Annotated in this window: 49 protein-coding genes, 2 tRNA genes and 1 pseudogene; 24 read left to right on the top strand and 28 right to left on the bottom strand. The window is 59.4% G+C overall.

Translation table 11 applies throughout. From position 1 onward, the window contains the following. Nucleotides 1-124: 124 nt before the first annotated feature. The 3 genes from ACODSK_RS21620 (at nt 125) to ACODSK_RS21610 (ending at nt 3,612) form a co-directional block, all read left to right on the top strand. Nucleotides 125-1,432 (top strand): murein hydrolase activator EnvC family protein, encoded by a 1,308-nt coding sequence (locus ACODSK_RS21620; protein ID WP_489019017.1) that lies wholly within the window; start codon nt 125-127, stop codon nt 1,430-1,432. An 81-nt stretch (nt 1,433-1,513) separates the two neighbouring features. Beyond that, complete coding sequence (locus ACODSK_RS21615; RefSeq protein WP_489019015.1) at nt 1,514-2,845, top strand: S41 family peptidase; 1,332 nt, start codon at nt 1,514-1,516, stop codon at nt 2,843-2,845. Beyond that, nucleotides 2,845-3,612: a divergent polysaccharide deacetylase family protein gene (locus ACODSK_RS21610; RefSeq protein ID WP_489019014.1), complete on the top strand. Its 768-nt coding sequence runs from the start codon at nt 2,845-2,847 to the stop codon at nt 3,610-3,612. Before ACODSK_RS21615 ends, ACODSK_RS21610 begins: the two co-directional genes overlap by 1 nt. Here the strand turns inward: ACODSK_RS21610 and ACODSK_RS21605 are convergent. From ACODSK_RS21605 to ACODSK_RS21575, 7 genes are all read right to left on the bottom strand, one after another. Then, on the bottom strand, nt 3,603-4,331 hold the full coding sequence (locus ACODSK_RS21605; protein WP_489019012.1) for a substrate-binding periplasmic protein: 729 nt from the start codon (nt 4,329-4,331) through the stop codon (nt 3,603-3,605). The genes ACODSK_RS21610 and ACODSK_RS21605 overlap by 10 nt on opposite strands. A gap of 125 nt (nt 4,332-4,456) precedes the next feature. Then, the gene (gene hisF, locus ACODSK_RS21600) at nt 4,457-5,227 is read right to left on the bottom strand and encodes an imidazole glycerol phosphate synthase subunit HisF (protein ID WP_489019011.1); all 771 of its coding nucleotides are present in this window, start codon (nt 5,225-5,227) and stop codon (nt 4,457-4,459) included. A gap of 10 nt (nt 5,228-5,237) precedes the next feature. Beyond that, a complete protein-coding gene (gene hisA, locus ACODSK_RS21595) occupies nt 5,238-5,975 on the bottom strand; it encodes a 1-(5-phosphoribosyl)-5-[(5-phosphoribosylamino)methylideneamino]imidazole-4-carboxamide isomerase (protein ID WP_489019010.1) in 738 nt (245 codons plus the stop codon). Nucleotides 5,976-6,016: 41 nt separating this feature from the next. Beyond that, on the bottom strand, nt 6,017-6,277 hold the full coding sequence (locus ACODSK_RS21590) for a DUF2164 domain-containing protein (RefSeq protein WP_489019009.1): 261 nt from the start codon (nt 6,275-6,277) through the stop codon (nt 6,017-6,019). After that, nucleotides 6,277-6,915, bottom strand: a complete 639-nt coding sequence (gene hisH / locus ACODSK_RS21585; protein ID WP_489019007.1) for an imidazole glycerol phosphate synthase subunit HisH — start codon at nt 6,913-6,915, stop codon at nt 6,277-6,279. Before hisH ends, ACODSK_RS21590 begins: the two co-directional genes overlap by 1 nt. Next, nucleotides 6,915-7,508 carry an imidazoleglycerol-phosphate dehydratase HisB gene (gene hisB, locus ACODSK_RS21580; protein WP_330077569.1) on the bottom strand — a complete coding sequence of 198 codons (594 nt, stop codon included), beginning with the start codon at nt 7,506-7,508 and terminating at the stop codon, nt 6,915-6,917. The genes hisH and hisB overlap by 1 nt, the downstream gene beginning before the upstream one ends. A 235-nt stretch (nt 7,509-7,743) precedes the next feature. Further along, nucleotides 7,744-9,405, bottom strand: coding sequence for an OFA family MFS transporter (locus ACODSK_RS21575; RefSeq protein ID WP_489019022.1), 1,662 nt, complete (start codon nt 9,403-9,405; stop codon nt 7,744-7,746). Nucleotides 9,406-9,735: 330 nt separating this feature from the next. On the opposite strand from ACODSK_RS21575, the gene ACODSK_RS21570 reads away from it, so the two are divergent. The 5 genes from ACODSK_RS21570 (at nt 9,736) to ppk2 (ending at nt 14,763) form a co-directional block, all read left to right on the top strand. After that, entirely contained in the window at nt 9,736-11,982 is a 2,247-nt protein-coding gene (locus tag ACODSK_RS21570; protein ID WP_489019005.1) for an AsmA family protein, read from the top strand. Continuing rightward, nucleotides 11,979-13,046, top strand: coding sequence for an A/G-specific adenine glycosylase (gene mutY / locus ACODSK_RS21565; protein ID WP_489019003.1), 1,068 nt, complete (start codon nt 11,979-11,981; stop codon nt 13,044-13,046). The genes ACODSK_RS21570 and mutY overlap by 4 nt, the downstream gene beginning before the upstream one ends. Continuing rightward, a complete protein-coding gene (locus ACODSK_RS21560) occupies nt 13,043-13,315 on the top strand; it encodes an oxidative damage protection protein (protein ID WP_330077572.1) in 273 nt (90 codons plus the stop codon). Before mutY ends, ACODSK_RS21560 begins: the two co-directional genes overlap by 4 nt. A gap of 90 nt (nt 13,316-13,405) precedes the next feature. Continuing rightward, nucleotides 13,406-13,481: transfer RNA gene (locus ACODSK_RS21555), tRNA-Phe, on the top strand. Between the two features lie 238 nt (nt 13,482-13,719). Further along, nucleotides 13,720-14,763 carry a polyphosphate kinase 2 gene (gene ppk2 / locus ACODSK_RS21550; RefSeq protein ID WP_489019001.1) on the top strand — a complete coding sequence of 348 codons (1,044 nt, stop codon included), beginning with the start codon at nt 13,720-13,722 and terminating at the stop codon, nt 14,761-14,763. 3 nt (nt 14,764-14,766) lie between these two features. Here ppk2 and ACODSK_RS21545 read toward each other — a convergent pair whose 3' ends face one another. Further along, a complete protein-coding gene (locus tag ACODSK_RS21545; protein ID WP_489018999.1) occupies nt 14,767-15,309 on the bottom strand; it encodes a hypothetical protein in 543 nt (180 codons plus the stop codon). Nucleotides 15,310-15,430: 121 nt separating this feature from the next. Here ACODSK_RS21545 and ACODSK_RS21540 point away from each other — a divergent pair, with 121 nt between their 5' ends. Both ACODSK_RS21540 and ACODSK_RS21535 read left to right on the top strand, forming a co-directional pair. Continuing rightward, complete coding sequence (locus tag ACODSK_RS21540; RefSeq protein WP_489018998.1) at nt 15,431-15,865, top strand: hypothetical protein; 435 nt, start codon at nt 15,431-15,433, stop codon at nt 15,863-15,865. 61 nt (nt 15,866-15,926) lie between these two features. Then, entirely contained in the window at nt 15,927-16,361 is a 435-nt protein-coding gene (locus ACODSK_RS21535; RefSeq protein ID WP_489018996.1) for a hypothetical protein, read from the top strand. 57 nt (nt 16,362-16,418) lie between these two features. Here the strand turns inward: ACODSK_RS21535 and gabP are convergent, their stop codons facing one another. Further along, nucleotides 16,419-17,813, bottom strand: a complete 1,395-nt coding sequence (gabP, locus tag ACODSK_RS21530) for a GABA permease (protein ID WP_489018995.1) — start codon at nt 17,811-17,813, stop codon at nt 16,419-16,421. A gap of 606 nt (nt 17,814-18,419) precedes the next feature. Between gabP and ACODSK_RS21525 the strand changes: the two genes are divergently transcribed. From ACODSK_RS21525 to ACODSK_RS21485, 9 genes are all read left to right on the top strand, one after another. Continuing rightward, entirely contained in the window at nt 18,420-19,193 is a 774-nt protein-coding gene (locus tag ACODSK_RS21525) for an ABC transporter ATP-binding protein (RefSeq protein ID WP_489018993.1), read from the top strand. A gap of 13 nt (nt 19,194-19,206) precedes the next feature. Beyond that, nucleotides 19,207-19,959, top strand: a complete 753-nt coding sequence (locus tag ACODSK_RS21520) for an ABC transporter substrate-binding protein (protein WP_489018992.1) — start codon at nt 19,207-19,209, stop codon at nt 19,957-19,959. Between the two features lie 55 nt (nt 19,960-20,014). After that, complete coding sequence (locus tag ACODSK_RS21515) at nt 20,015-20,710, top strand: ABC transporter permease (RefSeq protein ID WP_489018990.1); 696 nt, start codon at nt 20,015-20,017, stop codon at nt 20,708-20,710. Continuing rightward, nucleotides 20,707-21,396, top strand: a complete 690-nt coding sequence (locus tag ACODSK_RS21510; protein WP_489018989.1) for an ABC transporter permease — start codon at nt 20,707-20,709, stop codon at nt 21,394-21,396. Before ACODSK_RS21515 ends, ACODSK_RS21510 begins: the two co-directional genes overlap by 4 nt. A 114-nt stretch (nt 21,397-21,510) precedes the next feature. Then, nucleotides 21,511-22,755, top strand: coding sequence for a methyltransferase (locus ACODSK_RS21505; RefSeq protein ID WP_489018987.1), 1,245 nt, complete (start codon nt 21,511-21,513; stop codon nt 22,753-22,755). A 517-nt stretch (nt 22,756-23,272) separates the two neighbouring features. Further along, nucleotides 23,273-23,348 (top strand) — tRNA-Thr (locus ACODSK_RS21500). A gap of 162 nt (nt 23,349-23,510) precedes the next feature. Continuing rightward, nucleotides 23,511-24,830, top strand: coding sequence for a tyrosine-type recombinase/integrase (locus ACODSK_RS21495; RefSeq protein WP_489018986.1), 1,320 nt, complete (start codon nt 23,511-23,513; stop codon nt 24,828-24,830). Nucleotides 24,831-25,760: 930 nt separating this feature from the next. Next, complete coding sequence (locus tag ACODSK_RS21490) at nt 25,761-26,741, top strand: integrase domain-containing protein (RefSeq protein WP_489018984.1); 981 nt, start codon at nt 25,761-25,763, stop codon at nt 26,739-26,741. Then, on the top strand, nt 26,738-27,013 hold the full coding sequence (locus ACODSK_RS21485; RefSeq protein WP_489018983.1) for a hypothetical protein: 276 nt from the start codon (nt 26,738-26,740) through the stop codon (nt 27,011-27,013). Before ACODSK_RS21490 ends, ACODSK_RS21485 begins: the two co-directional genes overlap by 4 nt. A gap of 237 nt (nt 27,014-27,250) precedes the next feature. Here the strand turns inward: ACODSK_RS21485 and ACODSK_RS21480 are convergent, their stop codons facing one another. The 8 genes and pseudogenes from ACODSK_RS21480 to ACODSK_RS21445 all read right to left on the bottom strand — a co-directional run bounded on the left by ACODSK_RS21480 (nt 27,251) and on the right by ACODSK_RS21445 (nt 35,509). Next, nucleotides 27,251-28,021 (bottom strand): hypothetical protein, encoded by a 771-nt coding sequence (locus ACODSK_RS21480; protein ID WP_489018981.1) that lies wholly within the window; start codon nt 28,019-28,021, stop codon nt 27,251-27,253. 175 nt (nt 28,022-28,196) lie between these two features. Next, the gene (locus ACODSK_RS21475; protein WP_489018979.1) at nt 28,197-29,804 is read right to left on the bottom strand and encodes a hypothetical protein; all 1,608 of its coding nucleotides are present in this window, start codon (nt 29,802-29,804) and stop codon (nt 28,197-28,199) included. Between the two features lie 455 nt (nt 29,805-30,259). Further along, nucleotides 30,260-30,733 (bottom strand): hypothetical protein, encoded by a 474-nt coding sequence (locus ACODSK_RS21470; protein ID WP_489018977.1) that lies wholly within the window; start codon nt 30,731-30,733, stop codon nt 30,260-30,262. Nucleotide 30,734: 1 nt separating this feature from the next. After that, entirely contained in the window at nt 30,735-31,550 is an 816-nt protein-coding gene (locus ACODSK_RS21465; RefSeq protein ID WP_489018975.1) for a DUF4747 family protein, read from the bottom strand. A gap of 230 nt (nt 31,551-31,780) precedes the next feature. Then, nucleotides 31,781-33,586 carry a hypothetical protein gene (locus ACODSK_RS21460; RefSeq protein WP_489018974.1) on the bottom strand — a complete coding sequence of 602 codons (1,806 nt, stop codon included), beginning with the start codon at nt 33,584-33,586 and terminating at the stop codon, nt 31,781-31,783. A gap of 323 nt (nt 33,587-33,909) precedes the next feature. Further along, nucleotides 33,910-34,411 (bottom strand): annotated as a pseudogene (locus tag ACODSK_RS21455) (DUF2442 domain-containing protein). A 248-nt stretch (nt 34,412-34,659) separates the two neighbouring features. Continuing rightward, entirely contained in the window at nt 34,660-35,133 is a 474-nt protein-coding gene (locus tag ACODSK_RS21450; protein ID WP_489019021.1) for a helix-turn-helix domain-containing protein, read from the bottom strand. Nucleotides 35,134-35,191: 58 nt separating this feature from the next. Then, nucleotides 35,192-35,509, bottom strand: coding sequence for a type II toxin-antitoxin system HigB family toxin (locus ACODSK_RS21445; RefSeq protein ID WP_489019019.1), 318 nt, complete (start codon nt 35,507-35,509; stop codon nt 35,192-35,194). A gap of 296 nt (nt 35,510-35,805) precedes the next feature. Here ACODSK_RS21445 and ACODSK_RS21440 point away from each other — a divergent pair, with 296 nt between their 5' ends. After that, nucleotides 35,806-36,570: a hypothetical protein gene (locus tag ACODSK_RS21440; RefSeq protein WP_489018972.1), complete on the top strand. Its 765-nt coding sequence runs from the start codon at nt 35,806-35,808 to the stop codon at nt 36,568-36,570. A 35-nt stretch (nt 36,571-36,605) separates the two neighbouring features. Here ACODSK_RS21440 and ACODSK_RS21435 read toward each other — a convergent pair whose 3' ends face one another. Together ACODSK_RS21435 and ACODSK_RS21430 are read right to left on the bottom strand one after the other, a co-directional pair. Beyond that, complete coding sequence (locus tag ACODSK_RS21435; protein WP_489018971.1) at nt 36,606-36,890, bottom strand: type II toxin-antitoxin system RelE/ParE family toxin; 285 nt, start codon at nt 36,888-36,890, stop codon at nt 36,606-36,608. Next, a complete protein-coding gene (locus tag ACODSK_RS21430; RefSeq protein ID WP_489018970.1) occupies nt 36,880-37,122 on the bottom strand; it encodes a CopG family ribbon-helix-helix protein in 243 nt (80 codons plus the stop codon). The genes ACODSK_RS21435 and ACODSK_RS21430 overlap by 11 nt, the downstream gene beginning before the upstream one ends. 162 nt (nt 37,123-37,284) lie before the next feature. Here ACODSK_RS21430 and ACODSK_RS21425 point away from each other — a divergent pair, with 162 nt between their 5' ends. Next, a complete protein-coding gene (locus tag ACODSK_RS21425; protein ID WP_489018969.1) occupies nt 37,285-38,298 on the top strand; it encodes a DNA topoisomerase IB in 1,014 nt (337 codons plus the stop codon). Nucleotides 38,299-38,337: 39 nt separating this feature from the next. Here the strand turns inward: ACODSK_RS21425 and ACODSK_RS21420 are convergent, their stop codons facing one another. Then, on the bottom strand, nt 38,338-38,652 hold the full coding sequence (locus ACODSK_RS21420) for a DUF3077 domain-containing protein (protein ID WP_489018968.1): 315 nt from the start codon (nt 38,650-38,652) through the stop codon (nt 38,338-38,340). Nucleotides 38,653-39,020: 368 nt separating this feature from the next. Between ACODSK_RS21420 and ACODSK_RS21415 the strand changes: the two genes are divergently transcribed. Then, a complete protein-coding gene (locus tag ACODSK_RS21415; RefSeq protein WP_489018967.1) occupies nt 39,021-40,142 on the top strand; it encodes a Fic family protein in 1,122 nt (373 codons plus the stop codon). 410 nt (nt 40,143-40,552) lie between these two features. Here the strand turns inward: ACODSK_RS21415 and ACODSK_RS21410 are convergent, their stop codons facing one another. The 4 genes from ACODSK_RS21410 to ACODSK_RS21395 all read right to left on the bottom strand — a co-directional run bounded on the left by ACODSK_RS21410 (nt 40,553) and on the right by ACODSK_RS21395 (nt 45,070). Next, on the bottom strand, nt 40,553-41,842 hold the full coding sequence (locus ACODSK_RS21410; protein ID WP_489018966.1) for an alginate export family protein: 1,290 nt from the start codon (nt 41,840-41,842) through the stop codon (nt 40,553-40,555). Nucleotides 41,843-41,862: 20 nt separating this feature from the next. Then, complete coding sequence (locus ACODSK_RS21405) at nt 41,863-42,252, bottom strand: nuclear transport factor 2 family protein (RefSeq protein WP_489018965.1); 390 nt, start codon at nt 42,250-42,252, stop codon at nt 41,863-41,865. A 67-nt stretch (nt 42,253-42,319) separates the two neighbouring features. After that, nucleotides 42,320-43,621 carry an NAD(P)/FAD-dependent oxidoreductase gene (locus ACODSK_RS21400; protein WP_489018964.1) on the bottom strand — a complete coding sequence of 434 codons (1,302 nt, stop codon included), beginning with the start codon at nt 43,619-43,621 and terminating at the stop codon, nt 42,320-42,322. A 33-nt stretch (nt 43,622-43,654) separates the two neighbouring features. Then, the gene (locus ACODSK_RS21395; RefSeq protein WP_489018963.1) at nt 43,655-45,070 is read right to left on the bottom strand and encodes an APC family permease; all 1,416 of its coding nucleotides are present in this window, start codon (nt 45,068-45,070) and stop codon (nt 43,655-43,657) included. Nucleotides 45,071-45,294: 224 nt separating this feature from the next. Here ACODSK_RS21395 and feaR point away from each other — a divergent pair, with 224 nt between their 5' ends. Continuing rightward, nucleotides 45,295-46,227 (top strand): transcriptional regulator FeaR, encoded by a 933-nt coding sequence (feaR, locus tag ACODSK_RS21390; protein WP_489018962.1) that lies wholly within the window; start codon nt 45,295-45,297, stop codon nt 46,225-46,227. 14 nt (nt 46,228-46,241) lie between these two features. Here the strand turns inward: feaR and ACODSK_RS21385 are convergent, their stop codons facing one another. The 3 genes from ACODSK_RS21385 to ACODSK_RS21375 form a co-directional block, all read right to left on the bottom strand. Beyond that, complete coding sequence (locus ACODSK_RS21385; RefSeq protein WP_489018961.1) at nt 46,242-47,441, bottom strand: type II toxin-antitoxin system HipA family toxin; 1,200 nt, start codon at nt 47,439-47,441, stop codon at nt 46,242-46,244. Further along, the gene (locus ACODSK_RS21380; RefSeq protein ID WP_489018960.1) at nt 47,441-47,692 is read right to left on the bottom strand and encodes a helix-turn-helix transcriptional regulator; all 252 of its coding nucleotides are present in this window, start codon (nt 47,690-47,692) and stop codon (nt 47,441-47,443) included. The genes ACODSK_RS21385 and ACODSK_RS21380 overlap by 1 nt, the downstream gene beginning before the upstream one ends. Before the next feature lie 213 nt (nt 47,693-47,905). After that, entirely contained in the window at nt 47,906-49,186 is a 1,281-nt protein-coding gene (locus ACODSK_RS21375; protein ID WP_489018958.1) for an OprD family porin, read from the bottom strand. 468 nt (nt 49,187-49,654) lie between these two features. Here ACODSK_RS21375 and ACODSK_RS21370 point away from each other — a divergent pair, with 468 nt between their 5' ends. After that, complete coding sequence (locus ACODSK_RS21370) at nt 49,655-51,751, top strand: TonB-dependent receptor (protein WP_489018956.1); 2,097 nt, start codon at nt 49,655-49,657, stop codon at nt 51,749-51,751. 91 nt (nt 51,752-51,842) lie between these two features. Here ACODSK_RS21370 and ACODSK_RS21365 read toward each other — a convergent pair. After that, the coding region (locus ACODSK_RS21365; protein WP_489018955.1) for an IS3 family transposase at nt 51,843-52,328 on the bottom strand (486 nt) is incomplete at its 5' end.

Here is a 52,328-nt window from a genome sequence, read left to right as displayed (position 1 = left end):
CCCCTGGGCCGCAAAGCGGCCCCAAGAGCCCGGATTTCCAGACAAACGCCCCCATGGGGCGTTTTTTTTGGCGCCAGCGGCGGGCATACTAGGCCGGTCTCCATCCCCTGGTTATCGCCATTCCATGCTTCGCGCCCTGATCCTCCTAGCCCTGACCTGCCTGCTCGGCCCGGCCTTTGCCGACGAGCGCGCGCAAACCCAGCAGCAACTGGACGCCACGCGCCAGGACATCGCCGAGCTGAAAAAGAAGCTCGGAGCGCTGCAGGAAGAGAAATCCGGCGTGCAGAAAGACCTGCGCGGCACCGAAACCGACATCGGCAAGCTGGAGAAGCAGGTAGAGGAGCTACAGAAAGAACTAAAAAAGAGCGAGGGCGAACTGGAGCGCCTCGACACTGAAAAGAAAAAACTCCAGTCCGCCCGCACCGAACAGCAACGCCTGATCGCCATCCAGGCCCGCTCCGCCTACCAGAACAACGGCCGCGAGGAATACCTCAAGCTGCTGCTCAACCAGCAGAACCCGGAAAAATTCGCCCGCACCCTGACCTACTACGACTACCTGAGCAAGGCGCGCCTGGCCCAGTTGCGCAGCTTCAACGAGACCCTGCGCCAGTTGGCCAACGTCGAGAAGGACATCGCCCAGCAGCAGGCCCAACTGCTGGTCCAGCAAGGTACCCTCGACGACCAGCGCCAAGAGCTGGAAAAAACCCGCGCCGAGCGCCAGGAAATCCTCGCCAAGCTCAACAGCAACCTGAAGACCAACGACCAGAAGCTCGCCGCCCGCGAACAGGAGCAGGCCGAACTGGGCAAGGTGCTCAAGACCATCGAGGAAACCCTCGCCCGCCAGGCCCGCGAAGCCGAGGAAGCGCGCCAGCGCGCCCTGGCCGAGCAGGAAGCCGAAAAGAAACGCCAGCGTGAAGCCGCCATCGCCGCCCGCGAATCGCGCAACACCTCGGCTGACGACGAGCCGAAAAAACCGGTTCGCACCCCGGGCCCGCTGGTTTCCAGCGACGGCGCGGTGTACGGCGGCGTATTTTCTGCGGCCCGGGGCAAACTTCCATGGCCGGTCAATGGTCGATTGTTGGCACGTTTCGGTGAAAGCCGCGGCGACGATGCCCGGGCCAAGTGGGACGGGGTGATGATCAGCGCTTCGGCCGGCAGCCAGGTTCATGCGGTTCACGGCGGGCGCGTGGTGTTCGCCGACTGGTTGCGCGGGGCTGGACTTCTGGTCATTCTCGACCATGGTAACGGTTACCTCAGCCTCTACGGTCACAACCAGACCCTGCTCAAGGGCGCTGGCGATATCGTCAAGGCCGGCGAGGCCATCTCCACCGTTGGCAACAGCGGCGGCCAGAGCACACCGGCGTTGTACTTCGCCATCCGCCAGCAGGGTCAGCCAAGCGACCCGACGCAGTGGTGCCGCGGTCAAGGATAGGTTTTACCCCTTTTTTAACGCGCCAGCCGCCTGGCGCGAGGTCCCTTTCGGGGCTCACACAGGATCAGGAGTTCGTTCGACATGCTGCATTCGCCTCGCCTTACCTCGCTGGCCCTGGCCGTCGCCCTGGTCAGCGGCGCGTCCCTGGCCTTTGCCGCCGAGCCCGTCAAGCCCGCGCCGGCACTGGCGCCGACGACGGTCACCGCCAAGGCACCGCTGCCGCTGGACGAGCTGCGCACCTTCGCCGAAGTCCTGGACAGGGTGAAAGCCGCCTATGTCGAGCCCGTGGATGACAAGACCCTGCTGGAAAACGCCATCAAGGGCATGCTCAGCAACCTCGACCCGCACTCCGCCTACCTCGGCCCGGAAGACTTCCAGGAGCTGCAGGAAAGTACCAGCGGCGAATTCGGCGGGCTCGGCATCGAAGTCGGCCAGGAAGACGGCTTCGTCAAGGTGGTCTCGCCGATCGACGATACCCCGGCCTCCCGCGCCGGCATCGAGGCCGGCGACCTGATCGTCAAGATCAACGGCCAGCCGACCCGCGGCCAGACCATGACCGAAGCCGTGGACAAGATGCGCGGCAAGATCGGCGAAAAAATCACCCTGACCCTGGTCCGCGACGGCGGCACGCCGTTCGACGTGACCCTGGCCCGCGCAGTGATCCAGGTGAAGAGCGTGAAGAGCCAGTTGCTCGAATCCGGCTACGGCTACATCCGCATCACCCAGTTCCAGGTCAAGACCGGCGAGGAAGTCGGCAAGGCCCTGGCGAAACTGCGCAAGGACAACAACGGCAAGCTGCGCGGCATCGTCCTCGACCTGCGCAACAACCCCGGCGGCGTGCTGCAGTCGGCGGTGGAAGTGGCCGACCACTTCCTGACCAAAGGCCTGATCGTCTACACCAAGGGCCGCATCGCCAACTCCGAGCTGCGCTTCTCTGCCGACCCGGCCGACGCCAGCGAAGGCGTACCGCTGGTGGTGCTGATCAACGGCGGCAGCGCCTCGGCTTCGGAGATCGTCGCCGGCGCCCTGCAGGACCAGAAACGCGGTGTGCTGATGGGCACCGACAGCTTCGGCAAGGGCTCGGTGCAGACCGTGCTGCCGCTGAACAACGATCGCGCACTGAAAATCACCACCGCGCTGTACTACACCCCCAACGGCCGTTCGATCCAGGCCCAGGGCATCGTCCCGGACATCGAGGTGCGCCAGGCCAAGGTCACCAGCGAACAGGACACCGAGAACTTCAAGGAAGCCGACCTGCAAGGCCACCTTGGCAACGGCAACGGCGGCGCCGACCGGCCATCCAGCGGCAAGGCCTCGACGTCAAGCAAGAAGGAGCGTCCGCAGGACGGTGACTTCCAGCTCAGCCAGGCCCTCAGCCTGCTCAAGGGACTGAGCATCACCCGCGACAAGTGATGCGCGCGTTCTGCCTCGCCCTGCTCTGCCTGCTGACCGGCATCGCCCACGCGGCGCCGGTCCAGCAGCCGCGAGCCTACCTCAGCCTGATCATCGACGACCTTGGCCAGAACCCGGCCAGGGATTCGCGCACCCTCGCCCTGCCCGGCCCGGTGACCATGGCGATCATGCCGGACACACCCCACGCCACCGACTTCGCCCGCCAGGCGCACAAGGCCGGGCGCACGGTGATCCTGCACATGCCCATGGACCCGGCCACCGGCCCCTACGCCTGGCATCCGGGCACGCCGCTGCCGGAGCTGGAACAGCGCCTCAACGCCGCGCTGGCCAAGGTGCCCTACGCGGCCGGGGTCAACAACCATATGGGCAGCCGCATGACCGCGCAGCCGGAGGCCATGGCCTGGCTGATGGGCGAACTGCAACGGCGTGATCTGTTCTTCGTCGACAGCCGCACCAGCGCCGCCACCGTGGCGGCGGCCAAGGCGCAGGCGCTGGGCCTGGCGAGCGTATCGCGGGATGTGTTCCTGGATGATGTGCGCACCGCCGAGGCGATTGCCGGGCAACTGCGCATTGCCGTGGAACTGGCACGCAAGCAGGGCACTGCGGTGGTGATCGGTCACCCTTACCCACAGACCCTGGAAGTGCTGGAGCGCGAACTGCCGCGGCTCAAGGCCCAGGGCGTCGAGCTGATCGGCCTGCGCCAGATGATCGGCGAACGCAGCAACCGCGCCATGCCCGCCCATGGCAAGGGCGGGATCTACAGGTAGCGGGCGAAGGTGGCGTCGACGAAACCGTCTTCGCGCATCTGCTCCAGGGCCTTCTGCAAGCGCTCCACCACCTCATCCGGCACACTCTTGTTCAATGCCAGGAACAGCTCAGTGCCATTGAAGCGCAACACAGTCTTGAACGCGGTCATGCCGATCTGCCGGGCCAGATAACGACCGGCCGGGTCACCAGTGGCCCAGAGATCGATCTCGCCGCTGGCAAGTTTCTTCGCATTGTCCTGGTCGCGCAGCACCAGCACCGGCTTCAAGCCCTGCTTTTGCAGGCTCTCGGCGATGGCATCGCCCTTGTAGGCACCAATGCGCAGGCCCTTGGCCTGTTCCAGGCTGTCCAGCTTGATCTGGCTGCCAGGCGGCGCCAGCAGCACCCAGTCATCCGGGCCCAGCGGGCCGACCCACTTGAACAGTTTCTCCCGATCCGGCTGGCGGGCCAGGACGAAGACGCCGTGGTTCGGCGTGTCCTTGGCCTGTTGATAGACCCGGGTCCAGGGGAAGCGCAGGGTCATGCTGTAGGGCACGTCGGCGCGGCGGAACATCTCCCGCACCAGGTCGGCGGCGATGCCCTGGATTTCCGCGTCACGGGCAAAGCTCTTGCCATCGCTGGACATGTTGTAGGGCGGGAAGTTTTCGGTGAGCAGGACCAGGGGTTCGCTGGCGTGGGCGGCGCTGGTCAGGGAGAGGAGGAAGAGGAGTTTGGTCAGCATCGGAGGAGTCCGAGATTTTTGGTGATGCTGATGGCCTCATCGCCGACAACGCCGGCTCCCACAAGGTTCGGAGGTGTACACGGAACCTGTGGGAGCCGGCGTTGCCGGCGATAGGGCCCTGAAGATCAGCGAACGACGATCCCGCGCTGCGCCATATAGGCTTTGGCCTCGGGCACGGTGTACTCGCCAAAGTGGAAGATGCTCGCCGCCAGCACAGCACTGGCGTGGCCTTCCAGAATCCCGTCCGCCAGGTGCTGCAGATTACCCACACCACCGGAAGCGATCACCGGAATCCCCAGCGCATCACTGATCGCCCGGGTCACGCCCAGGTCGAAGCCGCTCTTCATGCCGTCCTGGTCCATGCTGGTGAGCAGGATCTCGCCGGCACCCAGGCCTTCCATCTTCCTCGCCCATTCCACCGCGTCCAGCCCGGTGGGCTTGCGCCCGCCATGGGTGAAGATTTCCCAGCGCGGCGCTTCGCCTGGGCCGGAAACCTTCTTGGCATCGATGGCAACCACAATGCACTGCGAACCGAAGTGCGCCGCCGCTTCGCCGACGAACTCCGGGTTGAACACCGCCGCCGTGTTGATCGAAACCTTGTCGGCCCCGGCGTTGAGCAGGTTGCGGATGTCCTGCACGGTACGCACGCCACCGCCCACGGTCAGCGGGATGAACACCTGGCTGGCCATGCGCTCGACGGTGTGCAGGGTGGTGTCACGGCCATCGACGCTGGCGGTGATGTCGAGGAAGGTGATCTCGTCGGCACCCTGCTCGTCGTAGCGACGGGCGATTTCCACCGGATCACCGGCATCGCGGATGTTCTCGAACTTGACGCCCTTGACGACCCGGCCGTTGTCCACGTCCAGGCAAGGGATGATGCGTTTGGCCAGGGCCATGGCGTTCTCCTCAGCCTTTGTAGCTGTCGCAGAAGGCCTGGGCCTCGGCGACGTCGAGGGTGCCTTCGTAGATGGCACGACCGGTAATGGCGCCGATGATACCCGGGGCCTTGGCGTCCAGCAGGGACTTGATGTCGCCCAGGTTGTGGATGCCGCCGGAAGCGATCACCGGGATCCTGGTGGCTTCGGCCAGGGCCTTGGTGAAGGGCACGTTGCAGCCCTGCATCATCCCGTCCTTGGCGATATCGGTGTAGACGATCGCGGAAACGCCGTCGGCCTCGAAACGCTTGGCCAGGTCGATGACCTGCACCGAGCTGACTTCGGCCCAGCCGTCGGTGGCGACGAAGCCGTCTTTCGCATCCAGGCCAACGATGACCTTGCCCGGGAAGGCCTTGCAGGCTTCGGCAACGAATTCAGGCTGCTTGACCGCCTTGGTGCCGATGATCACGTAGCTGACGCCGGCCTTGACGTAATGCTCGATGGTTTCCAGCGAGCGGATGCCGCCGCCGATCTGGATCGGCAGGTTCGGGTAGCGCTTGGCGATGGCGGTGACCACTTCACCGTTGACCGGCTGGCCTTCGAAGGCACCGTTCAGGTCGACCAGATGCAGACGGCGGCAGCCACCTTCAACCCATTTGGCGGCCATGCTCACCGGGTCGTCGGAGAATACGGTGGAATCTTCCATGCGGCCCTGGCGCAGACGTACGCAGGCACCGTCCTTGAGATCGATAGCGGGGATAATCAGCATCTGGAAAACCTGTCCAATCGGTAAACGGTGAGCCCGGGAAGTCAGTTCTTCTCGAGCGCCCAGAGGTCGACTTCAATGCTCTCGAAGCGCTCCTTGAGCTGCGTCTGAACATCGAAGATCGCCCGGTTGTAGTAGTGCGGCGCAATTTCCTTGGCGAACAGCTCCAGCACCTCGGCCACCTCGAACGAGCCCAGTTCGAGCTCGAAACGGTCTTCGAGGAAACGCTGGAGCGTATTCAGCGCCTCGCGTTCCTGTTCGGCGGCGAGGGTGATGACCGGCGCCTTGTTGCGCGAGCGGTTCATTACCAGCGGCCATCCCAGGCGGCGAAGTTCTGCAACAGTTGCAGGCCGTGGGTGTGGCTCTTTTCCGGGTGGAACTGGGTGGCGAAGCGCGAGCCTTCGGCCAGCACCGCGGCGAAATCGACGCCGTAGTGGCCGCGACCGACCACCTGGGACGGCTTGCCGGACTCGATGTAGTAGCTGTGCACGAAGTAGAAACGCGCGCGGTCCGGGATGTCGTGCCAGAGCGGGTGATCGATCACCTGGCTGACTTCGTTCCAGCCCATGTGCGGCACTTTCAGGTGCTCGCCGTCTTCATGCAGGTCCTTGCCGAAGAAACGCACTTTGCCGGGGAACATGCCGATGCAATCGACGCCGTCGTTCTCCTCGCTGTGCTCCAGCAGGGCCTGCATACCAACGCAGATGCCGAGGAACGGACGGTCCTGGCTGACTTCCTTGACCAGGCTGTCGAAGCCCAGGCGGCGGATCTCGGCCATGCAGTCGCGAATTGCGCCGACGCCGGGGAACACCACGCGGTCGGCTTCACGGATGACCGCGGCGTCGCTGGTGATCAGCACCTTGCCGGCGCCGACGTGCTCCAGGGCCTTGGCCACCGAGTGCAGGTTGCCCATGCCATAGTCGATAACGGCGACGGTCTGCATTACAGGCATCCCTTGGTCGAAGGCATCTGCCCGGCCATGCGCTCGTCCAGCTCGATGGCCATGCGCAGCGCGCGGCCGAAGGCCTTGAACACGGTCTCGATCTGGTGGTGGGTGTTGTGCCCACGCAGGTTGTCGATGTGCAGGGTGACGTTGGCATGGTTGACGAAGCCCTGGAAGAATTCCTGGAACAGGTCGACGTCGAAGCCGCCCACGCTGGCGCGGGTGTACGGCACGTGCATCTGCAGGCCGGGACGGCCGGAGAAGTCGATGACCACGCGCGACAGCGCTTCGTCCAGCGGCACGTAGGCATGGCCGTAGCGGCGGATGCCCTTCTTGTCGCCGATGGCCTGGTTGAAGGCCTGGCCCAGGGTGATACCGACGTCTTCGACGGTATGGTGGTCGTCGATATGCAGGTCGCCCTTGCACTCGATGTCCAGATCGATCAATCCGTGACGGGAAATCTGATCCAGCATGTGCTCCAGGAAAGGCACACCGATATCGAATCGGGCCTTGCCAGTGCCATCCAGGTTGATCGAGGCTTTGATCTGGGTTTCCAGAGTATTGCGCTCGACGGACGCCTTACGTTCGACCATCACCAGCTCCGCAAAATCATTGGGCGAAAAAGGCGGTCATTATAGGCGCAGAACGTCGCATCTTGAAACGAAGATGACGTGTGGTGTGGGGTTTTGGGCCCCGGTTGGCGGGCCATCGCCGGCAACGCCGGCTCCCACAGAGGTTGTGGTGAACCCAAAACCATGGTCCAGCGCAAAACCCTGTGGGAGCCGGCGTTGCCGGCGAAGGGCCGCAAAGCGGCCCCAAACGGGTGGATCAGTGGAACAGAACCGCAGTCTTCTGCAAGGTCGCCCACACCCCCCAGGCCAGCGGAATGCCCACCGCCAGCCAGGCAGCCAGCACCAGCGGCTTGCTCGATGGCGAAGCTTTCCACTCCAGCACGGTGCTGCTGTCGGCGCCCTTGTCATGCCCCAGCGCCTGCTCGGCAGCCAGTTGCTCTTCGCTCATGAAGTACTTGTCGGCCACCGGACGCACCATTGCGTTGCAGATAAAGCCCAGCACCAGCAAACCGGCGAGGATGTACAGGGTGATGTCATAGGCCGCAGCCCGCTCGACACCGATGCTCAACTGGTACTCGCGCAGGTAGTTGACCAGCACCGGACCGAGCACGCCCGCCGCCGCCCAGGCGGTCAGCAGGCGACCGTGGATCGCGCCGACCATCTGCGTGCCGAACAGGTCGGCCAGGTAGGCCGGCACCGTGGCGAAACCGCCGCCGTACATCGACAGGATGATGCAGAACGCCGCGACGAACAGGGCGATGTTGCCCAGGTGGCCCATGTTCGGCACCAGCGCGTACAGGGCAAAGCCCAGGGCGAAGAAGGCGAAGTAGGTGTTCTTGCGCCCGATGTAGTCGGAGAACGACGCCCAGAAGAAGCGCCCGCCGATGTTGAACAGGCTGAGCAGGCCGGTGAAGCCGGCGGCGATCGCGGCGATCTGCGCCAGTTGCCCGGCGTCGAGTTCGCTGAAGGTCAGGTTGTTGCCCAGCAGCTTGCCGGCGAAGACTTCCTGCAGCAGCGGCGAGGCCATGCCGAGGATGCCGATACCGGCGGAAACGTTAAGGCACAGCACCAGCCAGATCAGGGCGAACTGCGGGGTCTTCCAGGCCACGCTGACGTGCACGTGACGGTGGGTGATCATCGCGTTGTTGACCTTCTTCGCCGGCGGAGTCCAGCCTTCCGGTTTCGAGCCGGTCGGCGGTACGCGGTACGACAGGGCGCCGCCGATCATGAAGATGAAGTAGATCACCGCCATCACCACGAAGCTCTGCCACACGCCGACGCCTTCAGGGCTGGCGAAGTGGTTCATCAGCGCTGCCGCCAGTGGCGCACCGACCATCGCACCACCACCGAAGCCCATGATCGCCATGCCGGTGGCCATGCCGCGCTTGTCCGGGAACCACTTGATCAGGGTCGACACCGGCGAGATGTAGCCCAGGCCCAGGCCGATACCGCCGATCACCCCCGAGCCCAGCCACATCAGCCAGATCTGGTGGGTATACACGCCCAGCGCCGAAATCAGCAGACCACCGCACCAGCACAGCGCCGAGACCACACCGGCCTTGCGCGGCCCGGCGTGTTCCAGCCATCCGCCCCAGATGGCTGCCGAGCAGCCGAGGAAGATGAAGAACAGGGTGTAGATCCAGCCGAGCATGGAGATCGGCCAGTCGCAGGTGGACGAGAACAGCTGTGCGAAGAAGCCCATGTCCGGGGCGCAGGCGACCGGCGCGGTGATGCCGATGGCCTTCGACAGCGGCAACCAGAACACCGAGAAGCCGTAGGCCATGCCGATGCACAGGTGGATGGCGAGTGCGGCCGGGGGTACCAGCCAGCGGTTGAAACCGGGTCGAGCGACGATGCGCTCCTTGGACAGGAAGCCAGGCGCGCTGGCGATGGCTCCCTCGGTGATGCTGCTCATTATTGTTGCCCTCGTAGATAGGTGGTTCCCACGGATCGAAACCGGCAACCCCCTCGACCTTGGCGCACGCAGGCAGCGAGTCGTTTTTTCGGGCAGCCGACCCTGTCGCGACAATCCGTCGCAGCAAGATCCGGGAACGGGTGCAAGAGTAGCACTTAGGCAGCTAACAAAAATCAAACTGACATCACGGTTTTTCTTGTAACTGAGACTTTCTTCCGCGGAACCGACGGGCCAGGAAGGGTCAAACCCGCCATTCATGGCATCGCAGTGGCCAATCGCGCAAGGCTATACTCTGCGGCTGACTTTTCAGACATCGACTACAAGGACTCGCCCATGAAAGCGTTCGGCAAAATCCTGGGGCTGGTGGTTCTCGGGCTGTTGCTGATCGTGGTGGCTGGCGGCTTCGCCCTGACCCACCTCTTCGATCCCAACGACTACAAAGACGAGATCCGCCAACTGGCTCGCGACAAGGCTCATATCGAGCTGACCCTGAACGGCGACATCGGCTGGAGCCTGTTCCCCTGGCTCGGCCTGGAGTTGCACGAAGCGAGCATTGCCACGCTGAACAAACCCGCCGAACCGATCGCCGACCTGCAGATGCTAGGCCTGTCGGTGCGCGTGCTACCGCTGCTGCGCCGCGAAGTGCAGATGAGTGACGTGCGGGTCGAAGGCCTGAACCTCAACCTGGTGCGCGACGAAAACGGCCACGGCAACTGGGAAGACATCGGCAAGCCGCTACCGGCCAGCACTCCTGCCAACTCTCCTGCCGGCACTCCGGAGACCGCGCCTGCGACCAGCACGCCCGCCGCGAGCACAGAAAAACCCGCCGCCAGCGAACGTCCGCTGAAACTGGATATCGACAGCCTCACCGTCAACAACGCCCGGGTGCAGTACAACGACGTGCGCAGCGGCAAGAGCTTCAGCGCCGAGAGCATCCAGCTGAGCACCGAGGCCGTGCATGACGGCGTGAACATCCCGCTCAAGCTCACCGCGTTCCTCAGCTCTGGCCAGCCGGTCCTGCGCGCACGCGTCGAACTGGTCGGCGAAGCCCGCTTCGACCGCGCCCTGCGCCGCTACCAACTGGAAGACATGAAGCTGCACGGCGAGCTGTCCGGCGAGCCGCTGGAGCAGAAGAGCATGACCTTCTCCGCCCAGGGCCAGTTGCTGGCCGACCTGGCGGCCAATGTCGCCGAGTGGAACGGCCTGAAGCTGTCCGCCAACCAACTGCGCGCCCTCGGCGAACTGCATGTGCGCGACCTGAACAGCGAGCCTAAGGTCACCGGCGGCATCTCCATCGCCCCATTCGACCTGCGCAAGTTCCTCGACAGCGTCGGCGTTGCCCTGCCACCGATGAAAGACCAGACCACCCTGGGCAATGTCGAGCTGGTCGGCCGCATCGAAGGCAGCAAGACCAGCCTGGCCCTGGAAGACCTGGCGCTGAAACTCGACGACAGCACCTTCACCGGACGCATCGCCGTGGAAGACTTCGCCCGCCAAGCCCTGCGCATCCAGCTGAAGAACGACAAATTCGACGCCGACCGCTACTCGCTGGCCAAAAGCGAAGCCGCAGCAAGCGCCAGCGCCGCACGCCAGGCCGAGGTCAGCAGCAGCGAAGCCAGCGCCATCGTCGGCCCGGGCACCTCGCCGCTACCGGACGCGCCGACCCAGGTCGCCTGGAGCACCGACAAGCTGCTGCCGGTGGACCGCCTGCGCGCCCTCGATCTGCAGGCCGACCTGAGCTTCGGCGTGCTGACCCTGGACAAGCTGCCGATCCAGAACGCCGAGCTCAAGGCCACTGGCCAGGGTGGCCTGATCGCCCTGGAGGCCCTGCGCGGCGGCCTCTACAACGGCACCTTCGACACCCGCGGCACTCTCGACGTGCGCCCGGCGGTACCGCAGGTCGGCATCACCGCGAAGATCAACCGGGTACCGGTTGAACACTTCATCAAGCACGACGGCAACACCCCACCGGTCAAGGGCCTGCTGACCCTGGACACTGACCTGACCGCCAGCGGCAACAGCCAGAAGGCACTGGTCGATACCCTCAACGGCAAGGCCAGCTTCGTCATCAACAACGGCGTGCTGGTCAATGCCAATCTCGAACAGCAGCTGTGCCAGGGCATCGCCACTCTCAATCGCAAGACCCTGAGCGGCGAGCCACGGGGCAAGGACACGCCGTTCCAGGAGCTGAAAGGCAACCTGGTGCTGAGCAACGGCGTGGCCAGCAACCCGGACCTGAAGGCGCGCATCCCCGGCCTGACCGTCAACGGCAATGGCGATATCGACCTGCGCGTGCTGGGTATGGACTACCGCGTCGGTGTGATCGTCGAAGGCGACACCCGGGAAATGCCCGACCCGGCCTGCCAGGTCAACCAGCGCTATGTCGGCCTGGAATTCCCGCTGCGCTGCCGTGGCCCGCTGGAGCTGGGCGCACGCGCCTGCCGCATCGACAAGGACGGCGTCGGCAAACTGGCTGGCCAGGCACTGGGCAACCGGATCAACGAAAAACTCGAAGAGAAGCTGGGTGACAAGGTCAGTCCCGAGCTCAAAGACGCACTGAAGGGCCTGTTCAAACGATGACCCCCGAGCAGTTTTCCACCGCGGTCCTCGACTGGTTCGACCGCCACGGCCGCCACGACCTGCCCTGGCAACAGGGCATCAACCCGTACCGGGTGTGGGTCTCCGAGATCATGCTGCAACAGACCCAGGTCAGCACCGTGCTCAACTACTTCGGCCGCTTCATGGACGCCCTGCCGGACGTCCAGGCCCTGGCCGCCGCGCCGGAGGACGAAGTGCTGCACCTGTGGACCGGCCTCGGCTACTACACCCGCGCGCGCAACCTGCAGAAGACCGCGAAGATCGTCGTCGAGCAGTACGGCGGCGAGTTTCCCCGTGACGTGGAAAAGCTCACCGAGCTGCCGGGCATCGGCCTGTCCACTGCCGGCGCCATCGCCAGCATCAGCATGGGCCTGCGCGCACCGATCCTCGACGGCAACGTCAAGCGCGTGCTGGCCCGCTACACCGCACAGGAAGGCTATCCGGGCGAACCCAAGGTGGCCAAGGCGCTGTGGGCCAATGCCGAGCGCTTCACCCCGCATGCCCGGGTCAACGACTACACCCAGGCGATGATGGACCTCGGCGCCACCCTCTGCACCCGCAGCAAGCCCAGCTGCCTGCTGTGTCCGCTGGAGCGTGGCTGCGAAGCGCACATGCTCGGCCAGGAAATCCGCTACCCGCTGCCCAAGCCGCGCAAGGCCCTGCCGCAGAAGCGCACGCTGATGCCGCTGCTGGCCAACGACGAAGGTGCCATCCTGCTTTACCGGCGCCCGTCCAGCGGGCTTTGGGGCGGGCTATGGAGCCTGCCGGAACTGGACGACCTGGACGACCTGGAACACCTCGCCGACCAGCACCACCTGAGCATCGAGACCCGTCACGAACTCAGCGGCCTGACCCACACCTTCAGCCATTTCCAGCTGGCCATCGAGCCGTGGCTGGTACGCGTCGGCCAGCAGGGCGATCACGTGGCCGAGGCCGACTGGCTCTGGTATAACCTCGCCACCCCGCCGCGCCTGGGCCTCGCCGCCCCGGTGAAGAAGCTGCTGAAACGCGCGGCCGACGTATTGATTGCAGGAGAGTCGCGATGACCCGCACCGTTATGTGCCGCAAGTACAAAGAAGAACTGCCAGCCCTGGAGCGTCCGCCGTACCCGGGCCCGAAGGGTCAGGACATCTACGAGCACATCTCGCAGAAGGCCTGGGCCGACTGGCAGAAGGAGCAGACCATGCTCATCAACGAAAAGCGCCTGAACATGATGAACGCCGACGACCGCAAGTTCATCCAGGGCGAGATGGACAAGTTCTTCTCCGGCGAGGATTTCGAGAAGGCCGAAGGCTACGTTCCGCCGTCGGAATGAGGCCGGGAAACGTAAGCGTCGGTATTAATTAAAAAATTTTTGAAATTGTTGTTGACGCAAACCTGAAAAAGCCTTTTAATGCGCCCCGTTGCCCAGATAGCTCAGTCGGTAGAGCAGAGGATTGAAAATCCTCGTGTCGGCGGTTCGACTCCGTCTCTGGGCACCAAGACAACGCAAAGCCCCTGAATCGAAAGATTCAGGGGTTTTTTGTTTTGCGCAGGAAAAAGCATGCCTCGCCCCCTGTGGGAGCTGGCTTGCCAGCGATGGCGGTAGTGAATTCACCTACGCCATCGCTGGCAAGCCAGCTCCCACAGGAGGCGCGTGCATTGACCGGCATCAATACGCCATCAATCGATCTATGTAAGTTGTGGAGAAGGACATTCGAAGGAACAGAAGGCCCCTCCATGAGTGATGAATCCCCCGTACTCCCGCTCCCAGAGCCCGGGGTAACCGCGCACCACGTTGCACCCCCACAACCTGCCACCCGCCCGCATCGCCGCCCACGCAAGCCAGCCCCGATCGTCGAGACTGACATCGACGCCGACAGCCCGGCCGCCCTCGAAGTCGCCCACGCGCCCCACGGCACTAGCGAAGACAGCTCCTCGGCGAAGCTGCCGCACGGCTACCCCTACAGCACCCGCATGCGCCGCGCCGAGTACGACAAGGCCAAGCACGCCCTGCAGATCGAATTGCTCAAGGTGCAGAACTGGGTCAAGGAAACCGGCCAGCGCGTGGTGATCCTCTTCGAAGGCCGCGACGCCGCCGGCAAGGGCGGTACCATCAAGCGCTTCATGGAACACCTCAACCCCCGTGGCGCGCGCATCGTCGCTCTGGAGAAGCCATCGGAGCAGGAAAAGGGCCAGTGGTACTTCCAGCGCTATATCCAGCACCTGCCGACTGCCGGCGAAATGGTCTTCTTCGACCGCTCCTGGTACAACCGCGCCGGCGTCGAGCGGGTCATGGATTTCTGCTCGCCACTGCAATACCTGGAGTTCATGCGCCAGGCCCCGGAGCTGGAGCGCATGCTGTGCAACAGCGGCATCCTGCTGTTCAAGTACTGGTTCTCGGTCAACCGCGAAGAACAGCTGCGCCGCTTCATCTCGCGCCGCGACGACCCGCTCAAGCACTGGAAGCTGTCGCCCATCGACATCAAGTCGCTGGACAAGTGGGGCGAGTACACCGCCGCCAAGGAAGCCATGTTCTTCCATACCGACACCGCCGATGCGCCGTGGACGGTGATCAAGTCGGACGACAAGAAGCGCGCACGGATCAACTGCATCCGCCATTTCCTCAATTCCCTCGACTATCCGGGCAAGGACTTCCGCGTCGCCCACGAACCCGACCCGCTGCTGGTGGGCCGCGCCTCCCGGGAGATCGAGGAAGACCTGCGCGACGAGGATGAGGTGGAACTGCGCGGCCGGGTCAGCGCCCTGACGCTGCCGCGCTGAGCCTCAGAAGTTGGCGATGGCGCTGCAATAGTCCGCCTTGGCGGCCTTTACCGGCTCCGGCGCAGCGCCGTCGATGCGGTTGAACTCGACGCCGCAGGCATCGTAGCCGTGCAGCTTCAGCTCGTAGTCGGCACCGGCCTTGGGGGTGAAGGTGAACATCCCCAGGCAGGTGCTTTTCTGGTTGTAACTCACCGCACGGCCGCCATCGAGGAAGGTCAGGGTCAGCGGCTTGCCTGCCGCCACCTTCACTTCGCTGCTCGCCCAGCCGGCCGGGACCGGCTTGCCGCCAGGCATGCCGAGGTGCTCATTGTTGCGCTGGGCGAAGGTTTCGTTCGGCACCACGATCACTCCGGCGCCGGGGCTGTACCAGTCCACGCACTCCAGGCCCGGCACGCCACGCACCATACCGTCGGAGACCACCCGCAACCGCGCCGTCTCGCCGCTGATGGGCGACGCGAACTGCGTATTGAAGGATTTGACCGCAGCGATATTGCCGCAGCCGCTCAAGGTGGCGGCGACGAGGCACAGTGGCGCGATGGCTTTCATTGAGTGATTCCCTTCCAGTGATCCGATAACCAGCCTGTGACCGCCCTCCCCGGCTTGGGTTTCCCGGTCAACTGCGTTTCAATACGCGCAATTTGACTGACTTCGCATAAAGGAACACCCGATGGCCTCGAACACCAAGCAACAGAAACGCGCCAAACGCGCTGCCGCCAAGGCCCGTGAGAACCGCATGGTGCGCAGCGGCCAGGCGGTCAAGAGCGGTGGCGAGGCCTCCAGCGCCAGCGTCCAGCAGGTGTTCGACAAGGCGATGAGCTCGAACAGCTACGCCGGCCTGTTCGACAAGATGAAAAGCGCCCAGGAAACCAGCCTGGAAGCGATGATCGCCGTATTCATGGTCGACCCCCTGCTGACCCTGGTGCTCAAGGGCCACAGCGAAGACCACGCCACCGACTACATTTGCATGGTCTTCTGTGCCTACCGCAAGTGGCTGGACGGCACCGAGGAAGCCGAGGCCATGGCCTGGCTGGAAAGCGAGGAGTTCCAGGACGCCTATGTGGCGGCGTCGGAGCTGGTGTCAAAGCAGAAGAAATTTGCCTGAGCTAGCCTGAAAAGCCAGCTCCCACAGGATCGACGCAACCTTCAGATGGTGAGAGTGCAGAATGCCCTCGAACAGCAAGCAGCAGAAACGCGCAAAACGTGCCGCCGCCAAGGCCAAGCACAACCGTATGATTCGAAACGGAACGCGACCCCGTAGAGACAACCTGTCTGGCCCATCAGTCAGCGACCTGATCATCAGCGGCTTTGATTCCGGGCATTACCAGAACCTGTTCCAGCAAATGAAAGAGGCTGAGGAAACCAGTCTCGCTCAATTGCTCGCCGTCTTCTTCGACGACACTCTCACACAGGCAGCGGAAACCAGCTACCCACACACGTACGCCTTCTACATCCAGCACATCCTGTGCGAGTACCACCAGTGGCGACACGACAGCACCAACGACGACGCCATGGACTGGTATATGAGGGACGAGATACAGGATGCTCTTACGGATATCCCGGACATTCATCTCACTCATCCCCAGCCAAATAAAGATTGAGACATCTCAATAAAAAGGCCGCGATCCAATCGCGGCCTTTGTCTTTCAAATGTTCACTCAGTTATCCATCACCAACCGCCCACCCTTCTCCGCCTTGCGCTTGCGCGCCACCAGCAGGCCGGCAGCGACCACGGCAATGCTCAGCAACCCGGTGGAGATCACCTCTGCACGGTGATCCGGACGCACCAGCATCAGGGTCAGCACGCCGATGATGAAGAAGATGGTGGCCCAGGTCAGCACCGGGAACGCCCACATCTTGAAGGCGATCTGCTCGCCGCGAGCCATGCGCTGACGGCGCATGCGCAGTTGCGAAACGGCGATCACCAGGTACACCAGCAGGGCGATGGCGCCCGAGCTGGCCAGCAGGAACTCGAACACCTGGGCCGGCGCCACGTAGTTGGCGAACACGGTCAGGAAGGCCGCAGTGGTGGACAGCAACACCGCCCAGTGCGGCGTGCCGCTACCGTTGGTGCGCTGGGCAATCGCCGGGGCATCACCGCGCTTGCTCAGGGAGAACAGCATGCGCGACGAGGTGTACAGCGCCGAGTTCAGGCAGCTGGTCACGGCGATCAGCACGACGATATCGACGATCAGCTTGGCGTGGGGTACGCCCATCAGTTGCAGGACGGTCTGGTACGAACCGACTTCCGCCAGCGAACCGGCATTCCACGGCACCAGGGCGACAACGATGAAGATCGACACGAGGTAGAACAGGGCAATCCGCCAGATCACCGAGTTGGTCGCCTTGCTGATCTGCCGGCCCGGGTCCTTCGACTCGGCCGCAGCAATGGTGACGATCTCGGTACCCATGAACGAGAACATGGTGGTCAGCATGGCGCCGAGCACCGCGCCGAGGCCGTTGGGCATGAAGCCCTGGGTGTCGAACAGGTGGCTGACGCCGCTCACCTGGCTGTTGGGCATGAAGCCGAAGATCGCCGCCAGGCCGAGAATGATGAAGCCGATGATCGCCACCACCTTGAGCAGGGCGAACCAGAATTCGAACTCACCGTAGTTCTTTACGCTGAACAGGTTGGTCGCCGTCAGCAGCAGGGTGATGACCTGGGTGAAGACCCAGATCGCCACGTCGGGGAACCAGGCATTGAGGATGGTTGCGGCGGCGTTGGCCTCCAGCGGGATCACCAGCACCCAGAACCACCAGTACAGCCAGCCGATGGTGAAGCCGGCCCAGTGGCCAATGGCGCGGTCGGCGTAGGTGGAGAAGGAACCGGTGTCCGGCGAGGCCACGGCCATTTCGCCGAGCATGCGCATCACCAGTACCACCAGCGTGCCTGCGGCGGCGTAGGCCAGCAGTACGGCCGGGCCGGCAGCGGCGATGGCATGGCCGGAACCTACGAAGAGACCGGCGCCGATCACGCCTGCGATGGACAGCATGGTTACATGACGTTGCTTGAGCCCCTGAGCGAGGTCATTGGAATTGTGCTTACCGCTCATAAAACTACCTATGCAAAGAATGGGAGATCGTCCCGCGATTGGAGCCGCATGCCCTTGTGGGGCGCCCTGCGTCTCGTGAAGGTGGATGGCAATAAGCGGGCCAGGTCGATGACCGCCTAATCCAGACACACCTTGAAACCACGATTCACCGGGCCTGCGGCGCTTTCAGCCAGTCATTGGCCGAAAGGTCGCCAAACTTGCCAGACTTTGCCGGATTACTGAAATACCCACTTACAATTAGAAATGGGTGCTCCATAACCTATTTCAGGTAACACCTTGTGCAACTTTATGAATCACGAAGGTGCAACCCGCTCCCGCCGATAGCCGCCGTCACCGCGCTGCCGATAATCGCCGCGACCAAATACGCCTTTCCTCCAGCGGCCAAAACTGGCACCATCGCGCCTTTTTTCATCCCGGCTCCGGCCCCGTGAAGCGCACGGGTGGACAGCGACGCGACAGTCCACTGCAGCGATGCGACACCCGCCTTTGCCACGGCCGCCCGCCCTGCTCGACCTTCTTGGCTGCGATCCGAACGCTATGCTAGCGTTGCGCCTCGCCAGGAAGGCCGCCAACAGCAGAACGCACCGAAATCAATGAGGACCGCACATGGCCCAGGCCACGCCCGCGCTGGAAATCCGCAACCTGCACAAGCGCTACGGCGAGCAGGAAATTCTCAAGGGCATCTCCCTTACCGCCCGTGACGGCGACGTGATTTCCATCCTCGGCTCCTCCGGCTCCGGCAAGTCGACCTTGCTGCGCTGCATCAACCTCCTGGAAAACCCCCATCAGGGCGAAATCCTCGTCGCCGGCGAAACCCTCAAGCTCAAGGCCGCGCGCAACGGCGAGCTGGTCGCCGCCGACAACAAGCAGATCAACCGCCTGCGCAGCGAAATCGGCTTCGTCTTCCAGAACTTCAACCTCTGGCCGCACATGAGCATCCTCGACAACATCATCGAGGCGCCGCGCCGCGTACTGGGCCAGAGCAAGGCCGAGGCCATCGAGCATGCCGAAGCGCTGCTGGACAAGGTCGGCATCCACAACAAGCGCCACAGCTACCCCACCGAACTCTCCGGCGGCCAGCAGCAGCGCGCGGCCATCGCACGCACCCTGGCGATGAAGCCCAAGGTCATCCTGTTCGATGAACCGACCTCCGCGCTGGACCCGGAAATGGTCCAGGAAGTCCTCAATGTCATCCGTGCCCTGGCCGACGAAGGCCGGACCATGCTGCTGGTGACCCATGAAATGAACTTCGCCCGGCAAGTTTCCAGCGAAGTCGTGTTCCTTCATCAAGGCCTGATCGAAGAGCAGGGATCGCCGCAGCAGGTTTTCGAAAACCCGACCTCGGCGCGTTGTAAGCAATTCATGTCCAGCAACCGCTAACGGAGCAACACGCATGCAGAACTACAAGAAATTCCTCCTGGCCGCTGCCGCCTCGCTGGTGTTCTCGGCCAACGCCATGGCCGCGGAAAAACTCAAGATGGGTATCGAAGCGGCCTACCCACCGTTCAACAGCAAGGATGCCAGCGGCCAGGTCGTCGGCTTCGACAAGGACATCGGCGACGCCCTGTGCGCCAAGATGAAGGTCGAGTGCGAAGTGGTCACCTCCGACTGGGACGGCATCATTCCGTCGCTGCTGGCCAAGAAGTACGACTTCATCGTCTCCTCGCTGTCGATCACCGACGAGCGCAAGCAGGCCGTCGACTTCACCGACCGCTACTACTCCAACAAGCTGCAGTTCATCGCGCCGAAGAACGTCGACTTCAAGACCGACAAGGCCTACCTGAAGGGCAAGACCATCGGCACCCAGCGCGCCACCCTGTCCGGCACCTGGCTGGAAGACACCTACGGCAGCGACATCACCCTGAAGCTGTACGACACCCAGGAAAACGCCTACCTCGACCTGACCTCCGGCCGCGTCGACGCCCTGCTGGCGGACAAGTACGTGAACTACGACTGGCTGAAATCCGAAGCCGGCAAGAACTACGAGTTCAAGGGTGAGCCCGTGGTGGAAAGTGACGAAATCGGCATCGCCGTGCGCAAGAACGACCCGCTGCGCGAGAAGCTGAACGCCGCGCTGAAGGAAATCATCGCCGACGGTACGTACAAGAAGATCAACGACAAGTACTTCCCGTTCAGCATCTATTGATTCACCCCGACCGGCACCGCCTTGCGCGGTGCCGGTCCCTTGAACACGCCTGCCCATGACAATCGACCTACACGGATTCGGCCCGGCCCTCGCCGCCGGCACGCTGATGACCGTCAAACTGGCGCTCTCGGCCCTCTGCCTGGGCCTGGTCCTCGGACTGCTCGGCGCCCTGGCCAAGACCTCGCCGCTCAAACCGCTGCGCTGGATCGGCGGCAGCTACTCGACCATCGTTCGCGGCGTACCCGAGCTGCTCTGGGTGCTCTTCATCTATTTCGGTTCCGTGGCCCTGATGAGCCAGCTGGGCGACCTGCTGGGCATTCCCGGCCTGGAACTCAGCGCCTTCGCCGCCGGCGTCATCGCCCTCGGCCTGTGCTTCGGCGCCTATGCCACGGAAGTGTTCCGCGGCGCATTGCTGGCGATCCCCAAGGGGCATCGTGAAGCGGGCATGGCCCTCGGCCTGTCGAAAGGCCGCATCTTCTCGCGGTTGATCCTGCCGCAAATGTGGCGCATCGCCCTGCCCGGCCTGGGCAACCTGTTCATGATCCTGATGAAGGACACCGCGCTGGTCTCGGTGATCGGCCTGGAAGAGATCATGCGCCAGGCACAGAACGGCGTGACCACCACCAAGGAACCCTTCACTTTCTACATGGTGGCGGCGTTCATCTACCTGGGGCTGACCATCATCGCCATGACCGGCATGCACTTCATGGAAAAACGCGCCGCTCGCGGCTTCGCGAGGGCCAACTCATGAATTGGGAAGTCATCATCAAATGGCTGCCGCGCCTGGCCCAGGGCGCCACGCTGACCCTGGAACTGCTGGCAATCGCCGTGATTCTCGGGCTGATCATCGCCATTCCGCTGGGCATCGCCCGTTCTTCGCGGCTGTGGTACGTGCGCGCGCTGCCCTACGGCTACATCTTCTTCTTCCGCGGCACGCCGCTGCTGGTGCAGCTGTTCCTGGTCTACTACGGTCTGGCGCAGTTCGACGTGGTCAAGAACAGCTCGCTGTGGCCATACCTGCGTGACCCGTTCTGGTGTACCGCGCTGACCATGACCCTGCACACCGCCGCCTACATCGCCGAGATCCTGCGCGGCTCGCTGCAGGCCATTCCGCGTGGCGAGATCGAAGCGGCGCGGGCGCTGGGCATGTCCCGGGCCACGGCGATGATCCACATCATGCTGCCGCGCGCCGCGCGCATCGGCCTGCCGGCGTACAGCAACGAAGTAATCCTGATGCTCAAGGCCAGCGCCCTGGCCAGTACCGTCACCCTGCTCGACATCACCGGCATGGCCCGCACCATCATTGCCCGGACCTACATGCCGGTGGAGATCTTCTTCGCTGCCGGCGTGTTCTACCTGGTCATCTCCTTCGTGCTGGTGCAGGGCTTCAAGCTGCTTGAGCGTCGCCTGCGGGTGGATGCGGTGCACGGTCGCTGACTACTGGTCCCTGCTCTCCCTGGTGAGAGCAGGTCCCTGTGGGAGCTGGCTTGCCAGCGATAGCGCCCTGAAAAACCCCGCAGATCTCAGACCTGTCGCTGAAGACCCATTACCATGTCCCACCTGGAAAACGCCCAACTCCTCCCCCGCTTCCAGGCCCTGGACCACTTCCTCCAGCAGCACCGCGACCTCTGGCACCCCCGCCCCTTCACCACCCTGCACCTGCCCTGGGAAACCACCCACCCAGAGTTATCCACATGGCTGCGCAGCCGCACCCTGGCCGACGCCGAAGCAGCCGACAACGCCCCCCACAGCGTCCCGGCCCCAGCTCCTTATCCACAACTGGCCGCCGAAGCCCTGGCGCTCTCCACCGTCGGCGATTTACCCACAATCGCCCTCACCCCAGCGCCACCGCGCCTGAGCACCGACGTCCCCGGCCGCAAATGGCAGCAGATCGAAGCCTTCGCCGGTCACCTCGACTTCGCCCGTCGCCCAGGGCACTGGCTCGACTGGTGTTCCGGCAAGGGCCACCTCGGCCGCCGGCTGCTCGGCACTGACCAGCAACTCACCTGCCTCGAATACGACCCCGCGCTGGTCGCTGCCGGTGAACAACTCAGCCAGCACCACCACCTGCCGGCCGAGCATCGCCTGCAGGACGTCATGGCCGCAGACGCTGCGCTTCAACTCACCGCAGCCCACACCCCGATCGCCCTCCACGCCTGCGGCGACCTGCATGTCCGCCTGATCCAGCTCGCCAGCGCCAAGGGCTGCCAACAACTCGCCATTGCCCCCTGCTGCTACAACCGCACGGCGGGCCCGCACTACCAAGCGTTATCCACAGCCGCCCGCGCCTCGACCCTGCAACTCGACCTCGACGACCTCGGCCTCCCGCTCAGCGAAACCGTCACCGCCGGCAACCGCGTGCGTCGCCAGCGCGACCAATCCATGGCCTGGCGCCTCGGCTTCGACCTCCTGCAACGCCGCCTGCGCCAGACCGACGACTACCTGCCCACGCCCTCGCTGCCCAGTGCCTGGCTGCAAAGGTCCTTCGCCGACTACTGCCAGCACCTCGCCGAACTCAAGGGCGTGCATATAAATGACGCCATGAACTGGGCGGAACTGGAAACCGCCGGCTGGCAACGCCTGGCCCAGGTGCGCAACCTCGAAAGCGTGCGCAACCTCTTCCGCCGCCCGCTGGAGCTATGGCTGGTGCTCGATCGTGCGCTCTACCTGCGCGAACAGGGCTACAACGTCCGCCTCGGCACCTTCTGCCCCCACCCGCTCACCCCGCGCAACCTCATGCTACTGGCCGAACAACCTGTGGATAACTCTGTGAGCAACTTCACGGTTTCGGGCTGAAAGCGGTGGTGGTGTTTCACGACTGAGCGACTAATCCGAAGGTGTTAAACGCCTGAGAAAACAGCCTTTTGCACCGGCGTCAATGCGGCGGGGTAGCGCACTTGCATGGGGTGCAAGGAGGCGATGTGGTTTGTGCATAAGCGTTAAAGCGAATTAGGCGGGGGTGGGTCAGAACGGGTTGCCAGCGATGAGCATGGGTATCTACACAAATCCCTCAAGTCTGGCGCGGACCCTGTGGGAGCTGGCATTGCCAGCGATGAGGCCCGAAAGAACAATCCGACCAGCAGATCGATGTCGAGGCTAATGGCCTCATCGCCGGCAATGCCGGCTCCCACAGGGTTCAGAGCCAGTCATAGGTCCAGTCCAGGCACAAAAAGATGTGTAGAACCCACGCAGCAACGAGACCAGCGAATTCACCCCACCCACCAGCCCCAAAGCCCCGAAACACGGGGCCCTGACAGATTTGAGAGGAAGTGGTTTACAGAACCAAACCGATGGCTATAATAGCGGCCCTACTGCCGGTATAGCTCAGATGGTAGAGCAACTGACTTGTAATCAGTAGGTCCCGGGTTCGATTCCTGGTGCCGGCACCATTCAAGGTTCCATAGAAAGCTTTCAAAATCTCTGGAACCCCCGAAAAACTCGCCGTCTGGCGGGTTTTTTCGTTTTGGCGTTCCGTCGGATTCCGAGGGTAGCCAGCGCTAATAAGGGTAGTTTTAAGGATACCTACCAATTCGACATTGGAAAGTACCCTTATGGCTCGCACAACGGCTCCCCTTACCGACAACGCCTGCCGCACTGCAAAGGCTCACGAACGTGAGTACAAGCTTTTTGACGGCGATGGCCTTTACCTGCTCGTGAAGCCCAACGGTCGCAAAGGCTGGCGGCTCAGGTACGTGAAGCCCGATGGTCGCGAGGGCCTGACCTCACTCGGCAATTACCCGGTGGTCGGGCTGGCTGACGCTCGCCACAAGCGCTTCGAGCTCAAACAGCAGCTCGCCAACGGCATTGACCCTATACAGTCCAAGCAGCAGGCCAAGGTGCAAGCCGTGATCAATGGCCGCACCTTCGAAAGCGTTGCGCTCGATTGGTATGCCGGGATGGTGCCGAAGTGGGCGCCAGGCCATGCCAAGACTGTGCTCAGCCGGTTGAAGACTCACGTATTCCCTTTGCTCGGTGCCAGGGCAATCGTTGAACTCGACACCCACGACCTCATGCAGCCACTGGAAGCCGTGACGAAGCGCGGCACCATCGACGTGGCGCTCAGGATCAAGAACTACCTGCAAAGCATCATGCGCGAAGCCAAACGGCTGCGGCTGATCACGGCGAACCCGGCTCACGACCTCGATGGCTCGATCAAAACGCCACGGGTTACACATCGACCCGCACTACCCTTATCGCGGTTGCCTGAGCTACAGGCGCGTATCGACGGCTACAAAGGTCGCCCGCTCACGCGCCTCACGGTGATGCTATCGCTGCACGTGTTCGTGCGCTCCAGTGAACTGCGCTTCGCCCGTTGGAACGAGTTTGACCTCAAGCGTGGCATCTGGGAGATCCCCGACACCCGCCCCGCACTGGACGGAGTACCCTTTTCCACAAGGGGTACAAAAATGGTCGGGGATATCCACGTTGTACCCTTATCGCCGCAGGCAGTGGCCTTGCTTGAGCAGATCCACGCGATCACCGGCAAGTTCGAGCTGGTGTTCGCGGGGGATGCCAAACCGTGGAAGCCGATGTCCGAGAACACGGTGAACGCCGCGCTAAGGACGATGGGCTATGACACCAAGGTGGATATCTGCGGCCACGGGTTCCGAACCATGGCGTGCAGTGCGCTGGTCGAGTCCGGGCTGTGGTCGGAGACGGCTATCGAGCGGCAGATGAGTCACAAGGAACGCAACAACGTACCGGCCGCGTATACCCACAAGGCCGAGTTCCTCGAAGAGCGCCGGATGATCATGACCTGGTGGAGCCGGTTTCTGGAGGCGAACCGCGAGGACCATGTTACGCCGCACGAGTTTGCCAAGCAGACGGGCGAGAACGTCATGCGCCTGCGCAGTGCCAAGAGGACCGAGTAACCCGCCGCACCACCACCTCAAACTCGCTGTGAAGTTACCCACAGCACCGCATGAAGTTCCTCCACGCGGGTCCTTTCAAACGGGGCTGCAAAGCCGCCCCGTTTGAAAGGACCATACCTAAGAAAAAAACCGCTGGCACAGCGTACGTCTGTGGAAAACCACTGATGTCCACCGGGGGATAGTTTTATCCACAGGCGCTAAATCCCTGAAATCGCTTTGCTTGACGAACATTGTCCACAGGCGTAGACCGGGAGTTGCAAGCGCTGTCGATGACAGCACTCCAGGTGACCCGAACCTTAAAGGTCACGCCGCTCTGGCGGTGGTTCTCCCCAAGGGCGATTCGCATCCGGCAGCTCGCCCGGTCACTACCCATGTGATGGATGCTCTTACTCATAAAGCGCTCGTGCGCCAGATGCTCCGTACCTCGCTGCCCTGCAGCAACCTATCCGCTTGGCCGAATCCTGCGCCAACCTGTGCCCGTCTCTTTCTCTGGAAAGAGACGGGCACTTCTAACACTGCTGCAGCCCTGATCGCACATGGCTTTGCGGCATTCCCCCTCGTGACAATCGGCGTGACAAACGCCGATGTCACCAGCAACAGCCATGTAGATGATGGTGCCGCAGACCAAGGAATGGACTGCACCTGACTGACAGTCAGGCATGCCCCTGTCATCGCATTGCTGCTTGCACATGGCTCAGGATCTTCAGGCACTGGTCTCGTCAGCCAGCGCTGCCTCCACCCGCCCACCGGCAACGGTGTTAAGGAGGCCAGATCATGAGATGCCCTTGCTCCCGGTTGTAAGGCGCCGCCAGTCCCGCGTAGAGGACATTCCCCACAGGTCGCAGGGGCCTTGATCCCTGATAACACTCAGCATTCTTGGCGGGATGACGTGGGGCGAGGATCGGAGACCAGGCGATGAGGTGATTCGACATGGCATTGGTGGGTAGACGCGATGGCCGTAATTTCGGCTACGGCAGGCAACTGAGCTATGCAGGGCCGCAGGCGTTGAAAGACATGTTCGGCGGCGGCCACTACGGCACGGTGAAGGCACACTGTGATCGGTGGCAGGCATTCGTCAGATGGTGCCGCTCCGAACAAGGGCCCGGTATCAATGACGCGCGGCAGATTGATCGGAAGGTATTGGCGGACTATGCGGCGTACCTACGCAATGCGGTTGAGTGCGGTAGCCTCGCCATCAGCACCGCACAAAACCGCCTATCCAGCGTTAACAGAACCATGGCGGCGCTTCGCGGTGATCAGTACGTGAAATTGCCCAGCCCGAGCAAGGCGTTGGGTATGCAGCGCAGCGGGGTTCGACAGTCGGTGCCGCAAGGCCAAGACCGCGATCAGGTTAAAGAGATCGTCAATGCGCTGTGCAGCCAACATCAGCTACGAGCCGCCGCGATTGTTTTGTTGGCGCGAGCCACCGGCATGCGCTTACGAGAGGCCATCTTGGCTGACCTGTTACGGCTAAGCCGTGAGGCTGACGACCTAGGTAGGATTAACATTCAGGATGGCACCAAGGGCGGTAGGGCTGGCGCTTCGGCCCCCCGCTGGATTACGGTGAACGATCATGTTCGAGATGCCCTTAAGTTTGCATGGCAAGTGTCGCCTGCAGGTAGCCGAAACCTGATCTCCCCCCACCAAACCTACTTGAATATTCTGCAAGAAATCATCCGCCCTGCACGGGACATCCTGCATGCACACAATCTCAAAGGCTTCCATGAGCTACGAGCGGCGTACGCCTGTGAGCGCTATGAGCAAATTACCCAGCACTGTGCTCCTATCAACGGCGGCCATTGTTGCCAGGTAGATAGACACGATGATCATGAGGCTAGACGACAAATCAGTTATGAACTGGGGCACGGACGTATCGAAGTGGTCGCGGCCTACATTGGTAAACGGGTATGAGCAAGCCATTCGATATGGAGTTGTTCATGGTTGGAGTGCTGACAGGCTCCCAAGCGACGAGGCAACGCCATTTACGCCAGGCGAAGCTTATCCAAGCAAGGATTGCAGAACGCTGGCAGCGAGGGACACCCTGGACTTGGCAGCGAAAACATTTGGCTTGGTTTCTTGAGCATTGTCTCGCCGGGCACAGTGAGAAAACCCGTTATTACTATTTTCTCACTATCCGACTGCTCGTTAGGCGTTTAAATGCATTATGGATTTTCAAGATTTGAAATGGATCAGAACTCCGGCGGTCAAAATCTACACAAACTAGCCAAGTGCGGACGTTCGATATTATCCGCTTCAGATCTAAAAACCTCATTTACTTTTCGCGGGACGGCGGTTACTGGTCAAGGGGCCATCGAAAGCAGCCGCGCTCTAAGTCAGCTTGCCCCTCAGTGAGGGGCCTAGCTGCAACACTTTTCAGATCTGAGCGGATCACCCCCCTTCCGTAGAGCATCTTAAATGCTTCAAAAATTCCCTTTAATAAAAGAGTATGACCACCCTCGATTTATATAACCCTTGCTTTCTCGCGTCTTAACGGCCTTATCACTATCTTTCATTGAGAAATCGATAGCAATAACTTCTGATTCAATTGAAATCGAGCCAGCGTGCTCATTGGCGGCGAACTCTCCAAGTACCTTATCCATCGTATGAATAGGCATTTTCTTATCGATTGCAGTAGCTAAAATCAACAAATCATTGACTGTATTCTTAATGTTCTCCTTAGGTGTAATACGCTCTTGAAATTTGACAAATAAATCCAATGCAATATCGCAAGAGCTTTCCGTCAAGTTATGACACCGTATATCATTATCCAACAAAAACTCCATTTTCTTTTTGAGTTTTTTTTGCTTTCCTTTATCAAGATGCGAAATACTTAGCTTAAACGCCTCAATATTTTTTTCATTGATTATTGAAGTAATTGAGCTATTACCAAAAATTCTATAGGGCTGAAAATCATTAGAAAAATCAATAATAATACTATCAGTTCTTTTGGCTCCCATCTTGGCCCATTTCAAATTCCCAGCGTGCTCAGAATATGCGTCGATTAAGGCCACTGTATGTCTGCTTCCATACCTCTCTGGATTGATCACGTAGTAGTCGACCTTTCCGTTTTCCCTTGTATGAAAAAGCAAAAACTCTGCAGCCGTCACTGCCGATATTTCAGATGATTTTGCCTTGTGTGGCTCCCAATGCCCGGAATAGCAGTACGAAATTATTTGCGTGTCTACAATCATAAAAATTCTTCAACTAACAATACTGAGAAAAACACTCACATCGCGAACCATGAAAACATTCATGAAGGAATGTGTATGCTACAGGGCTACTACCAAAGCAGAATTAAACTCAAAGTAGGCGGGGGATTGGTTTACTACCAATTCAACCCCAACCTTACCAGCATACTATTATCGATCAAAAATCCAAGTGACGGCCACAGTGACCAATAACGATACGCCTGGTTTCAGCAAACCATTCAAAATGTATCCTCAGAGTAGTGGCGGGACTATCTTTTACGCCGTACTTCAAGTGCTTATCCATTTGCACATATTTCCCTTTATACAAAAATTTACGTATGCGCTGCCCCTCCAAACTTAGATTAGCCTCATTAGCTGCATAAGACTTATTACCAAATACTTCTTTAGCCTGTTGGTCCCCACCACCCGCATTGAGCGACTCCCAATAACTATCAGCGAGCTTAATAAGCAAATCATATGCTTTTGAAACATTATGAAATCCGCTAATATCAGACTCTTGGGCTGATTTGTATGCCGAATCAAGCACTATTAATCGATCTTGATAAAGAATTGAACATATGCGCAAAGCCCCCTCAAGGCAAAGTTCATTCTTCTCAAGCTTTCTCAATGAATCACGAATTAATTGTAGCGCTTTAAGGACTTCTTCATTCGGGTCGCTTGCGTCTTGCTTCCCAGACAATGAATATTGGAGACTATCGACGACTGACTGAAGCCTACGACAGTCATACTGATACTCCTCAAGTTGGTCCTGCATAGAAAGTATTTGATTGTCACGCTCCGATAAATCCGCACAAGCCAATTCAAGAAGTTCCAGATTGTCATCTTTATCATTAGCGTAGCGCTCGTTACTTCTTTTATCTACCGCACTCTTTAACTTTGAGCGCAACATGACTTGATTTACAAACTCTAATGAAATGTGACGCCAAGAAAGTGGGATATTGGTTCGATGGGTGATCATTGCAAGTATTTCCGACTCTATTGCACCTTGCTCTTTAGCCAGATCAGAAAGCGATTCACCTGAAAGCAGTATTGACTCATAAAAATCGCCCCCCTTTCTCTTCGGAAAGACTATACGTATCGCCCCTCCAAATGCAATTAAGCGCCGCCCCACCAACCCCTCTAAATTAAAAGTGTCAACGCCATGACCCACAAAATAAACATCTGCTAAGCCGATCACGACTCCGCGAACTCTTTCGGGCTCGATTAGATACTTTCCTTCTTGGTCGCAACTAACCAATACAATCGGGTGCCTGCGATCCTCACTTACTACTGCGGCAAGATAAGAACTATAGCTTTGGTCGCATAGTTTTTTTAAGAATAGTCCAGGCGTCTCGGACGTTGGACGACATTTCTCGAACAGACTAAGCATTAGCCTGGGTCGAGTGACTTTTACAGGTGCATTGACCCTAGCGCTGATCTCATCTGTCTTGAGGATTATTGAGCAATCAATTGGTGAATTATGAGAGTCATGACGAAGACCAATTTCCGTTGTCCATCGACGTCCCGGGACATCACTATCAGGATGTGAGAAGCGGGCGGAAAAAAACTTGGGGAATTCAGCGGTATCCGGTCGGTCTAACATCGAGCGAGCAGTCAGTGTTACGCCATCTTTTAGTTTAAACTCCTTTATACCTTGCAGTAATTTTTTAGGCTCAACATAAGAACCTGGACCAGATACTTTGCCAACCCATTTAGCAACAATTTTAACTATCTGCTCAATTCCATCTTCAGGCTCAAGCTTCAAACTATTAGCATATACGAGCATCTTGCTTCTCCATGAACCAAGTGATATCAAAGAGACACTATACTATGAAGCATGCTTTCTGAAAATATAAAAGTCCGCGCTACATAATGAGATGAACGTATGCTCTGAATTGCTTCTGACTTCCTGAACATAGGCGATTGGCTGCCTTCAGCCGACAGTAGTCGACTACGTATCCCCCGATAGGTAGTTGACTAGCGCATACCATATGCTCAAAAAACTGTGTCCTCATCATGCAAGCATGAACCGGCCACCCACCCACCAGTAATGGTGCTCAGGAGGCCAGATCATGAGATGCCCTTGATCCCGGAGGTAAGGAGCCGCCAGTCCCGCGTTAGAGGACATCCCCACAGGTCAGGGCCCTTGATCCCTGATAACACTCAGCATTCTTGGCGGGATGACGTGGGGCGAGCTGATTCAATACATATTGAAGGGAAGTATGAAAATATTCACCTTAACTAATATTGACTCTCTGCATTGATAATCACCTCCTTAATATTAATTCTAGCGAAATAAACGCTAATTGCGACTGTTAGCTGGCCAAGTATACTGACGATAAAAATCAATAAGCCGCCGACGCTACTGATACCGGATTTCACGACCCAAGGAACTAGGGACAGAGACGCAAAAAAGACAGCGTAGAATAGACTCACCCAAAGATGAGACTTTAACTTCCAATAGTCCGGCCATCTTACCAAGACCTTGAATGTATCGCTGTCATCTTGCAGCAGTACACGAGCTTCGTTAAAAATCCATGCAGCGAGAGCTGCAGGTAAAAACATAAGATACTTCAGGGCTTCGTCGTTAATGGCAATAGAACTAGCGAAAGATTGTATTTGTTGCCCAAGATATACCCACGACAAGAACCCGACAGCCAAAATGCACGCCTCTACGCTGAGAAAAAACACGCGAAGGTAATAAAATAATTTCACTTCAATGCCTCATATCACGCTCACTACTAATATTCGCAAAATTAATGCGGGCCACATTCGCTAGAGCCTCGGGGTCTGGCTTTTTATCAAACATAAAGCTTTTCTGAGACTCTGAAGTTCTGACAACGACTTCATTTCCGTTCTCAATACCCATTGCTTTTCCTGTGCCATACCCATCAGCAGCCATTAGGAGAGCTGCGTCAGTTATATCAGGCTCATTTGATGGCTCATACTGAGGATTCTTAAGTATTTGCTCTATCAACTCAAGCAACTGAGTTGATAGGCCCTTATTTTTTGAGGTGGTTTCTCGAACTGATACCTCATCAGCCTGTCGACGCCTAACGTAGTTATCAAGGCTACCCCATAAACGCCCGAATAGAGGGTTAGGGGGATGAACTTTTGCGGAGAGCTCCGTAATTATCTCAAGAGATTGAAGCTTTTCTAAGAACGCTCTATAGTCTGCGACGGGCTCTACAGTACAATCTACAAAAAAATTATCGTAAGCCGATTCAATGATAGCTTTAAATCGACGAGGAAACACATCCTCCTGAATTCCGTTCCAGACATGAAGGAAAGCTAAGCCAGAGAAGTCAGGAAGATAAACAAATGGTGCGCTAGCCTCCAAGAGATAAGGAGCTTCAGTTTGCTTTTGCTGTTTGGTTGGCTCGTTTACTATGGTTACCTCGCCGTCCTTGGAATACTTTGCAAGGTTTCCAAAGATGAAAGGCGTTGAAGATCCACGATTATCAATGACATCCGTAATTGTCCACTCGAACTGGCCGAGCGCGATAATTGGCGCATTGGCTATAGCGCTCATGAGTTTATCTTGATTTAGCTGACCTAACTTAATTACCCTGGCTAAGTAATAGCGTCCATTCCGCACTTCAATCACCTTCAAATCACATAACAGTTACAGATCTACCATTTAATGGCTTGAGAAGTTTGCACCTTTAGGCGACAGCCACACTCAGCCTTAGTTACTTTGACCACAAAGACCTGACATAAATTGCGCCTCGCCAAGTTGATTCTCCACAACCGAACTATTCCTTAAGGCTTACACAAGATATGAGGCTGAACACCTAAATCTTTGCAGGCACTTATGAAAGTATTAATAAGCCAGATAAGCTGTGTGTGGTGTGGCTTGCATTTACCCTTAAGAGACAAGTCTAAAAATATTACTTCAAGCTGGCTCTTGCTTATAAAAGGTGTTGCAAGAACAATTTTCCTTGTAGAATTCTGATTCTCGAATATTTTTGTTAGCGCATTGTCAATGTCACTCCAAACTTTCCCGCCCCTGACTCGGCTGATTTTGGTATTTTCGTAGTTTTTATTCCAGTCCCTGTCATGTTTTTCCTTAAAATCTTCCAGCGTAGAAAATACCCTGCCTATATTCTTAAGCCCCTGTGCTACAACCTCATGAAAACTACTCGCCCCATGACTGTCCTTCTTAGTGAATTTCGCATGAATAAACGTGATCGCAGGGGGGCTGGAGTCAGGTTCTAAGTAAATATGATCTGCCCATTCGTCATTCATATCATCACAAATAGTAATCCCAGGGGCTTTACAATAGTTATCTTCTATCTTTCTGAATAATGACGCGACGGGAAATTCTGAAATGTGATCTGGGAACGGCTTCACTCCTTTCTTGTGCTGCTTTTCTTTCTCGCTATTGACCCCTGTGAAGTCATATTTCTCATCAAAAATTGAAAGTATGGAAGTAAGGCTAGGGATTAGACGTTTATCTTGGAAACAAGATCGCCCGAAGTAGGCGTACTCTGGAGAGTTGAACATTACCGATATTGGCTTAGTATTATTTATGTACTTGCTGAGAGAGATAGGCGGCTCGCCTTTAATCTCAACAGAAATCTTTTCACAAATTCCAGAATGAAACGTTACCTGCTTTTTATTTAAGGTTAATTTGGCAGGCAGTTCAGCACCTTTGAGGCGTAATTTTTTGGAGCTATTTATACCAATAGAACACTTAAATATATTGAAAATCCTGGATATTTCTTCCGACGTACAGTCCCGCTCTGTCGAACCATCGTTGATCCGCAGCTTAGAGATGCCATCACCACCTCTGATAGCTTCATCTAACTCGTCCAAATTTATGAATATTGCAGTAGGCTCGATTTTCTTTTTTTTAATCTCACCTAGAGTAATGGGCGCTGCGAATTCGCTGATGAATTTACTTGCATTCGCGAGATTGTTAATCTCTTCAATCGTAGAAATAACCCAGTTGGAAAATTCTTCTACGCCAGTTTTTTTATCTCTGAATGTTACCCGAGATGAATTTGGAGTTAAGGTTATAGTATCGCCCTGAACACGAATCCTGAAGTTCTGAGGAATTGACCGACTTGAGGAGTTCGAGGCTAGTAGACCATTTAATTTGAAGGCTTCATATGACCGACTCCTGATTACAGCATTAGATATCGCCATGTTGTTCATGGTTACCTTTTCGTATTCAGGCGAATTCCTTCCTTGGAAATTGGTGAATCGTTCATAGTCAAACTCTTCTAAGTATCCATCTAAAGCTTTTTCCACATAAGGAACATTTCTTTTAGTAATAGCCACACAGTCATTGTATTCGACCATCAGTACAAAGCAGTACTTTTCCTCTTCAATGGTAGTTCCAACTAAAAAAGGTGGCTCAGTTAGTTCTTTAAAGGCTATGGCCGAACAAGTCACCTGCTCGGTTGCCGTACCTAACTCTTCTTTCGTAATTCTAAATAAAGGATTTCCAACACGATCCTCTGATAGCTCCTTAAATATCTCATTAATTTTTGTCTTGCTAATTTTTTTCTTTATTTTATAAAACTGAGCACTTTTTGAAAGATTTAGATTATATAAGTCCATTTTTATATTCCACTGCTAAGCATCAGTGGTGGCATTGTGCCTTCCGACATACAAAAAAATCAATGCCAATATATGGCCTAACGCGCGGCATTCCCTAGCTATCTGGAGGCTGTAAGCAAAACTCACTCTGGAGGTGTGTTTATCCGCTAGGTTCACTGGTCATTGCGTACTCCAGTGCAGGTGCAGGTGCAGGTGCAGGTGCAGGTGCAAAGGATAGTTTTAGAGATATACGCCAGCAGCCAAAAATTAAAAACCATTGTAAATCATATAATTATGATTATTTTCGACTCCTGGTGCCGCACCATACGCAGTACTCAAGAGGCTCACCGAAAGGTGGGCCTTTTTTGTTTTCGGCCGCGAGTGTGACTCACATACGCAACCGTGGGAGCGAGCTGGCTCGCGAAGGGCCGCAAGCGGCCCCAATTGACTAACTTACTGGCATCACCTCTCAAGCGGCTGATGCTACGAGCACTGACGCCCAGCGCTTCGGCCGCTTGGTCGAGCGTCATCCGGTGCCGCAACCGCCAACGAATGAAAACCCGGGTATTTTCATCAGGAGCATTCTGGGCAAGCGCGTCCAGCAGCAGGGTGTCCGCACCAATCTGAATATCCAGCGTCGGCCATTCCACCGCCCCCCCCCCTCCATCGCCCAGTACCACCCCTTCAAACATTTTGCGCTCGGACAGTGGCGCCAATCCCGGATAAGTCTTGAACGCATCGCTCATATCCAGGGTGAAATGCTGACCATTGGTAAATGGTGAGCTCAAGGCTGGCGCCCGATAGAGGCTGTACAGTCTTCAGACGGGGACGTTTCATCGATGCCATTCCATCCACTCCTTCAACAGATCGGCCTGATTGGCCGCGCCCCAGGCGGAGGCATCCTGCACCACTGCTCGAATACCTTGGCCTGAGCTGGATCAAAACCGATCTGCGATAGCAACTCAGGCAAGCTCAGTGAGCGAAGCTGCCAAATTCGAAGCCTGGTTGCGACGGGCTGGCAGGATCCGATGGCACCAGAAAAATGGCGCGATGGATGAGTTACCAACCTGACGAAGCGGTCACTTGAAGGTCAGTCAAACAACCCCCTGCATAAAAAACTCAACCGGCACCTTAAAATACTCAGAAAACCCCTTTATCTGAGCAACCGTCATCTTCCGTTTATTGTTAAGTATCTCCGACACCGCACTCTGAGTCGCAATACCCGACAAATCCTTTTGCTTGATCCCTCTATCTGTCATAAGAAACGCCAGCGCTTCCGACTGCGATGAACAAGGGACCAAAACCGTTTCCGTTTCATATTCATGCACACGATCAGCAACCCATTCCGCGAAGCGTGCAGCCACATGTTCCTCACTGTCCGCATGAGAATAGAGCTCATCAATCAATGCCATCCGCTCTTGCAGATCCGTGTCACTCTTGATCGGATCGTGGCATGCCGAAAGCAATTGAGACATCGTTGAAATCTGATCATTCAGACTATTCAACATTGGTGAAATATTAGCTATGAAATCATCTAGTCCAGGGGCTTCGACCTTATCACGCTTCATTTCATCACCTATCGATAATTGCCATCTTACATAAATACCGGTCTTGCTGTCTTGCAACTTACCTGACTTCCGTCTTGCACCACTTGTCGTACTCTGCATGCGACAAGATTTCCTTTATATATATGGTGCCATTCCGCGTATTCACCCACGCGATAATTCGGCACTCATTCTTCTTGATATCAAACACATAGATATCAAGAGGTCCTTTCCGACTCGTCTGCCTCAGTTTGGAGTAAGGGATCCGGTCGACGTTCCATCCCGAGGCTGTGAGCCAGACCTCACGAAACTGCTCGAAGGACTCAAAACGAAGGCCCGCCCTGTCGAATGTGGCCAACCACAAGCTCAGCGGCGCTTTCCACTGACTATGGACCTCCATGGCCCGTGCCACTGCTGGTTTAGCTATCACTCGCATGAATTTCCAGCCTCAGGCACCTACACACGCGGAGCAGATTATCGCAAATACAGATAAATTCAATGCGATTATCTGAATTCGCGATAAACGGCCCCGGCTGCCAGCAAGCCCTCTGCAAATGTCTTGAGCCCATCAATCAAAGGTCGCCTGTCTGCCCGCTCAGGTAGAGCACTCCGAGAGGGATTGATATCACTAGGCTATCAACCTCATGATTCCACCCATGACCAACCAAACTCATGAAACACAGAAGGGCCCAAACATTGAACCTGCTGCGCACTTTTCTACTGGTTTGCGGATTTCTTTGCGCAGGGGGCTGTGCATCGACCCTGATTCCCAGCGATGAAGGCGGACGTTTTGTTCTGACCGAGGACGCCGTCTATTGGAGTGAAACCAACCTGCTCAACCCTGACCCATGGCTGTTCGGTTTGACCAAGGGCGAGTACATCGCGGTGGGCCATAACGACGAAGGTATCTATTACCGCGGCCCGAGAGGCTGTGTGGTCGTTCTTTTGAATCCCGATGGCGTGGAATACCTTAAAACGGGCACACGTCCGGATACTGCTGAATTTGTATTCGCGTATGGACCAAACGGGGAAGGAGGGGTTTTCATTCCATACGACCCGAGTGATGTCCCGTTCTTCTATGTCTATCAGGACTATCGGCGTCATACGGGAGACCAGGAATCGAAAATGCCGCTTCGCCCGGAGTCAGCGGTCAACACCTTCAAGGGCGACTCCCCGGCCGGAGAGATCATTCCCTTCAGGCCGACGGCCGTCCATGTCGTTAACCCACATGACCCTACCCTACCATTGGATCCTGCCAGCGCTGCGGGTGCGAGCATTGCCCCCTATGTTGGGCGCGCACTTGCCATGCCGCTGGTACGCAGCGTCCAGGGCATGCCGCAACTTCTGTATGGAGTCGGTGATAGAAAACTGCAAGAAAGGCTGCGCGCTCATATGCGGGAACACCGCTACACCAAGTCGTCAGCCACTGTTGACGAAAGCGTGATGGCGTCCAAGAAGTAAAAGAAACACAACTGGTAGAGATGCAGTGAAGTTGCTCACCAACTCGAACGCGGCCGCTGACGGGTATGAAACACCCCAAGAACCTGAAGACTGGTTCCACGCACACGATAAGGAATCAAATACGACCAATTAGGAACAACCCACTCCCTCGTATCCCTGACCCGACCTTCACGCCCCATTGCGGGAAACTGAGCCAGCATATCCACGCTGGCGAAGATCGCATCAACGAAGTCATCTGCAGCCTTGGGATTTTCAAGCGCAATATAGGCAGCTTCGTCTTCCAGGTTATGCAGGGCTCTCTCCAGCCACTCAACCCGCATCCCGACTCCAGCGACGAGCCCGCATCGCCGCGACCTGCTCCTCCGTAGCAAACTTGCCCTCATCAGCTTCCTTCACCGCCAGTTCGACCTGGGCAGTCAGCGTTTTTTCGTGCTCGATGTAATCACGCAACACATCCATTGCCAGATAGCTCACGCTCTGCCCATTGGCCTTGGCGAGGTCAGCGAGGGAGTTGGAAAGGTCTTCCGGCAGATTCAGGGATATCCCGGTCATGGCAGTCTCGAGGGTGAGGTTTGCTGGAAAGCTTACACCCTGAACGGCTTGCATGAGCCAACAGGTCGTCGCGAGATGTCTCCCCACCAAAAATCCCTTGAACTTAATCCGGCAGCACACGGGCTAAACCAATATCGACACCCGCCCAGCGAGCCCCCCACCGTGAGCGACTCCCCCCTCCTCCCCGCCGGCCTGCACTACGTCGACGACACCACCCCCGGCATCACCCGCCGCAAGCTGCGCGGCAAGTTCGCCTATTTCACTCCCGACGGCGAACGCATCCGCGACAGTGCCGAAGTCACCCGCATCAACGCCCTGGCCATCCCGCCCGCCTACACCAAGGTGTGGATCTGCCCCGACCCCGACGGCCATCTCCAGGCCACCGGCCGCGACGCGCGGGGCCGCAAGCAGTACCGCTACCACCCGCGCTGGCGCGAGATCCGCGATGCCGACAAGTACGCCAGCCTGCTGGCCTTCGGCAAGGCCCTGCCGAAACTGCGCGCCACCTTGCAGCAACACCTGGCCAGCCCCGAGCACAGCCGGGAAAAGGTGATGGCCACGGTTATCCACCTGCTCGACGAAACCTTGATCCGCGTGGGAAACGCCCGCTACGCCGAGCAGAACCGTTCCTACGGCCTGACCACCCTGCGCACCCGCCATGTCGAGGTGAGCGGCAGCACCATCCGTTTCCATTTCCGCGGCAAGAGCGGCATCGAGCATGAGGTGAGCGTCCAGGACCGGCGTCTGGCGCGGATCATCAAGTCGTGCCTGGAGCTGCCGGGCCAGCAGTTGTTCCAGTACCTGGACGAACACGGCGAGCGCCATAGCGTGACGTCGAGCGATATCAATCGTTATCTGCAGGAACTGACCGGCGCCGAATTCACCGCCAAGCACTATCGCACCTGGGCCGGCAGTGCCCTGGCGCTGATGCTGTTGCGCGAGCTGGAGTGGCAGCCGGAAGGCGCGGCGAAGAAGCATGTGGTGGCGATCATCAAGGAGGTGGCTGCCGAGTTGCGCAATACGCCGGCGGTGTGCCGCAAGTGCTATATCCATCCGGCGCTGATCGACGCCTTTCATGCCGGGGAACTGGCCGGCCTGCGCCTGGCGGCGGCGCGCAAGGGACTGCGGGCCGAGGAGAGTCTGTTGATGCGTTTTCTGGAGAAACTGCCTGTTTAGGAAGGCCCACCAAGCGGCGAGCCTTCCCGTACTACGCGGCTAGGCGCTAACCCTCAGCCGCCCCATTTCAATGCCGTCGATCACCGCATCCACCAGCCCTTTGGCCATTTCCGCCGAGTACATCGAGGAGAAGACCAGCCCGTTTTTGGGCACGTCTTCGGCGAATTCGGTGATTTGCTGGAGGGTGTCGTAGATCCCTTTCATCAACAGGGATGCATGGACGAGGGCGTCTTCCGTGTCGATTTCCGCACGGACGGTGAACATGGGTTGATGGCCGGACTTGCAGTGCCCGAAGGCGACCATGGCCGTTTTGCCAAAGATGGCGTGGGGTGGATCTGGAACGATCTTGTTCATAGTGAAACTCCTCCTGTTGCTTGGAGTCATCACCGTTCCGCGACCAAACAGATTGGTGACGACCGTGTGCAGGTTGGTCGACCGGGACAAGAGGCAAACCCGGCAGGCACGAATGCCTCCCGCACACAGCCGCCATAAGCACGCGCGGACGCCAAAGCGCCCAAGAGCATGGGGATGTGTCTGTTTGCACCTTGTTTCAACGGGCGACCAAACCCGATCGCTAAACCACAGCGACCGCGAGAGCCTACCGCCCATCCCCACCCGAGGCAAGGAAACCCCTCCCTTGCCATTCCTCGTGAGCCGAATAAACTCATTATTCGGCTCATTTCGTGAGCCGAATAGCATCCCCAATCGGCTCAGAGGCCCCCATGGAACCCTTCTGGATCTGGCAACAGCCGCAATGGCCGGCCTTTCACTGGCAAGCGGATCAGCTCGCCGACCTGCTGCGTCAGTGCGTTCACCAGCAAGGTCACCTGCTCGGCAAGATGGGCTCGGTGGGCGATGAGCAAAGCCGGCAGAGCATGCTCGATGCCCTGCTGCAAAACATCCTCACGTCCTCCGCCATCGAGGGTGAAACCCTCAACGCCGGCTCGGTGCGTTCCTCCCTGGCCCGCCGTCTGGGCGTCGACGAACCCGGCTCGACCAGCGCCCGCAGCGAAGGCCTGGCCGAACTGATGCTCAACGCCATCGACCAGTCCGAGCAGCCCCTGACCGAGGACCGTCTGTTGCACTGGCACGCACTGCTGTTCCCCGACCAGGACAACACCCTCGCCCACCGCCCCCTGCGAGTAGGCAGCCTGCGCGGCGAAGAACCGATGCAGGTAGTCTCCGGCCGACTCGACCGCCCCACCGTGCATTTCGAAGCGCCACCGCGCCTCGGCCTGGAAAAGCAGCTGGCGACCTTCATCGACTGGTTCAACGGTGATTCCCACAGCCTTGAGCCACTGCTGCGTGCCGGCATCGCCCACCTGTGGTTCGTCACCCTGCACCCGTTCGATGACGGCAACGGCCGCCTGACCCGCGCCCTCACCGACCTGGCACTGGCCCAGGGCGAGCAGCAGGCAATCCGCTTCTACGCCATGTCCGCCAGCATCCTTGAACATCGCCAAAGCTACTACCGCATCCTCGAACAGACTCAGAAAGGCACGCTGGATATCACCCTTTGGCTGGACTGGTTCCTGCGCACTCTGCTGGAAGCGATGAACCAGGCCTTGGGCACCATCGACCGGGTACTGGCCAAGACCCGCTTCTGGCAAACACACCGCGCAACGCCGCTGTCCTCCGAACAACTGAAGGTGGTCAATCGCCTGCTGGATGGCGGCTCCAAGGGTTTCGAATCCGGCATCAGCGCAGCGCAATACCAGGCCGTGGCGAAAGTCAGCAAGGCCACCGCGACCCGGCACCTGGCGGACCTGCTGGAAAAAGGTGTGCTGGAGAAACTGCCGGGGGGTGGGCGGAGTACGCGCTATCAGATTGCAGACGGAACCTGACGCCCGCGGTTCCATTCTGAAATACCGAGTTCAAGGCGACAGCATTAGGCCATTCACCGCAACATCGATCTTGCTGGTCTGTGTTGTTCTTGCGGGCCTCATCGCTGGCAAAGCCAGCTCCCACAGGGACCGCGCCGAGCACAAATACTTTGGCTGGCTCAAAACCCTGTGGGAGTCGGCTTGCCGACGATAAGCATGGGTATTCCAGGTAGGAGCTGCTTCAGCTGCGAAGGACCGCACAGCGGTCCCAAAACCTGCCAGCTCGGTGAGCCTGGGGGAACGCGGCAGACCGGGCACTGTGAATCTATGATGCGGCTTGGTCAGAGATTCGTGCTGGATGGTTTCGGGACCGCTGTGCGGTCCTTCGCAGCTAAAGCAGCTCCTACTTGGACCGCGCCGCACGGATGCCGTCAGAACCCAAACACCAGCAACAGCTGCCCGTACACATTCCCCCGCGCCGTCCCCAACTGACTCCCGCCCTCCTCCGCACTCCGCGCCGGCTTGTAGTAGCCCACCAACGGCAACAGGCTCCAATGCTCGTCAATGGCCCATTCGGCATACAGGTCCAGCTCCCGCGCATCACGATTGCCCAATCTGAGATCGAGGGTGTCGAAGTCATAGAACAGCGCACCAACCTTCAGGCTGTCGCTGACCGCCGCCTTCACGCCGATATGCTGCACCCGCGTGTTGCTGTTGAACGGCCCGGCATAGTTGGACGCGACCTCGCCCTGGAACCAGGTGCCCAGTGCCCGGCCATTGCCGTAGAACAGCGGGTCGTAGCCTTCGGAGAAACGGCTGTAGCGGTAGTTGACGCTGGGCTTGCCGGACAGTTGCGAGAAGGTCCAGCCGGCCTCCAGGTACCAGGCGCTTTCATTGCCGCCGGACTTGCGCTCCCAGGCATGCTCCCCCGCCAGGAACAGGTCGCTGATCCCGGCATTGCCCTGGCCACGCACGCTATAAAGCTTCATGCCCTTGCGCTCGGGGTAGAGGATCTCTGCCAGTGGCTGATCGGTGTCGCTGACCTTGATCGCGGTCAGCCCGAGGGTGCCGGCCTCCGCCACATGCTCCAGGGTCGCCACCGACAATTCGGGGCTGGCCTGGGCCGGGTTGTCCGACTTGAGCCACATCAGGTCGCCGCGCCAACCCTGCTGCCCGCCCCAGCGCAGGATCGCGGTGCGGTCGAAGGCCTTGCGCCCGGTGAGGTAGTAGGCGCCACCCCGGTTGACCTGGCCGTCCAGCAGGCCCTTGCCGATGTTGAGGGCATCGCCGGAGATCAGGAAGCCGTCACCAACCACCACGTTCTGCCGCCCGCCGGAGATTTCCAGGGTGTCGCTGCGCCAGCCCAGGTAGGCGTTTTCGATCTTGCTGGTGCGCTCGTCACCCACAGTCCAGCCGGCTGCGTCGCCATCACCGAAACTGGCGCTGCTGACCCAATCAAGGGCGCCAAACAGCTCACCCGGGCCTATACCGCGCTGCTTGAATTCGAGGCCATATTGCAAGGTCGCTTCCTGCCAGTTGACGCTGCCGGGTTCACGCGCGCCGGTCTGTGCATAACTTTCCCGGCTGTGGAAAACCCCGACGGCGCCCTGCACTTTGGCGGCCAGTTCGGTATCGGCGTCTTCGTACAGGGTGACCGCGCCCGCCATCGGCGAGAGCGCCAGCAGCAGTGGTAGGGATGCCTGTAATTGTTGTTTTCGCATCGATCAGTCCCCAGCAAGAGTCAGGCAGAAATTTCGCCTTCGGCGTACATGTCGGCGAGCACGCGCCATTCGCCATCGAGCAGGCGCCAGACAAACAGGCTCTTCATCGAGAAGGCCTCGCCCTGCAGCGGCAGCACGCGCCAGGTGACCCAGGTGTAGGCGGCGCTGTCACCGAGGTCGGCAAGGCGGTCGATGCGGATCGAGGCGCTGCGGGAGTCGTTGACCAGGGCGGACAGCAGTTCCTGCAATTGCTCGGTGCCGTGGTACAGCGCAGCGCTTCCGGCACCGGTGATCTCGGTGCCTGGCGTGTACAGCTCGCGGACGATGGCGGTGCTGTCGCGACGCTCCCAGAGCTGTTGCAGCAAGTCGAGACGGGCTTGCAGGGCATTTCTCAAGGCAGCAGTAGGCATATTCGAATCCTCTCGGTCGAAGTGGGGGTGCCCCGGGTGGGGCAGTCGGTGGGGAAAACGTCGGAAGTCAGCGACGCCCGTTGCCGTAGCCGGCGAGCTGGTGGCTGACCTTGCCGAAGGTGCAGATCAGGTTGCGCAGGCGGTCCTTGCCGGGGATCCGCGCGCGCGGGATCGAACTCATCACGTCCCAGTGGTGCGAGCCGCCGCTCATGCCGTCGGCCACCACCTGGCTGATCACATGGCTGGGCGTGACCCCAAACCCCGAGTAGCCCTGGACGAAGTACGCATTGGGCCGCCCCGGCAAGGTGCCGATCTGCGGGAACAGGTTGCTGGTGCACTCCATCGGCCCGCCCCAGGCCAGGTCGATGCGCACCGGTTCCAGGTAGGGGAAGATCTTGAGCATCAGTTGGCGGTTCCAGTCCTTCAGGTCGTTGGGGATGTACTCCAGCAGGCGTGTGGCGGAGCCGAACAGCAGGCGGTTTTCACTGGTCACCCGGTAGTACTCGATGACCGGACGGATATCGCTGAAGGCCCCGCGGATCGGGCTGATCTGCTGGATCAGCGCGTCGGGCAGCGGCTCGGTGACCAGCTGGAAGGCGTAGGTGTTGACGATGCTCTTGTGCAACTCCGGCTCAAGACGATCGAGAAAGGCGCCGCAGGACCAGAGCAGCTTCTTCGCCCGAACCGAGCCCTTGGCGGTGCGGACATGGATGGTGTCGCCGTAGGTCACTTCCAGCACCGGGCTGTTCTCGAAGATCCGCCCGCCCAGGCCCACCAGCGCACTGGCCGAGCCCAGCAGCATGTTCAGCGAGTGCAGGTGGCCGTTGCCCATGTGCTTGAGGGCACAGCTGTAGGCATCGGAGCCGACGATACTGCGCACCTCGCTGCCTTCCAGGTAGGCGATTTCGTGGTTCGGGTTGAGCTGCCGGAACTCCTTTTCCCAGGCCTGGAGCAGCTTGCCCTGGCGCTTGTTGAAGCCGAGATAGCCGTAGCCATGGCGGAAGTCGGCATCGATGCCGTATTTGGCGATGCGCGACTGGATGATGCTCGAACCCAGGTCGCTGATCTCGAACACCGCCTTGAGGCCGTCGTCGCCGACGCTCTTGCGGATCTTCTCCAGGTCATGGCCGATGCCGGCCATGATGTGCCCGCCATTGCGTCCGGAGCCGCCGAAGCCGAGGTAGCGGGCTTCCAGCACGACGACGTCGGTGATACCGCGCTCGGCCAGCTCCAGCGCGGTGTTGATCCCGGAGAAACCGCCGCCGATGACCACGACCTCGGCCTCCAGGTCCTGCTCCAGGTCGGCGAACTTCAGGTCGTACTTGCGGGTGGCGGTGTAATAGGTGGTAGGGGTTTCGACGGACAGCATGGGGTCACCTTGTACGTGTGGTTCAGCAAGCGGTTAACGGGAAATCGCGCCTTCACCCGCCTGGCGATCCTGCAGGCGGCGGATGGCATAGAGCACCAGCGAGAGCAGCAGCACGCCGATGCCGGTGGCGACTTCCTTGAGCCCGCCATAGCCAGCCAGTTCGGCGGAGGCGGTGCCGACCACGACCACCACGGCGGTAAACAAGCTCAAAACCCAGGCCACCGGGATCCAGCCACGCCCCAGGCGCACCGGACGCGGCTGGTCGGGGGCGTCGCGGCGCAGCAGGATGAAGCCGGACAGGGCAAAGAAGATCGCCACCAGATAGCCGATATTGGCGGTCACCAGCATCGCCAGCGGCGAGGACAGCAGGAAGATCATCGCCAGGTTCAACACCACCGCCACGCTCATGCAGCGTCCCGGCACCTGGTGCTTGTTCAGGCGGCCTAGCTGGCGGATGGTCAGGCCTTCCAGGGCCATGCCGTAGAGTGCACGGGAGCCGTCGGCGAGCGCCGCGTTGAGGCCCATGAACAGGCCGACCAGCAGCGCAACGATGAAGAAATCGCTGAAGCCATTGCCGACCACGGCGTTGAAAGCCTCGATATAGAAACCGCTGGGATTGGCCAGTGCGCTTTCCCGGTCCACCAGGCCGCCCAGACCGAAGGCCACGGCGGCAAACACCAGCACGGTGTAGGTGCCGGAACTCAGCAGGGCCAGGCGCATGTCGCGCTGGCTGCGGTATTCCGGGCCGAAAGCGGCGCACATTTCGGTGCCGTAGGCGCTCCAGCTGACCAGGAACAGCCAGACCAACGCGCTGCGCCAGAAGCTCCAGTCCAGTACCAGCGGTTCGTCCAGCGCATGACGAAAGCGCGCGAAGCTCCAGCCGTCACCGAAGACCGGCGAGACCGCCAGCACCAGGATCGGCACCAGCAGCAAGGCGCCCATGTACTTGGAAACCGAGGCCGCCATATGCACGCCCAGGCGGTTGAACTGCCAGAACAGCAAGAGCAGGCCGGCACCGATCAGTTGCGGCAAACCGACGCTGAGCGGGCCGAGCTGATGCACCCAGGTCTGGCTGGCAAACCACTGCGCCTGGATCAACGCACCGGCACTGACGCTGACGATCGACAGCACCGCCGACCAACCCAGCCAGTAGCCGAATGAGGCCAGCGGGCCGACCAGCATGCAGCGCCGCCGCCAGCCTTCGGTAGCGATCATGGCGATACCGCCGGGCTTGTCCGGGAACATCGCCGAGACTTCGAGGAAGATCCAGTTCTGACAGGCACCGATGGCCGCCGAACCGACCCACAGCGCCAGGGCGCCCAGCGGGCCAAGCACCCCCAGGGCGAAACCGAAGGAGGCGAAGATGGAGCCGGACACCGCCATCGACAGGGCGAAGGCATCGGTCCAGCGCAGGGTCTGCTGCAAATGCTGGCTGTTGTTGTTATTCATGGCCGGGTACGCGCTAGGGAAGATGAGCCTCGATTAAAGGCCCTTCTCCCCCTTGCGACTACTGCTCACAGCGCCAGGCGCTTGGCTTGTGGTGCCAGCCGGGCAAAGCGCGATGGGTGGCTTGATAAAACAATTAACATGTTAGTAAATGTAAGAAACTTCGGCGCCAGCGCGGACGGCGCATCACAAGAACAACACCGGTTCCAGCCGGCCCGAGGTGAGCCATGAATCTGCAGCACAGCACGCTGTTCCAGGGGCGGGAAGGTTTCGAGGTCTGGCACGGCGACCTCGCCAGCAGTTGCGGCACCTTCCATGTCGAACCGCCCACCGAGCCCATCACCAGCTTCCAGGGTGCGGTCACCGCACTGGACAGCCAGCGCAGCTGCGTCGAAGGCGCGCGCATCACCAGCAACTGCTCCCACGTGCACCGCTCGCAGCGGGACATACGCGGCGACGACAAGGACTTCTTCTACCTGGTACTGCAATTGGGGGGCGAAGCGCTGGTGCGCCATTGCGACCAGGACACCCGCCTGCTCAGCGGCGACCTGGTGCTGCTGGATGTGGCGCGGCCCAGCGATTTCTACTTTCGCGGGCTAAGCGACCAGGTTTCGGTGATCCTGCCGCGCAGCGAGGTGCTGCTGCGCTTCAAGGAACAGCGCCTGCGCCTCAACCAGCGCATCGAAGCCACCTCGGCCATCGGCGGCATGAGCGCCATGCTGATGAATCAACTGGTGAACAACAGCCAACTGGCTAGCGGTGAGGCCCAGGCCGTGCTGGATGCCATCCTTGCCCTGCTGCGCCCGGTGCTGACCGCGAGCACGCCTGTGGACACTCCGCCACCTGCCTTGATGACCAAGGCCAAGGCCGTGATCGAACGGCACCTGGCGGACGAAAGCCTCAGCCCGGACCGCATCGCCGCGGCGGTCGGCACCTCGGTGCGCAACCTGCACCGCCTGTTCGCCCACTGCGACACCAGCGTGGGCCGCTACCTGCTCGAACGACGCCTGAACCGCTGCGCCGAGGCGATCCTGCAAAGCGAGGTGAAGATCACCCATATCGCACTGAGCTGGGGCTTCAAGGACTTGAGCCACTTTTCCCGGGCGTTCAAGAGTGCGTTCGGGGTTTCGCCGAGTGAGTATCGGGAACGTCGGGGATAAGGGGCGCTGGATTGTCAGCCGCCGAAGGTCTGAACGAAAGGCGCGGCATTCTTGCGGATCGCTGCTGCCACATGTGGCGCCTGCTCGCACAGCTCGGGCGAGTTCACCAGAACGCGCTCCAGCACTTCCAACTGAGCACGAATCACGTCCACCGGGCGCTCTACATCGCACACTGCAGCGAAATCCAAAAGCCCCTGGCGAGATGCAAATAGCGACTTGTTCCCCACCAGATCGAGCGCCAGTACGTCCTCGGGGATATAGGCCGTGGTGTTGACAATGTCATAGGCAGGCGCCAGTCGTGCATCGCGTTGGGTTGGATCGGAATACAGCAGCCCGAAGTTCTTCAGATGGGCATCGCCATTACCAACGATGCAACTCAAGGAGACGCTGGCAAACAATTGCTCAAGCGAAGTCGCAGTATGGGCCGGCGGACAAAACAGGCGAATGGCCTTGGCAATCGCCGAATAGCTCTTGCTGTATTTTTGGCCCGCGGATAACCCCATCAGGGCAGCCATATCTTCGAAGCCAATGGGATCAAGCCGTTCATCGCGATCGAAGCGGCGCATCACAAATAGCTTGCTGTTATCCGAAAGGAAGAACTCTGGCACGACGATGCCCGCTTCTTTCGCCATCGACATGCAGAGAAACTCGTTGATGGCCAATCCGGGAAACTCGGCCCGTCCGCTCTTGATGATCAGGTCAGAGGTTTTCGACGTGAAGCGCAGCGGTCCGGCACCGGCCTGCTCGGGCACCAGCACTTTCGGCTGAACGCCCGAAATCCCGGCGCGCAGGATATAGCGATCCACCAGGTCGACGAAGATATCCTCGGTGCCATCCCAGCGCAGGATCTCCTCCAGCCGCTCTCCTGGAAATTGCTGGCGCTGAAGCAGGGCATCGACCGCGCTGGAACTGATGGCCACCCGCCCGATAGGCGAACTGCTGCCGGATAGCGCCAGCAGCAGCGCCGGATCCACATCGACGATTTTCGCCAGGCGATTACGCAGTTGCTCCAGTACATATCCTTCCGGCAGGTTCATCTGGAAGATCGGGTGCAGCTCACGGCTGCGGTAGTCCTCCGTCCGCACAGGCATCAGCAAACTGACGCCTACCCTTGCAGCGGCCTCTGCGTCGTAGCGAAACAGGTAATCGTCCAACGCTTCGAGGATCCGTCCGCTCTCGCCTTGAGGCGTAGCGACTTTCAACGATGTCTTCATCAGTCAAACAGCCCCTGCACTTCTTCCAATGTCGGCATCGCTGCCGGTACCACCTTGAGCTCGCAATCCAACGCACCGAGAACATGGGCGTAGGCGAACATGCCTATCGACAGACTGCCTTTCTCCACAGCAATGACTTTTTGCCGGGTCAGCCCCGCCAGCTTCGCGAGTTCGGCTTGAGTCATGCCCAGATTAAGGCGGCGCTGACGGATCTGGACAGCCAGGCGGGAAATGAGGAAAGAAGGTTCCATGTTCTGCATACGTAACAATTTAAGGTTTATGTAACGTATACGCGACCTTAAAAAAAATCAAAAACCGCCTCTACCGTCCGTCGGGAGACGGGAGACGGGAGACGGGAGACGGGAGACGGGAGACGGGAGAACAGTGGGAAGTGCCGCGAGAAGAAAAGACACCAGGAACGAAAAGGGGCCGCATAAGCGGCCCCTTCCTTTACCAGGTCAGAATCAGAAGATGCTGATCGGGTACTCGACGAACACGCGCAGTTCGTTGCCGTCGTCTGCGTAGTCGATGGCACGCAGGTTGTTCGAAGCACGCAGGAACGAGCTACGTACCTTGACGCTCAGGTCCTTGGCAGGGCCTTCCTGTACGACGTACTTGAACTGGTTGAAGATCTCGCGCTCGGTACCTTCACCCAGGCCGTGGGTGTTGATGTTGTCACCACGCACGAAGGCGAAGGTGTAGGTCAGACCCGGTACGCCGTAGGCGCCGAAGTCCAGGCCGTAGCCGATCTGCCAGGAACGCTCGTCTTCAGCGTTGAAGTCGGACCAGTAGGAGTTGGCCAGGTAGATGGTCGAACCACCGTCACCCACGCCGCCACCGTTCTGGTACCAGCCGTACTGGTAGCCGGTGCTGCCGGTGCTGCGCTGGTGAGCGATGGTCACCGAGTGCGGGCCGTAGGCGTAGGTGGCTGCCAGGCTCCAGATGGTGTTGCGGTCGCCGTGCAGGCCGATCTTGTCGACGTACTTCTTGTCGATGTCGGACTTGTAGCCGTTGAAGTCCAGGGTCAGCGACTGGTCCTTGGCGATCGAATGAACGTAGTTGACGCCCAGGTAGTGCTTCTTCAGCACGTCTTCGACATCGGAGGTGTACAGCGAGGCGGACAGGTTCGGCATGAACTTGTAGGTACCGCCGAAGACGTTGATCGACTTCAGGCCGCTGTCACGCTGCTCGGTGGACTTGCGCGCTTCACGGGTGTAGCGACCGGCGTTCAGCTCCAGGCCTTCGATTTCCTTGGAGTTGATCGAGGTGCCGGTGAAGCTTTCAGGCAGCAGACGAGCGTCGTCGTATTGCAGGACCGGCAGCGATGGCATCTGGTCGCCGTACTTCAGTACGGTGTTGGAGACGCGGAACTTGACCGCTGCACCAGCGCGGGAGATGTCGTGCTGGGCGTTCTTGCTGTCGCCACGCTTGAAGAAGTCGATACCGCCACCTTCGTTGTGACCGGTGCCGCCGTCCAGGCGCACGCCGTACAGGCCGAAGGCATCAACGCCGACGCCGACGGTGCCTTGGGTGAAGCCGGAGGAGAACTTGCCGATGAAGCCTTGGCCCCATTGCATCTGGTCGTTGGTGTCGTGCTTCTTGTCGCGCTTGATGTAGGCATTGCGCAGCAGCAGGGTGGCGCTGCTGTCTTCAACGAAGCCCTTGGACTCTGCTTGATCGTTTGCCATTGCCGAAGTGGCGGCCATAAGTCCCAATGCGAGCAGACTGATCCGGGTTTTCAACATCTTGTTTTCCTTATTGCGTGATTTGATACGCGCTGCAGCCAAACGCCAGAACCACGCCCCCTGCGTGGGTTGACGCTCACGGACTGAAAATGAAAGGCCCGCGTGCGAGTGATCGCAGCGGGCCTTTTATTCTTTGTGTCTTGGCCGAACGGCCTACAGGCGTTGGGCCGAATCCTAGCCGTGGGCGGAAGGCGATGTCAAAACTTCGTGAAACTATGATGGCAAATTTCACATTTTTCGGCGTTTTCCTCGGAATTTCGATATTCCGAAAACGGAATCGGTCGTTACAAATGTCAGAAATTGGCGGAAACGTCAGGAATTTCGGGAAAACGGAAATGATTCAGCCGAGAAACATTTAGATACATATGTCCGGGACGGATGCACCTAAAGAGTTAACGTTTGCAAATGCCAAGCATTATCATTCGCGCGCTTTTAAACATCCAAAAACATCTCCGGATACCCACCAGCATGCCTTCCCCCTGCCGCCTTTCCCCTGTGTCCCTGGGTTTTTCCCTGCTGTTCGGCTCCAGCCTGGCCATGGCCGCCACTACCAACCTGCCGGAACTGACGGTCACCGCCGACAGCGAGCGCGAACGCGAACGCGATGATCCACGGGTCAAGGAAGTGACCACCGCCACCCGTACCTCGACGCCGATCCGCGAAGTGCCGCAGGCGGTGGATTCGATCAAGACCAGCAATGTCCTCGATTACGGCACCAACGAGCTGGGCAAGGCCCTGAGCGGCCTGCCCAACGTCAGCAGCGGCGCCGATACCCGTTTCGACAGCGTGCGCATCCGCGGCTTCGACGCGAGCAACGACTTCTACCTGGACGGCATCCGCGACGACAGCCAGTACGTGCGCGACCTGCACAATATCGAGCGGGTCGAGGTGCTCAAGGGGCCGGCGGCAGTCCTCTACGGTCGCGGCAGCCAGGGCGGGATCATCAACCGGGTGAGCAAGGCACCGGAGGCCGGGCGGCGCTCCAGCATCGAAGCCCAGGGCGGCAGCGAAGACCTGCGCAGCCTGTATGCCGACCTCAGCGCCGACCCGAGCGAGAACATCAGCCTGCGCCTGAACATGGGCAACCGTGACAACAACAGCTTCCGCGACGGCATCGACGGCAATCGCCAACTGTTCGCCCCGTCCATGAGCTGGCAACTGACCCCGGACCTGAACTGGCTGGTGCAGTACGAATACAGCCGCTTCAACCGCACCCCGGACCGCGGCATTCCCGGCAACCCGCTGACTGGCCGGCCACTGGATGTCAGCCGCGACACCACCTATGGCGACACCCGGCGCGACTACATCGACGACAAGACCGAGTCGCTGCGCTCGCGCCTGAACTACCAGTTGAACGACAGCTGGCAACTGCGCCACACCCTCGGCCTGATCACCCTCGACAGCCGGTTCGACAACACCTACCTGACGGGCTATGTGCCTGCGACCAACCTGGTGACCCGCCAGCGCTGGCAGCAGGACCTGGAGACCCGCAACCTGTTCAACAACCTCGAAGCCGAGGGGCGCTTCGATACCTACGGCCTGGAACATACCCTGCTGGTCGGCCTGGAACTGGGCGAGCAGCGGCGTAATTCGCTGCTGCACAGTGGCGGCAGCAGCGTGCCGTCGCTCAATGCCTTCAATCCGGACCAGAACGTGCAGCACACCGGGCGCATGACCGTGTCCAGCAACAACCACACCGATGTCAGCAGCAGCGGCCTGTACCTGCAGGACCAGATCCGCCTCAACGACCAATGGCAGATTCTCGCCGGCGTGCGTTTCGATCGCTTCGAGGTGGAAACCACCAGCCGGGTCAGCGGCCGCAGCGAGAAACAGGACAGCACCGGCACCAGCCCGCGCCTGGGCCTGGTCTATTCGCCGTGGAAGGAGCACTCCTTCTATGCCTCGTGGAGCAAGACCTTCTCGCCACCTGGCGGCGGCCTGATCGGCATCACCCCGGGCGCGGCGGGCAACACCAACGAGACCGACCCGGAAACCACCCGGCAGAAGGAAGTCGGGGTCAAGAGCGACTGGCTGGACCAGCGCCTGAGTACCACCCTCGCCGTCTATGAACTGGAGCTGTACAACCGCCGCAACCTCGACCCGCTGGACCGCAACCGGGTGATCCTCACCGGCCTGCAGCGCTCGCGCGGTATCGAGCTGACCGCCACCGGCAAGCTCGGCGGCAACTGGTATGTGCGCGGCGGCATCGGCCTGCAGGACGCGACCATCGTCGACGACACCGAAGGCAACGCCGACAACCGCGTCGCCGATGTGGCCAAGCGCAACGGCAGCGTGTTCCTCACCTGGAAGCCGGAGCTGGGCTGGTACGCGGAGACCGGGCTGACCTTCGTTGGCCAGCGCTATGCCGATACCAGGAACACCATCGTACTGCCGGGCTACGGCACCTGGGACGCCCTGGCCGGCTATCGCACCAAGGACTGGGACCTGCGCGCGGCGCTGAGCAACATCACCGACAAGACCTACTACGCCTCGGGCACCAGCGCGGCGCAGATCCAGTTCGGTGACCCGCGCAGCCTGGTGGTGACCGGGACCTATAGCTTCTGACCTTCAGAGCCTCATCGCTATCAGGCGCAACACGAACCCTGTGGGAGCCGGCTTGTTCTGGTCAAGTTTTTCCGGACACCGATTACGGTGATTAAGCGGCCTGCTGCTCCATGGCTATTGGCGACAGGTAGTTGTTGTGGCTGTGGAGCCTGACTCGGTTGTATCGCATGAAGAAGCTGGTTATATCCTGCCTGGCTTCTTCAATTTCCTGGTAACCCTTGGTGGGCACCCACTCTGACTTGAGCGTCCCAAACAGACGCTCTATTGGCGCGTTGTCCCAGCATTGTCCCTTGCCGCTCATGCTCTGCGTTATCCCATGCTCAAGCAGCTCGGATTGGAAGCGCTGGCTGGTGTACTGGCAGCCTTGGTCTGAGTGAAACATCAAGCCTGCATGCTTGCCCCGAATCTCTACCGCCATCCTCAGCGCTTTGCTGACCAGGTTGGCGTCGTTGATCAAAGAAAATGCCCAGCCAACGATACGACGGGCAAACAGATCAATGACTACCGCCAGGTGATACCAGCGCTTCCCGATCATCAGGCTGGTAACGTCGCCGCACCAGACCTGGTTGATTGCTGT

The sequence above is a fragment of the Pseudomonas sp. FG98 genome (assembly GCF_057808595.1).
Note: the sequence above shows the minus strand (reverse complement) of the source record. Positions and strands in the feature narration are given on the sequence as shown.

Excerpts from the sequence above, each read along its gene's own strand:
- ACODSK_RS21620 (WP_489019017.1), top strand. The coding sequence starts at position 125 with ATGCTTCGCGCCCTGATCCTCCTAGCCCTGACCTGCCTGCTCGGCCCG.
- ACODSK_RS21615 (WP_489019015.1), top strand. The coding sequence starts at position 1,514 with ATGCTGCATTCGCCTCGCCTTACCTCGCTGGCCCTGGCCGTCGCCCTG.
- ACODSK_RS21610 (WP_489019014.1), top strand. The coding sequence starts at position 2,845 with ATGCGCGCGTTCTGCCTCGCCCTGCTCTGCCTGCTGACCGGCATCGCC.
- ACODSK_RS21605 (WP_489019012.1), bottom strand. The coding sequence starts at position 4,331 with ATGCTGACCAAACTCCTCTTCCTCCTCTCCCTGACCAGCGCCGCCCAC.
- hisF (WP_489019011.1), bottom strand. The coding sequence starts at position 5,227 with ATGGCCCTGGCCAAACGCATCATCCCTTGCCTGGACGTGGACAACGGC.
- hisA (WP_489019010.1), bottom strand. The coding sequence starts at position 5,975 with ATGCTGATTATCCCCGCTATCGATCTCAAGGACGGTGCCTGCGTACGT.
- ACODSK_RS21590 (WP_489019009.1), bottom strand. The coding sequence starts at position 6,277 with ATGAACCGCTCGCGCAACAAGGCGCCGGTCATCACCCTCGCCGCCGAA.
- hisH (WP_489019007.1), bottom strand. The coding sequence starts at position 6,915 with ATGCAGACCGTCGCCGTTATCGACTATGGCATGGGCAACCTGCACTCG.
- hisB (WP_330077569.1), bottom strand. The coding sequence starts at position 7,508 with ATGGTCGAACGTAAGGCGTCCGTCGAGCGCAATACTCTGGAAACCCAG.
- ACODSK_RS21570 (WP_489019005.1), top strand. The coding sequence starts at position 9,736 with ATGAAAGCGTTCGGCAAAATCCTGGGGCTGGTGGTTCTCGGGCTGTTG.
- mutY (WP_489019003.1), top strand. The coding sequence starts at position 11,979 with ATGACCCCCGAGCAGTTTTCCACCGCGGTCCTCGACTGGTTCGACCGC.
- ACODSK_RS21560 (WP_330077572.1), top strand. The coding sequence starts at position 13,043 with ATGACCCGCACCGTTATGTGCCGCAAGTACAAAGAAGAACTGCCAGCC.
- ppk2 (WP_489019001.1), top strand. The coding sequence starts at position 13,720 with ATGAGTGATGAATCCCCCGTACTCCCGCTCCCAGAGCCCGGGGTAACC.
- ACODSK_RS21545 (WP_489018999.1), bottom strand. The coding sequence starts at position 15,309 with ATGAAAGCCATCGCGCCACTGTGCCTCGTCGCCGCCACCTTGAGCGGC.
- ACODSK_RS21540 (WP_489018998.1), top strand. The coding sequence starts at position 15,431 with ATGGCCTCGAACACCAAGCAACAGAAACGCGCCAAACGCGCTGCCGCC.
- ACODSK_RS21535 (WP_489018996.1), top strand. The coding sequence starts at position 15,927 with ATGCCCTCGAACAGCAAGCAGCAGAAACGCGCAAAACGTGCCGCCGCC.
- gabP (WP_489018995.1), bottom strand. The coding sequence starts at position 17,813 with ATGAGCGGTAAGCACAATTCCAATGACCTCGCTCAGGGGCTCAAGCAA.
- ACODSK_RS21525 (WP_489018993.1), top strand. The coding sequence starts at position 18,420 with ATGGCCCAGGCCACGCCCGCGCTGGAAATCCGCAACCTGCACAAGCGC.
- ACODSK_RS21520 (WP_489018992.1), top strand. The coding sequence starts at position 19,207 with ATGCAGAACTACAAGAAATTCCTCCTGGCCGCTGCCGCCTCGCTGGTG.
- ACODSK_RS21515 (WP_489018990.1), top strand. The coding sequence starts at position 20,015 with ATGACAATCGACCTACACGGATTCGGCCCGGCCCTCGCCGCCGGCACG.
- ACODSK_RS21510 (WP_489018989.1), top strand. The coding sequence starts at position 20,707 with ATGAATTGGGAAGTCATCATCAAATGGCTGCCGCGCCTGGCCCAGGGC.
- ACODSK_RS21505 (WP_489018987.1), top strand. The coding sequence starts at position 21,511 with ATGTCCCACCTGGAAAACGCCCAACTCCTCCCCCGCTTCCAGGCCCTG.
- ACODSK_RS21495 (WP_489018986.1), top strand. The coding sequence starts at position 23,511 with ATGGCTCGCACAACGGCTCCCCTTACCGACAACGCCTGCCGCACTGCA.
- ACODSK_RS21490 (WP_489018984.1), top strand. The coding sequence starts at position 25,761 with ATGGCATTGGTGGGTAGACGCGATGGCCGTAATTTCGGCTACGGCAGG.
- ACODSK_RS21485 (WP_489018983.1), top strand. The coding sequence starts at position 26,738 with ATGAGCAAGCCATTCGATATGGAGTTGTTCATGGTTGGAGTGCTGACA.
- ACODSK_RS21480 (WP_489018981.1), bottom strand. The coding sequence starts at position 28,021 with ATGATTGTAGACACGCAAATAATTTCGTACTGCTATTCCGGGCATTGG.
- ACODSK_RS21475 (WP_489018979.1), bottom strand. The coding sequence starts at position 29,804 with ATGCTCGTATATGCTAATAGTTTGAAGCTTGAGCCTGAAGATGGAATT.
- ACODSK_RS21465 (WP_489018975.1), bottom strand. The coding sequence starts at position 31,550 with ATGAGCGCTATAGCCAATGCGCCAATTATCGCGCTCGGCCAGTTCGAG.
- ACODSK_RS21460 (WP_489018974.1), bottom strand. The coding sequence starts at position 33,586 with ATGGACTTATATAATCTAAATCTTTCAAAAAGTGCTCAGTTTTATAAA.
- ACODSK_RS21450 (WP_489019021.1), bottom strand. The coding sequence starts at position 35,133 with ATGAAGCGTGATAAGGTCGAAGCCCCTGGACTAGATGATTTCATAGCT.
- ACODSK_RS21445 (WP_489019019.1), bottom strand. The coding sequence starts at position 35,509 with ATGGAGGTCCATAGTCAGTGGAAAGCGCCGCTGAGCTTGTGGTTGGCC.
- ACODSK_RS21435 (WP_489018971.1), bottom strand. The coding sequence starts at position 36,890 with ATGCGGGTTGAGTGGCTGGAGAGAGCCCTGCATAACCTGGAAGACGAA.
- ACODSK_RS21430 (WP_489018970.1), bottom strand. The coding sequence starts at position 37,122 with ATGACCGGGATATCCCTGAATCTGCCGGAAGACCTTTCCAACTCCCTC.
- ACODSK_RS21420 (WP_489018968.1), bottom strand. The coding sequence starts at position 38,652 with ATGAACAAGATCGTTCCAGATCCACCCCACGCCATCTTTGGCAAAACG.
- ACODSK_RS21415 (WP_489018967.1), top strand. The coding sequence starts at position 39,021 with ATGGAACCCTTCTGGATCTGGCAACAGCCGCAATGGCCGGCCTTTCAC.
- ACODSK_RS21410 (WP_489018966.1), bottom strand. The coding sequence starts at position 41,842 with ATGCGAAAACAACAATTACAGGCATCCCTACCACTGCTGCTGGCGCTC.
- ACODSK_RS21405 (WP_489018965.1), bottom strand. The coding sequence starts at position 42,252 with ATGCCTACTGCTGCCTTGAGAAATGCCCTGCAAGCCCGTCTCGACTTG.
- ACODSK_RS21400 (WP_489018964.1), bottom strand. The coding sequence starts at position 43,621 with ATGCTGTCCGTCGAAACCCCTACCACCTATTACACCGCCACCCGCAAG.
- ACODSK_RS21395 (WP_489018963.1), bottom strand. The coding sequence starts at position 45,070 with ATGAATAACAACAACAGCCAGCATTTGCAGCAGACCCTGCGCTGGACC.
- feaR (WP_489018962.1), top strand. The coding sequence starts at position 45,295 with ATGAATCTGCAGCACAGCACGCTGTTCCAGGGGCGGGAAGGTTTCGAG.
- ACODSK_RS21385 (WP_489018961.1), bottom strand. The coding sequence starts at position 47,441 with ATGAAGACATCGTTGAAAGTCGCTACGCCTCAAGGCGAGAGCGGACGG.
- ACODSK_RS21380 (WP_489018960.1), bottom strand. The coding sequence starts at position 47,692 with ATGGAACCTTCTTTCCTCATTTCCCGCCTGGCTGTCCAGATCCGTCAG.
- ACODSK_RS21375 (WP_489018958.1), bottom strand. The coding sequence starts at position 49,186 with ATGTTGAAAACCCGGATCAGTCTGCTCGCATTGGGACTTATGGCCGCC.
- ACODSK_RS21370 (WP_489018956.1), top strand. The coding sequence starts at position 49,655 with ATGCCTTCCCCCTGCCGCCTTTCCCCTGTGTCCCTGGGTTTTTCCCTG.